Origin of the sequence: Yersinia enterocolitica subsp. enterocolitica (assembly GCF_901472495.1) — a bacterium.
In the GTDB taxonomy this organism is placed as follows: Bacteria; Pseudomonadota; Gammaproteobacteria; order Enterobacterales; family Enterobacteriaceae; genus Yersinia; species Yersinia enterocolitica.
Genome location: NZ_LR590469.1, coordinates 4,263,121 through 4,320,791 on the forward strand (window position 1 = coordinate 4,263,121; position 57,671 = coordinate 4,320,791).

The following is a 57,671-nucleotide window of genomic DNA, read 5'->3' on the forward strand; positions in this document are numbered from 1 at the left end:
CCACTACTGGCGATGGTCTCTGCTATTGGTGTCATGTTGATGGGCCTTATCAGTATTTGGGCTATCTACCGTGACCGCTACTACACCCAGCAGTTGCAGGTCAAAAGTGCCGAGCAAAGTGATTTTATTCTGGAAACTATTCAGGGTTTTTCCACCATTAAATCGGCCGGTTTATCCAGCCAGCGCCAAGGGGTATTTGCTGGACTGGCGCTGTCGTTATTCACGACCTTGCAGAAGAAGAAAATCTACGATCAGGTTAAAAATAGCCTGTATCAGCTGATTGGCAGCTTGGAAATGGTGTTCTTTATGCTGCTGGCTTTGCCGCTGTTGAAGCAGGGGACACTGAGTCTGGGTGAGTTCTTCGCCTATAGCTTTGTGCGCGAGATTTTCACCTCCTATATCACCAAGATTTTCTATGCGATTTTGCAGAAAAACCAGTTGCACGTTATTGATATCCGCGCGCGTGATTTGTTCCCGGCCGGGCAGTCTACACCACCGGAAAAGCGTTCATCCATTCCGACCGCACCACCGACATTTACGCAGAAATTGGTCTATCAGAACATTCGCTTCGCCTACGATGCCAGCCAGCCGGTATTGTGTGGTTTATCGCTGTCCCTGACGCGCGGGCAAAGTGTGGCGATTATCGGCGAGTCCGGTGCCGGGAAAAGTACTTTGCTAAAAGTGATGGCAGGATTGATGCCACCACAGCAAGGGCAGGTATTGGTCGATGGCGAAGCTGTTGATTTCCAACAAGCACATGCTCTGTTTTTTCTGCAAAGTCAGGAAGACATTCTGTTTAATGCATCGGTATTACAAAACATCACTTTGTTTGATGGGCATTTGGATACCGATAAGCACCAACGTATCGAACGCTCATTGCAAGGGCTGCAATTAACGCAAGTCATCGAAAAATTACCCGGTGGCCTCAACGCGCTGGTGCGCGAAAGTCACGCCGCGCTTTCATTGGGGCAACGTCAGCGGTTATTACTGGCTCGCGCTATGTACAGCGATTGTCCGGTATTGGTCCTGGATGAACCCACGGCCAACCTGGACGAAGAAACCGCTCAGCAGGTGATGCAGACTCTGCTTGCTCACTGCCGTGACTATCAGAAAACATTGATAACCGTGACCCACAGCGAAAGTGTGTTACCGCTGTTTGATTGTGTTTTCCGCTTAAACGACGGCCAATTGGTGCGCCATGCTCAATCGGTGTCCTTAAGTCGCCTGACGCCAGTGGCAGTTAACTGATGCGTATCAACCTGAAAAATAAGAAACATCAGCTCATGCTGGGGCTGTTTATTGTTTCGTTACTGATTATCAGTAGCGTCATTGCGTTGTCGATCTCGGATAGTCAGCAGGATGTGCCGCAGTTAACTGAAACCATCGGGCGCGGTGATATCGAACGGAATGTCATGGCAACCGGCAGTTTAAAACCTTCATTGCAGGTCAATGTGGGCGCGCAGGTGAATGGGCAGCTAACCAAACTGTATGTCAAACAGGGCGATCGCGTTACCCGTGGTCAATTGTTGGCTGAAATAGATCCGACTTTGCAGCAAAACGAATTACGTAAATCGGAAGCTGAATTACAGAGCGCGCAGGCGCAGAAGCAGGCCAGTCAGGCTTTGTTACGCCAGTATCTGCTCGAGTTCCGCCGCCAACAGATCTTGGCAAGAGACGGTTCTGGCGTGAAAAGTGCGCTGGAAAAAGCACAAGCGCAATATGACAGCCAGCTAGCGCAATTGCATGTAAATGAAGCGCAAATTGTGCAAAGCCAAATGGCGATGGAAACAGCAAAAGCCAATCTGGGCTTTACCCGCATCATGGCTCCGATTGACGGTGAAGTGCTGGGCATTGTCACTAAAGAGGGGCAAACCATTGTTTCCTCTCAAACCGCACCGACCATTTTGGTGCTGGCGAATGTCGATACCATGACAGTACACACGCGCATTTCAGAAACCGATATTCTCAAAGTCAATGTAGGGCAACCCTTGTGGTTCTATGTGGTCGCTGACCCCGAGCGTCGCTATGACAGCCGGATGGATGCTATTCAGGAAGCGTCGGCTGAAAGTTTGCGCGAAGACAGTTCTGGCTCAGCGAACAGCCAGCAACCTTCTGCGGTTTATTACAACGGCATATTCAACATTGCCAACCAAGAGCGGCTATTACGTACATCAATGACTGCGCAGGTATTCATTATCACGGCGCAGGCAAAAAATGTGTTACGGGTGCCACTGTCTGCGTTGGGTGAGCAACAACCCGATAAGCGCTATCGGGTTCAGATTATCAACGGCAAACAGACGTCAGTGCGCTGGGTCTCTGTTGGCCTGCGTAATGCGCAGTATGCCGAGGTGAAAGCAGGGCTGGCGCAGGGCGACCAAGTGCTGTTGCTGGGAACGCCTGCGGGAGTCAGCAATGAACATTAATGCCATCCATCCCGCTGATGCCAACGATAACCCATTGATTCAACTCAAGGGGATCTATCGCCATTTTACTTCCGGCGCAGCATCCGTAGCGGTGCTTAAGAATATTTCATTGTCGATTCACCGCGGTGAAATGGTGGCAATTATTGGTGCTTCTGGCTCCGGTAAATCAACACTAATGAATATCATCGGCTGTTTGGATAAGCCCACACAGGGCGAGATGTCGATTCATCATATCCCGACACGGCAGGCCAGCAGTGAACAATTGGCGCAATTACGCAGCCAGTACCTCGGTTTTATTTTTCAGCGCTATCACCTGATGCCGTATTTAACTGCGACTGAGAATGTGGTTATCCCTGCGCTTTATACCGCCATGACCGCCACCGAACGCCATGAGCGTGCGGTGTATCTGTTGCGTCGTCTGGGCCTGGGGCAGCATTTACTGCACAAACCGGCACAATTGTCAGGTGGGCAGCAGCAGCGAGTGAGCATTGCCCGAGCCTTGATGAATGGTGCCGGTATTATTTTGGCCGATGAACCTACTGGTGCGCTTGACCGCAGCAGTGGTCAGGAACTGATGGGCATTTTGCATAGTCTGCATCAGTCCGGCCATACCATTATTATCGTGACCCACGACCGCAATATTGCCAATCAGGCGCAGCGCATTATCGAAATTAGCGACGGAGAAATTATTGCCGATCGAACTAATGAGGCAATAGATACCAGCGCGATTCAAGCTGCATTACCTGCTCCGATTGCCACCGGCCGGCCGCACTGGTGGGTGAGTGTTAGAGAAGCGATCAAAATGGCCTGGCGCGCCCTGTTAGGGCATCGAATTCGCGCCTTTTTATCAATGCTTGGCATCATTATCGGCATTTCGTCGGTGGTGTCCTCTATGGCGGTGGGCGAAGGCGCTCGTCAGGAAATTCTCAATGAAATTAGCCAATTGGGAACCAGCAATCTGGACATTCGCCCAGGGCTTGGTTGGGATAAACCGCGCCCGGATTTTGAGCGCGCGCTCTCGCAGGCAGATATTGAGCTACTGAGTCAGCAACCTTATGTCGATAGCCTGTCCCCAGTGGTGAGTAAAATGGTCGCTGCGGTGCGGGGCGACAAACAAGTGATGGTGTCGCTCTCTGGCGTCAGCCACGGGTTCTTTCAGGTGAAAGGGCTAAATTTTTCTGTGGGTGATGGTTTTACCCCGAGCCACGTCACTGCGCGTGAGCCGGTTGTCATCCTGCAACCAGAACTTAGCGATACGCTGTTTGCTGCTGGGCAAAATCCACTAGGCGAGATTGTTCAGCTCGATGGTATTCCCTTGCGCGTGATCGGTGTAGCCAAGCGCGGTGGCTCATCCTTTGGCGGGTTACTGGCCGCGTGGATGCCTTATACCTCACTCACCGAGCGTATTTCAGGTGACATTCCGCTGGAGTCAATAACTGTGCGGGTGCGCGAAGGTTACAACCTGAATAATGTGCAGCGCGATGTTGAAAAACTGCTGGAAAGTGCCCACGGTCAGCGCGATTTTTTCATTCTGAGCAATGACCAGATGAGTAAGGCAATTCAAAAAACCTCTGACTCGATGACACTACTGATCACCTCGATTGCCGCTATTTCGCTGCTGGTGGGCGGGGTTGGCGTGATGAATATCATGTTGGTGTCGGTGACTGAACGCACCCATGAAATCGGTATTCGTCTGTCGGTCGGTGCTCGTCCAAGTGACATCATGACTCAGTTCCTGATTGAAGCTGTGGTGATTTGTACCCTCGGCGGCCTGATTGGGATCGTCGGTTCGGCGCTGGCAGGGGTGGTTTTCTCGTGGGTTACCCAAGAGTTCACTATGATTTTTACCTGGCCACCGTTGGTGTTGGCTTGCAGTTTCTCCGCGCTTATCGGGTTGGGGTTTGGCTTTTTCCCGGCGCGCAATGCCGCTCGTTTGCATCCGACTGAGGCATTGGCACGAGAATGACCAGATTGATGATTAAACTTTCAATATTACTGATAAGCCTGCTGCTTATGGGCTGTGGCTCATTACTGAAAAGTGAATATCAGCGACCGATGTTGTCAGTTCCCGATGAGTGGCGCGTGAAAGATACCGGGGGCGGTTATCTGCATCATAGTGTGCATTGGTGGGTCAATTTTGACGATCCTCAACTGTCGGACAGCATTAGTCGCATGTTGGTCAGTAATAACGATTTGGCCGCCGCAGGTCTTAAGTTGCAACAGGCACGCCTGACGGCAGGGCTGAGCAATACCAACATGACACCGAACGTCACCTTGACCGGCGTGGGCAGTAACACCCGCTCGCTGAATGAAAATACTCAGCCGCGCGAGAGTTACAGCACTTCGCTTGGGCTGAGTTACGAGCTGGACTTGTGGGGCAAACTGGCCCGCGCCCGTGAACAATCTGCGTGGCTGGTGAATGCCACCGAGCAGGAGCGGCAGGAAACGGCGCTGTCACTGATTGGCACCACCGCGGATCTCTATTGGCAGATTGCTAAGTTCAATCAGCAGTTGGGCTACCAACAGGCGGCGTTAGCTATTTCGCAAGATACGCTCAACATTGTGCGTTCACGGCTCGCGGCGGGTGATGCCAGTGAAATTGAGTTATTGCAGGCGCAACAAACCCTGCTGGATAGGCAAAATCAATATCAAAGCCTTGAGCAACAACGGGAAGCTGCGCGTAATGCTATGGCATTACTGTTTAACCGCGCTCCGGATTATCGCCAGGCCGAACGTCAATCATTGGATTTAAAACAACAAGTCGCGATAGCAAACAGTGTGCCACTACAGGTTATTGCTCAGCGGCCAGATGTGCAGGCGGCCGAGTGGCGCTTGCGTGCGGCATTGGCTGGCTCCGATGTAGCGAAACTGAATTTCTACCCGACACTTTCGCTGGGAGCGACATTGGATGCCGGTAGTGCGGTGTTTTCACAATGGTTTAGCAACCCGAGCCGGACACTCAGTGCCAACAGTGCGTTGCCTTTCTTACAGTGGAACACCGTGCAACTCACCATTGACCAGTCAAAGTTGGATGTGAAATTGGCCGCCGTGGATTTTCGCAGCAAGGTTTACAGCGCCCTTAAAGATGTCGATGACGCCATGACGGCACGGCTGAGCTATCAGCAGCAAAAACAGAATCAGTGGCAGAACCTACAACTGAGTCAGCGGCGGTTAACTCTGACTAACAGCCAATACCAGGCAGGTGCCGTTTCATATCAGACCTTACTGGATGCGCAGGATGCCCTGCTGACCAGTGAAACCAGTTTGCTCGAACTTCAATATAACTATCTGAATGCCACCATGAAACTGTGGTTGGCGTTAGGTGGCGGCGTTGATAACAGCAGGGACAGTAAAGGAATTAAATCATGACGAATACAGTTAAACAGCGCCGGGTGGTTGTCACCGGGTACGGCAGTGTGACCCCGATGGGCATGACTGCGCAGCAAAGCTGGGAAGCTATTATGGATTATAAATTAGGTTATCGTTATTACGATAAATCCGCGCAGGGGATCAAGTCGCGCTTTTTTGGTCTGCTGGAGGCCGAACCTAATTTGAAATCAGTCCCTGCCGCAATACGCCGCCGTCTGCCGCGCTATGCCCGACTGGCATTGGCCGCTGCACGAGAGGCCATGACTATGGCATTCGCTGAGAAATCTGTCGCGGATTATTACGATTTGCTCGATTGCGGCACTATCATCGGTAGCGGCTGGGCTGGGCAGGATGAAACCCATGATAACTATGAAGGTTATCTGGAAACCGGGCTGGGTACCCCGTTTGGCTGTTTCTTATCGATGCCGAATGCGGGTACCGCAGCATGTAGCTTGTATTGGGGATTGCGCGGCTATCAGAACTCACCGATTGCCGCCTGCGCCACCGGCACCATAGCCATTGGTGATGCATTTGAAATTATCCGCAGCGGACGAGCCTCCATGATGCTGGCAGGGGCGGGTGAGTCTCTGCGCAGTAACGCGGCAGTATGGAATATCGATATTTTGGGTGCCTTGGCGCGCGAACAGGAAGATGCCAGCAAAGCCAGTTGCCCTTTCAGTTTGGACCGAAACGGCTTTGTGTTATCCGAAGGCGCGGCGGTGCTGTGTCTGGAAGAACGTGAAGGCGCGATTGCCCGTGGCGCTAACATTCTCGGCGAAATTAAAGGCTACGGTAACTATTCTGATGCGTTTGATTTCACTGCCCCGGCAGAAGATAAAGTGGCGCGGGTGAAAACCATTCAGCACGCCTTGCAACAAGCGGGTTTGAGCGCCGATGAAATTGATTATGTCAACCTGCACGGCACCTCGACTCAGCTTAACGATCTGAATGAAACCCAAGCCATTAAGCAAGCCTTTGGTGCAGCGGCGTATAGCACGCCACTGTCGAGTACCAAATCCTATTCTGGGCATTTGATTGCCGCGGCGGGTAGCTTTGAATCCATTATCTGCCTGCAAGCGCTGGAACATCAGATGATGCCCGCGACCTGTAATCTGAAAAATGCTGACCCGCAATGTGACCTTGATTACATCAGTGAAGGGCATCGGCCAAAAACCTTGCGCAATACGCTGAACTTGAGCTTCGGTTTTGGTGGTGCGAATGCCGCATTGGTCATCGGGTTGGATTAAGTATGAACTCGACTTTTAACTACCACTACAGCCTCAACGACGCCGAGCGTTGGGCTGAATTTTCCGGTGATTACAACCCGATCCATTTTGACCTGCAACAGGCGCAGCATTTGGGTCAGGAGCAACTGACTGTTCACGGTATGCGCGCCATGCTGGATATCAAATATCAGCTCAGTACGGCGTTATTATCGCTGTTGCCGGAGGTTGAATTCCTGCGTTTTAACGCCCGCTTACGTCAGCCGGTACAGTGTCATACCTCGTATCAGCTGCAACTCAGCGCAGCGGCAGGGCAGGTGAGCGGTAATCTGGTAGATATTGGCAGCGGTGAAAGTTGTTTTACCGGCAAGCTGCGCAGTGCGCCAGCACTGGTGCAAACGGGCACTGAATGGGTTTCTTTATCTGCGGATGACGTTTTCCAGTTCAGCCAGCAATTCCTGGGTGATGCATCACAATCGGCTGAATGTTGGGGCTTTTTTGATGCCTTATTGTTCAAACTGTTGGTCGCTGCGCCGCAAACACTGGCAACGGCCAAACAAGTGTTACCGGGGATTGAAGCTGAAACTTTGATTGATGTTTTCAAGTCGGTACCGGTTATCCAGACTCACCACGATGTGCATTTCAGTACAGATTTGCTGCGCATCAACCATCCAAATGTATTTGTCCGCAGTGCACTGCACTACGCCATCGAACCGACACTGATTGTCGGTAACCCTACCGATGGCTGGGTATTGCGCGCGGCTATTGCGGCCCGTTCAGACTTAGGGCCATTAATTACCACCGCAGTAACATTGAAAACGTGGCCGTTAGCCGCGCATTAAGAAAGGATAAAACTATGGAAAAGTATCAGCAGGTTTATGACACCGTATGTGAAATGTTATGTGACGCCAAAGATCTGGAAATGTCGGCACTGTCACCTGAGATGCCACTGCACCAATTAAAACTCGACAGTCTGGATTATGTCGAATTGATGGTGCTGGCGAAGCGCGAATTCAGCGCCACACTGAACGCAGAGATGTTTATGGAAAATCCGGACATGACTTTAGGAGAGCTTTGCCAAAAGTTGGCCGAGCAGAAGAAATAATATTATGAACAGGCAATGGGTGTTAATTACCGGTGGCAGCCGTGGCATTGGCCGTGCATTGGTCGAAGAGCTGGCCAAAGAGTGGGATGTTGTTTTTACCTGGCGCAACGGTGAACAGCAGAGCCGCGATGTTATTGCAAGCTGTGAAGGACTGCCCGGTCAAGTGACCTGCTATCGCTGTGATGGCAGCAATGAAGCGGATGTTGATACATTGGCACCGCAATTGCTGGAAAAATACGGCCCACCCGGCGCGGTAATTCATAATGCTGGCATTACTGGCGATAATTTACATATTCAGCAAAATGGTGATAACTGGCGCAGTGTGCTGGATACCAATCTGAATGCGGTTTTCTACTGGAATAAGCATGTCTTGCCGCAAATGATGATGCAGGGCGAGGGGGCAGTCTTGCTGATGTCTTCAGTGAGTGCGATTAAAGGCAATATCGGCCAGAGCGCCTATGGTGCCAGTAAAGCGGCGCTGATTGGTCTGGGGCGTTCGCTGGCGCTTGAGATGGGGCGTTTTAATATTCGCGTTAACTGCCTGTTGCCAGGGGTTATTGACAGCGATATGACCCGCGACATGCCTGCTGATGCCTTAAAAGGATTACGTAAGCAGATACCATTACGCCGTTTAGGGAATGCGCAAGAAGTCGCTCGCGTCAGCGCCTTTATGATAGGCAATGACAGCCGTTATATGACCGGGCAGACTTTGGTGTTAGATGGCGGGCTGACGGCGTGATGCTGTTATAAAAATTGCCAAGGATGGTAATGCCATTAAAGCCATAGGTGATTGCCAGCCCAGATAAACTGGCAATCAACAGTTGCTATTCGGATAATCAGGAAGGTAATCATGCCTTCCCTTTGATAGCCGATGGCATTGGATAATATCCGCTATACCCAACCTTTGGTGCGGAACATTTTCAATACAGTAACAAATGCAATCATCTCTTCTGGTGTTCCTAATGTAAGGCGATTCCAGCCAACGGCAGGAGGGAATTCACGCCCGACAAACACGTGATATTGTTTCATGCGGTTTTGATAAGTTTTTACATCCCCAGTCACATGATGGAATACAAAGTTTGCCTCAGAGGGAAGGTAGGCCAATTTCAGTTGATCAAGAGCCTGAGTCACGATGCGCCGAGCTTGATCGGTCGACTGGCGACTGTATTGTACCAAAGGCTTATCCTGCAACGAGGCTAATGCTGCAACAACTCCTGCGGTATTGGTGTTATTCAGAGAGACAAAGTTTTCCACCATCGAAATCAGTTCTGGATGCGCAATGCCATAACCAATCCTCAGGCCAGCTAAGGCGAATATTTTCGAGAATGTTCGTGTCACTAACACATTTCTGTGACCAGCTTGAACCAGTGAAATAGCGCTACTAAATGCAGGATTGCTAACAAACTCAGCATAGGCTTGATCAAGAATAAACAGTGTCTCTGGCGTGGCATTTTTCACCCATGCAGTAATAAGGTCTGCTGGAGTGATGGTCGCAGTTGGATTATTTGGGTTACACAGATAGACAATTGAACGCCCATTGAAGTCGGCTACTTTATTAATTAAGTCTGGCTGAAGCCGATTGCCTTGAATAGTTGCGCTGAAAAAATAGACAAAATATAAGGAGAGAAAATATCCGCAGATAATTTGTACTGCGGATATTGAGATATGAATTCTCGTTATTTATGTGGGATATATTCCCCAGTCAGGTTTTCGAGATGGGCAATGATATCGTTAATATCTTGTGCTGGCAGGTTAGTAGCCACTTAATACTTCAGCATCATTTCAATCGCTTGATTCAGATTCTCAGCTTGTTCATCGTGGAAATAAGGAGCTGTCAGAGCAATGTTACGCAGTTCCAGTATTTTAAAACGGTTGGCCGCTTTGACATTTATGGTTTTTATCCAGCCAATGCCCTATTCATTGAATGGAGTTGTCTCTGGGCTGTGTTGAGTGACGGTTGAGCTTTATCAGGCGACCAGGACGCGTCGATTACGGCGCGCCCAATTATCACCACTCTTCTGCCATTTTTTTAACCACTAAACAAAGGCATTAATTTTCGGCCATTGTCGGTCATGCAGCAAGGTACATTGCCTAAGATTGTTCAGATTGCCCTTAAGCTGATGTTTTTCTGCATATTCTGGGCTGCATACTGGCACCATTGATTCATCCATCAACTGTTGATAGGACAATTTCTCCGGTGTTTTATCGTCAAAATAGCGGCCTTTATCGCGTCGGTGATTGCATTGGGTACCACTTTCCTGCTTTCTTACATCATATGATCGAAAAGAGACATTCTATGAACCGCACTAAAATTGATAAATTAATTACCGACTATCCATTGGTCAAAAATCTTATCAATCTGGAAGAGGTGACGTGGTTTAATCCGCAGGCGACCACCCTGGAAAAGGGGCTGCCTTATGTCGGGTTATCGCAGCAGGATGTTGCCGATGCTGAGGCCCGGTTGCAACGTTTTGCCCCTTATTTATGTCAGGCATTTCCTGAAACACAAAAAACAAAGGGCATTATCGAGTCGGATATTGTGGCTATCCCTACCATGCAGAATGCCTTGCAACAACGTTATGGGGTGGCGATAACGGGTCGCTTACTATTGAAGAAAGACAGTCACTTGCCTATTTCCGGCTCCATTAAAGCCCGTGGTGGCATTTATGAAGTATTAACCCATGCGGAAAAACTGGCGCTACAGGCCGGTTTATTGCAAGAAACCGATGATTACAGCAAGTTGTTTTCCGATGATTTTCGCCAATTTTTCAGGCAATACCGCATTGCGGTAGGGTCTACCGGCAATCTGGGGATGTCAATTGGCATCATGAGTGCCAAGTTGGGATTCAGTGTCAGTGTGCATATGTCCGCTGATGCCCGTGAATGGAAAAAACGTAAACTACGCGAACATGGCGTCAATGTGGTTGAGTATGCACAGGACTATGGCGTGGCAGTGGCGCAGGGGCGCAAGCAGGCGGAGTCTGATCCAAATTGCTTCTTTATCGATGATGAAAATTCACCCACCTTATTCTTAGGGTATTCGGTGGCGGGCGACCGGTTGAAACAGCAGTTCGCCGAGCAGCAGATAGTGGTAGATGAAAATCATCCGTTATTTGTTTATCTCCCCTGTGGTGTGGGCGGAGGCCCCGGTGGGGTGGCGTTCGGATTGAAACTGGCCTTCGGTGACCATGTGCATTGTATTTTTGCCGAGCCAACTCATTCGCCGTGCATGTTATTGGGTGTTTATACCGGTTTGCATGATGGCATTGCTGTGCAAGACATTGGTATTGATAACATTACTGCCGCAGATGGTTTGGCCGTCGGACGGGCATCCGGCTTTGTTGGTCGGGCTATGGAGCATTTACTGGATGGTTTCTATACCTTAAGTGATGCTGAAATGTATGACCTGCTCGGTTTACTCAATCAGTATGAAGGCATTCGGCTGGAGCCGTCAGCATTAGCAGGTATGCCAGGCCCGGCACGGGTTAGCAGCAGTTTGGATTATTTAGAACAGAATCATTTTAGCGTCGAAAAAATGCGTAATGCGACCCATCTGGTTTGGGCGACAGGTGGCGGTATGGTACCGGTTGAAGAGATGGAGAAGTACCTCGCAACCGCCAAAATTTAATTTTTACCCTGCACAGAAAAGGCGCAAATTTGCACTTTTTCTGTGCGTTTAGCCTGCACTGACTCAATCACTTTCCTACCCTTTCTTTATCCTGCCCATGCTGGTTATTCAGCACTAAATAAAAATAGATCTTTAACTACAGTCAGTTACTGAAAACCCCTTCACTTATTTTCTCCCTTGATGCTTGCTGGCACAGTTCATGCTTATGTCATTACATTCAAGTTACTTGAATACACTTCACACTACTTTAAATGGGGCGGCAATCATGACACGACGTAAACAGGCGATACCTCTGTGCTGGGCAATGCTGTGTGCTGCCAGCGTATTCTCTGGCGCGGTTCACAGCGCAGATTTGCTGGACAAAATTAAAGCCGATAAGACGATAACCATTGCAACTGAAGCGCGTTATGCACCTTTTGAGTCGGTAGAGAATGGCAAGATTGTGGGGTATGACGTTGATTTAATGAATCATATTTTGCAGAAAAGCCTGCCGGGTGTTGAAGTTAAGCAACTTGATTTACCTTTCCAGGGCATCTTGCCCGGCCTTGATGCCAAGAAATTCGATTTTGTCGTCACCGCCGTGACGGTGAACAAACAGCGTATGGATCACTTCGCGTTTACTGTGCCAATTGCCGAATCGACTGTAGCGTTACTCAAGCGTGGCAACGATAGTTCTATCAATTCGTTAGATGACTTGAGTGGCAAGGTGGTCGGCTCTCAAGCTGGTTCGGGGCAGCTCCAGGTGTTGCAAGAGTTTGATAAAAAACTGAAAGCCAGCGGTAAGCCGGGCATCAAAGAAATTAAACAGTATGTCTCTTTCGACGAAGCCTATGCGGATCTGGCGAACCAGCGCCTGGATGGTGTCGCCCAATCACTCGCCAACCTTGGCCCATTGATCAAAACCCGTCCGGGCGTCTTTACCACCCTGAAACCCATGTTAGGGCCAACCACCTATTTTGGCTGGGTTGGGCGTAAAGGAGATGACAGTGCAACCTTGGTGAAGCTGTTCAGCGATGGCATCAGTGAAGCTAACCGCGACGGCACCATGAAAGCATTACAGCAGAAATGGTTCGGCTTCGTGATGGATGTTCCGGCCGACCAAATGCCCGCGCCAAGTTTGTAAGAGGACTGATGATGGGGGAATTTTTCCAATTACTGAGGTCGTGGCTGCCGATGTTGATAGACGGCGCGGTGACCACCGCCTCGCTGTGCATCGTGGCTATTGTTGCCGGTTTCTTTATCGGTGTGGTGATTTACCTGATGGAAAGCGGCCACTCACGATTGGGAAGAGGGTTCGCCCGTATCTATATCAGTTTGTTTCGCGGCACGCCGGTTCTGGCTCAGGTTCTATTGTGTTTTTACCTGCCGGGGGAGTTGGGATTGTCACTTCCCGGTTATCTGGCTGCGGTGTTGGCACTCACACTCAATACCGCAGCCTATCAATCACAAATCTTACGCAGTGGTTTTAATGCTATCCCGCCGGGGCAGTTAGAAGCCGCGGCAATGTGCGGATTAAGCCCGCGCCAGGCCTTGTGGCATATCCAAATTCCACAAGTGTTGCGCCTGACCCTGCCATCACTGATTTCAGAGTTAATTGATGTGATTAAGGCCTCGGCAGTGGTATCGGTCATCGCCATCACCGATTTGATGCGGGTGGGGCAGCAGTTGGCATCGGCGACCTACCGCCCATTAGAGGTGTATATCGCGATTGCGTTGTCTTATCTGGTGCTGACCAGCTTGCTGGCACTGTTAGGCAACTATGTTGAACGGCGCTGGCATAAGGAGAGCCGATGAACGATTTCTTCCTTTATCTGCCGGACTTTGCTCGCGCATTGGGTGTCACGCTGGGTATTAGCATGAGTGCGGCGATCATCGGGGCTTGTGCCGGGTTTATCTTGCAGGCGGTGTGCCGTAATAGCCGCTGGTTGTTCTGGCCCTGGCGCACCTATGTGTGGCTGATTCGCGGTACACCTTATCTGGCACAGCTAGCGGTGTTTTATTTCGGTTTACCCGCTATCGGTGTGACGCTAAGTGCAGTTGAAGCCACGGTGATATCGCTGGCTATTTACAGCTCTGCTTATTTTGGCGAAATCTTCCGCACCGCGTGGAAAAGCATCGGGCACGGGCAGTTGGAAGCGGCGCAAGTACATGATATTTCAGCGTGGAAAAGTTTTTGGCACATCCAGACGCCACAAGCTTTGCGCTTTAGTTTACCGCTGTTGGGTAACCAGTTCATTTTGACCATTAAAGAGAGCGCCGTGGCATCGATTATCACGGTGCCGGAGTTGACCATGACCACTGGGCAGATAGTCGCCAATACCTACACCTATATTGTGCCTTATACCTTGTTGATCCTCAGTTATTGGCTGCTGGCGCAAGGTGTCAGTGTTGGTGTGCGCTTACTCAGCCGTCAGGCCATAGAGGGATAATATGACGAGTCACGAACCCATTATTGAATTACGCCAGCTAGGCAAATCCTTTGCGGCTAATCGGGTGTTGGCAGGAATTAACTTGACGGTCAATGCAGGTGAAATTGTCACCTTAATTGGCCCCTCTGGTTCAGGGAAAACCACCGCGTTACGTTGCATGAATTTCCTCGAAGCCTATGACGAGGGTGAAGTCCTGATCAAGGGGCAATTACTGGGTTATAGCAGTGCCGGGCGTGAAGCAAAACACCGTGATAGTGCGGCGTTAATTGCTGAAGTGCGCCGGCCACTGGCGATGGTATTCCAGCAATTCAATTTGTGGCCGCACATGACGGTGCTGGAAAATGTCTGTGCGCCCTTAATTCTGGGGAAAAAACTGCCACACGATGAAGCGCGCAAAAAAGCGGCCGCGGCATTGGCTCAGGTCGGGATGTCGGATAAGACGCAAGCTCGTCCGTCGCGATTATCCGGCGGGCAGCAGCAGCGGGTAGGCATTGCCAGAGCATTGGCTCTGGAGCCTGAGTTATTGTTACTTGATGAGCCGACCTCCGCCCTTGACCCAGAGCGGGTGGAGGAGGTGCTGGATGTCATTAAGGCACTGGCAAACAACGGCATGACCATGGTGATGGTGACACATGAAATGTCGTTCGCTGCCAAAATTTCGTCCCGCGTGGTGTTTATGGCTGACGGCTCAATTGTTGAAAGTGGTGCGCCCGCGACTTTATTCCGCCAACCGCAGACTGACCGGTTGAAATCATTTCTTGCGCCGTGGTTTAAACGGCCACTGCAACTGGATGAACCGGAGGCCGAACATGCTTAATCGCGCAGGTGTTCAGGTTGCCGGTCATGTTAGCCAACAGCGCTTAATGGATAAATTGGCGCAATTAGCCCGCTTTGGAGCGTTGGAGAACGGCGGTGTTAATCGACAAGCTTTATCCGCTGAAGAATTAGAAGCCAGAGCATGGCTCATTGACTGGGCCTATACATTAGGCTGCGAAGTGATGACTGATGACTGCGCAAATCTGTTTATTCGCCGCGCCGGTCGTGAAGATTTACCGCCGGTAGTGACGGGCAGCCATATTGATACTCAACCCTGCGGCGGCAATCTTGATGGTTGCTATGGCGTCATTGCCGGTATGGAGTGTTTGAGCGCTCTGGCTCAGGCCGGAGTCACTACTTTGCGCCCGATTGAAGTGGCGGTTTGGATGAACGAAGAAGGTAGCCGATTCTCTCCCGGAGCCATGGGGTCGAGTGTCTTTGTGCAACCGCAGCGTTTGGCAAATTATCTGAATAATCAGGATGCACAGGGCGAGACTTTAGTGCAGGCGCTGACACGCTGCCATCAGCGTTTTCTACATTTACCACGTCGTGCCACCTTGCCCTTGGCGGCTTTTGTCGAATTGCATATCGAGCAGGGACCGGTACTGGAACAAGCCAATCAGCCGTTAGCACTGGTGCAAGGTATTCAGGGCGTGCGTTGGTATCAGGTCACCTGTCTGGGGCAATCGGCCCATGCAGGCACCACGCCGATGTCGGATCGCCAGGATGCGATGTCACTGGCCCGCCAGACAGTTCAGCAATTGGAACAACGAGCCACCGCACTGCCAGCAGATGAATTACGTCTGACTTTTGGCCGCTGGGAGATTGAGCCAAATGCCATTAATACCATTGTCGGTCGTGCCACCTTCACCCTCGATTTCCGCCATGCCAGTCCTACGGTATTAGCACAGTTTGATGATTGGATGCAGCAGATAGCTGCGGATAACGTGGTAGTCGAGTGCGTATTCAGTCATGCACCGGTGGTCTTCAATACACAGCTATTGGCACAACAATATGCTTGCACCCAGGCATTAGAGATAGAAACCGCGACGCTGACTTCCGGTGCATTTCACGATGCGATGCATCTGGCCAGTCATTGCCCGACCAGTATGTTTTTCGTTCCCAGCCATAACGGCATCAGTCATAACCCGGCTGAATATACAGACCCTCAGTATCTGTACCTCGGCGCGAAGGCTTTAGCCTGTTGCCTGACAGAACTGGCAAATCAACCCATAGGAGTTACTCATGAGCACCCACACTTATCCTGCTTGCTGTGAAAAAGACAACGGTAGCGCGCTGGGCACTAATGCCACGTTATCCTCGCCCATTTCTGTTGATGGGACGCCGGTGATTGGCGAAGTGTATACCGTTCCTGCCCGCTGTGGCCGGGCGGTGCGCTTAAAAAAAGGGCAGGTTATCCGCATTATCAACACGCCCGGTAGTCAGGTGTGTGACACCTGGTTATTTAATAGCGCCGATCTGAGTGAGTTCTCATCAATGGAACACACTCGTGCATTTATTGATAAAATCATTCCTCAGCCGGGAGATGCACTGGTCACCAATCAGCGCCGCATCATCGGCACATTGCTGACTGATACCTCGCCGGGGGTGCATGACACGCTGATTGCGGCTTGTGACCTTTATCGCTATAGCAACATGGGGATCACTGAATACCACGACAGTTGTGCCGATAATATGCGCTTAGCGTTGAACGCGATCGGGCTACGTGCGCGTGAAGTGCCACAACCCTTGAACCTGTGGATGAATACACCCGTCAATCCGGATTACACCATTTCCTGGTTACCGACGGTGAGCCAAGCGGGTGATTATGTTGAGATTCGTGCCGAGCTGGAATGCATTGTTGTGATGTCTGCTTGCCCGCAAGACATTGTGCCAATCAATGGCTGTAACCCACAGGATGTGCATTTTAGCGTCGCTGAATAAGGGTACATTGCGTTCTGTATTGATAACGTTGCCCGGCAAGGATACGCCGGGTGTTTGAATTTCTTTGAGCAGCAGATATCAACTTATGAAAAAAAACGGCGATAACAGCGGTTTTGTTTTATCTGATTTAGGGATGCGTTTACGTCATGCCCGTGTGGCGCAGGACATCACGTTAAAGCAGCTAGCGCTCAAAGTGGGATGCTCAGAGAGTTTATTGTCGAAACTGGAAAATGAGGTAGCGTCGCCCTCGCTGGCCATGTTGCACCGGCTCGCCAGCGCGTTGGAAACCAATATTTCGGATTTGATGGCCGAAAGTTGGGTGGCAGACTCACCGGTGTTGAAACCGGAGCAGCGCATCCGTAAACGGTTTATGCACCGTAATAAGAAAGGTGGCATTGCGCTGGAAAATCTAACTCATCATCACAAGGGCGGGTTGTTACAGGGAAATATTCATATTATTGAGCCAGGTGTCGCCAGTGACGGGCAGATAGAACACCACGGTGAGGAGATGGGATACGTGCTGGAAGGGGAAATTGCCCTGTATTTAGGTGAAGAGACCTATACCCTCAGCGTGGGTGATTCCTTTTATTTCCCCAGTAATGTACCCCACGGTTATCGCAATATTGGTCAGTCAGCCGCGAAGGTGTTGTGGGTGAATACGCCGGTGACCTTCTAATTCTCCGTCATCTTTCAGGTTGCAGGTGTGTTGGCTGCATTCGAACCCCCGAATCACTTACTTGAGTAAGCTCATCGGGATGCTCTTATTTGCCGCCTGCCTGCACCACGAAAGCTATAGGAGAATGCTATATGGATGTTGTCTTTCACATTGCAGGTGTGTTGGCTGCATTCGAACCCCCGAATCACTTACTTGAGTAAGCTCATCGGGATGCTCTTATTTGCCGCCTGCCTGCACCACGAAAGCTATAGGAGAATGCTGTATGGATGTTGTCTTTCACATTGCAGGTGTGTTGGCTGCATTCTGGTCAATAAAAAGCCGCCATTGGAACTTCTTCCAGTAGCGGCTTGGTTTGTAACACTAATAGTGGCGGTTAGCTTCTATTACCCCGCGCCGCAATAATGGCATCGGCCACATTACGTGGCGCTTCAGCGTAATGTTTGAATTCCATGGTATAAGTCGCGCGGCCCTGTGACATGGAACGCAATACCGTGGAGTAACCAAACATTTCGGATAACGGCACTTCGGCACGGATAATTTTTCCGCCCCCGACCATCTCTTCCATCCCTTGCACCAAGCCACGGCGAGAGGAAAGGTCGCCCATCACATTACCGGCATACTCTTCCGGTGTTTCCACCTCGACACTCATCACTGGCTCCAGAATCACCGGTGAGGCGCGTTTGGCGGCTTCTTTGAAACCAAAGATAGCGGCCATTTTAAATGCCAATTCTGATGAATCGACTTCGTGATAGGAACCGAATGTCAGAGTCACTTTCACATCCACCACCGGATAACCAGCTAGCACCCCGGTATTAGTGGCTTCGAGCACCCCTTTTTCGACCGCGCCGATAAATTCACGCGGCACCACGCCACCTTTAGTCGCATCGACAAAAGCAACACCGCTACCCGGTTCCTGAGGTTCGAGGGTAAAGACCACATGACCATATTGCCCTTTACCACCGGACTGACGGACAAATTTACCGTCGACATCGGTCACGGTCTTGCGCACTGTTTCGCGGTAAGTGACTTGCGGTTTACCAATATTGGCTTCCACACCGAACTCACGTTTCATGCGGTCGACAATGATCTCCAGATGCAACTCCCCCATACCGGAGATAATGGTCTGGCCTGATTCCTCGTCAGTCCGAATGCGGAATGAGGGATCCTCCGATGCCAGCCGTTGCAGTGCGATCCCCATTTTCTCCTGATCTGCTTTAGTTTTCGGTTCAATGGCTTGCGAAATAACCGGCTCAGGGAATTCCATCCGCACCAGGGTTATTACCGCATCCGGGTCACACAGCGTTTCTCCGGTGGTCACATCCTTCAACCCCACACAAGCCGCGATATCACCAGCACGGATTTCATCCACTTCAATCCGATTATTGGCATGCATCTGCACAATACGGCCAATACGCTCTTTCTTACCGCGAATTGGGTTGTAAACACTGTCGCCTTTACTCAGTACGCCGGAATAGACGCGCACGAAAGTCAGCTGACCGACATAGGGGTCAGTCATTAATTTGAACGCCAGCGCCGAGAATTTTTCGTTATCATCGGCTTTACGGCTGACTTCATTTCCATCTTCATCGGTGCCACTGACCGGCGGAATATCCACTGGCGAGGGCATCAATTCAACTACCGCATCTAACATGCGCTGCACTCCTTTGTTCTTAAAGGCGCTGCCGCACAACATGGGCTGGATTTCACCGGCAATGGTCCGAATACGCAGACCTTCGGTGATTTCATCCACCGTCAGGTCGCCGGTTTCCAGATATTCTGTCATCAGCGCTTCAGAGGCTTCAGCCGCCTCGGAAACCATTTTCTCGCGCCACTCATTGGCTGTCGCCAGCAAGTTTTCTGGAATTGGCTCATAGCTAAATGTCATGCCTTGAGACTCTTCATCCCAAATAATGGCGCGCATAAGTCGTAAATCCACCACACCAGTAAAGTGTTCTTCACTGCCGATTGGTATCACAATGGGCACTGGATTAGCTTTCAGACGATCAATCATCATCTGGCGTACGCGGAAAAAATCAGCGCCGGGGCGGTCCATTTTATTAACGAATGCCAGACGTGGAACACGGTATTTATTGGCCTGCCGCCAGACGGTTTCCGATTGTGGCTGCACACCACCGACTGCGTCATACACCATGACCGCACCATCAAGTACCCGCATAGAACGTTCCACCTCAATGGTGAAATCTACGTGCCCAGGGGTGTCGATAATATTGATACGGTGCTCGGGTAAGGTTCTGTCCATACCTTGCCAAAAGCAGGTCACGGCAGCCGATGTAATGGTAATGCCACGTTCCTGCTCCTGCGCCATCCAGTCAGTTGTCGCGCCACCATCATGCACTTCACCCAGCTTATGACTGACGCCGGTGTAGAACAAAATGCGCTCGGTAGTGGTGGTTTTACCAGCGTCGATGTGGGCGGAGATACCGATGTTGCGATAGCGCTCGATAGGAGTTTTACGTGCCATATTAAGTCCTTAAATGGTAATGGCAATTTCGGGGTGGGCGGTTTGATGCCCTACCGGGAAGTTGTGAGTTTAAGTTCAGCATTGCTGCTAATGATCATGTGATCGCCACTAGTATAGTCCCATTGTTCGAATATACACGTACAATTTAATTATTTGTTCTGAAACTATGCAATAATAGCGAGGAGCGATGACTGAGGGTGCTTCCATCATTGCGCTAGAATTATTAGTAGGGTCAAAATGGAGTATAGGCTATATTGCCGCCCGCTAAGGGCCGTTTGATTTGGCCGAACCCGGTAGTTTGGTGGGGGATTTCCCAGCTGACTGTCACTTATTAATAGGAACACTATGATTGCAAATCACCCTGAGCGTGAGCAGATCCGTTTGGAAAATGTGCTGACGGCTTTAGGTAATCCGCTGCGGTTGGCTGTGGTACGCAGACTGGCAGCAGGGGGCGAACATGCATGTGGTACTTTGGTACACGGGCTATCTAAATCGACCTTAACCCATCATTGGCGGGTACTGCGTGAAAGTGGTGTTATCTGGCAACGACCATGCGGGCGTGAAAGTTTGTTATCACTGCGACGTGATGATATTGATGCCCGCTTCCCCGGCTTGTTGGATGTGCTACTAAGTGCAGTCGAGAATGATGCGACCACTGATGAGTCAACGGCAAAACATCTGCCGGGGGAGTGAGTTGAGGGCGGCAATATATTTTCCGCCCTCGCTCAACAGGTTAAATCTCTTGGGCGTGAGCTAAAACAAAATCTTCAGCTGCTTTTGACCACAACCCGTCAGTTTTACGCAAAATAGCCTGTAGCTCTTGTAATAGCGGTGAATCTTGCTGGTGGCTCATCAGTTCACTCAATGATGTCAGCGGCATATTTTTGCCGGTGTAAACCAACTTCTTGCCACCGATAATTTGCGGTAAATTCAATGTGGTTTCTGCCGCGTCATTTAGCCCAAGAATATGAGATACCACTTTGCCTGCATTCACTTTCTTCGCTTCAATTAACTTTACTGCTTCTCTCATGTCGTCGGTATTGCCACCCGAGGTGCCAACATAATGGGTAAAGGAATAATGGATGTCGTAGAAATTAACCGACGCCATAAAATTCTTATCCTGTGGGCCGGCAAAGAAATTAAAGCAGCCATCGGGTGCTAATAGGCTTGAAGCTAATGTGACCAATTCAGCTGAAGGGACGAACACAAAGATATCGTCATAACCTTTACCCTCGGTCAGGGCCATTAAACGTTCAAACTGATCATCAGTTTGTTTAGTATTGAGATAATGCACTCGCGTCTGTGGTTCACTCGGATACAAGCGGGCGGCATAATCCAGCTTTTGCTGGTGGCGGTCTGTAACAACCAATAATTGCGGATTAATTGGCCCGTGCAGTGCGTAATCAATGGCTAATAATCCCATCGGGCCGGTACCGCCAAGAATCAACACATTACCGCCAGGCTTGATTCCCATTTTATGCTGATAAGTACCGGGAACCAGATGATAATTGGCATTAAATGCACCGATAACACAAGAAAGCGGCTCGACCAATGAACCCTCAAAATAACTTTCCCCTTCATATGGTAGTAAGCAATCTTGTTCCATCACTTCATTGGGAATAACCACATGGGTGGCCTCACCTCCAACATAGGGGAAAGAATATCCGGGGCAATCTGGGCGGTCGGGTAATTGCAAATTAGCCTGAATAACATAACGGCTGCCGGGTTTGAATTTATGCTGCCATTTCTTACCGACTTGTAGAATATCACCGCAAAATTCATGACCAATAATAATCGGATTTTCCGCCACATTATCCGGCACTTTTTTATGGTCAGCGCCCAAATTGGCTTCTTTCCATGAAGAGAGGCAAATACTGTCGGTTACCACTGTTGCCAGAATTTCATCGTCGCCGATTTCCGGTAAATCAAAGCTTTCCAGACGTAAGTCATTTTTACCATATAAACGCAGTGCTTTAGTTTTCATGTGGAACCACCTCAATTATTTTTCAAATATAAAACTTCAGGTCGAATAAAAAACTTCAAGTCGAATAAAAAAACTCCCCGGCATTAATTAGGAAAGAATGCCAAGCCATGAGCCTACAATTCCGAGGCCAAACAGGGAGAAGATGAGCCAGATAGGGTTAATTTTGCGTTTGAGCAAACGCATCATTAATAGAGTAAGACCCAGTGCTAATAAACCTGGGCACAGCTGATCGAGAATATTTTGTACGGTCATGGTTACTGTTGTGCCGTCGTGGCCCGGTGTTTTCGATATCACCAGCGGCACATTGATACTGGTCCATTTGGTGACCAATACCCCCATGATAAACAAGCCCAGAATCGAGGCACCCTCGGTCAGTTTTTGCAGCACATTTCCGCCAAGATCTTTGACGATGTTGATACCCTTAGTGAAACCGTATTGCAGGCCGAACCATTTCAGGGCCAGGCGCACGGAGTTGAAGGACAAGAAGAAAAGAATTGGCCCTAGCACATTGCCGTTCAATGCCAGCGAGGCTCCCAGGGCGGCAGTGATGGGGCGCAAAGTGCCCCAAATCAGTGGGTCACCGACCCCGGCCAGCGGCCCCATCAGCCCAACTTTCAAGCTATTGATCGCCCCCTCATCAATGTCAGCGCCATTGGCTCGTGCTTCTTCCATGGCGGCGGTGACGCCGATCACTGGCCCGCAGACCGCCGGAGTGGTGTTGAAGAACACTAAATGGCGTTTCAATGCGGCAATTTGGTCTTCTTTTAGCGGATACAAGCGCTTGATTGCGGGTACCATGTCATAGCAGAAACCCAGGCCATGAATACGTTCATAGTTAAAAGAGGCCTGTTGCAAGTTGCTGCGTAAAAACATTTTAAACAGATCAGACTGGGTTAATCGTTTGTTTAATGTGGTCATGTCGGCGTCTCCTAATCTTCTAATTCATCAAGTTTGGCTTGGCTGGCTTGCGCTACAGGCGCGGCCGGTTTCTGATAAAGCGGGTTTAACTGGATATACAGCAAGGCAATGATCAGACCGATACCGCCGAAGGCGAGTAGGCTGAATCCGAGGTAACCGCCGACAATAAAACCGAGGAAGAAGAAGGGCATAAGGTATTTCACCCCCATCATGTTGAGCACCATGGCGTAACCGACGACGACGATAAACCCGCCAGCAATTTGCAACCCATGAGTCACTACAGTTGGAATTGCATTAAGCATATGGCTAACGGTATCGGCACTCACAAAGATAGAGACGATTAAGACCGGAATGGCGACCCGCATGGCCTGAACCAGCAATGCCGACACATGCATAAAATCAATCATAGCGAAATTGGCTTTTTCAGCAGCCCGATCGGCGGCGTGTTGGAACGCCACGGTGAGGGTACGGGCAAAGACAGTCAGTACCTGACCTGCTGCGGCTACCGGCAGGGCAATAGCGATCCCGGTGGCAATATTCTGATGGCCGACAATGACCAGAATGGTTGAGATAATACTGGCGAGCGCGGAGTCTGGGGATTGCGCAGCACCGACGTTCATCCAACCAAGGGCAATTAACTCCAGTGTCCCGCCGAGGATAACGCCGGTGGTCATATCACCCAGAATCAGTCCGGTAATGGTGCAAGCAATTAATGGCCGGTGAGTTTGGAATTCATCCAACACGCTGCCGATACCGGCAATGCATGAGAAAATAAAAATTAAGATTATTTGTAGTAAACTTATTTCCATGGTGGACCCCTTTGGACAATACACTCCCATGGCTACATAGCCGTGGGTTATAACTAAATAGTTGTATTGACCAGGTTAAGTAATCGGATTTAAATGTTTAATAAAACCTGGGTTATTACTTATATTTCAAGTGAAGTGTTGTTATTTAGACCCCAGCTCGCGTAACTTTTTAATCACATCCACATCAGGGTCGGAAGTGACTACCCGTAAATCTAAATGAACACCGCGTTCTGCTAATGCATAAAAAGCGTTAATGTCATTTTGATCAACTGATACCGCTTTGGTCAATTGTGTTTTCCCATGTTTAAAGGCCATGCCGCCAATATTAATAACATCAATTTTTATGCCCTGATCTATCAATCGTAAAACATCTGTTGGATTAGTAAATAAATAAAACACAGTGTCATTGATATAATTTGGGTTGTGATACACCGCTACCGCCTTTTCAATATTAACGACATTCACTTTTATTCCCGGTGGTGCTGCCTGTTTTAATAATGTTTTCCGAATTTCATCGTTATAAACGTCGTCACTACAAATAATAATACGTCCAGCTTTAGCTTCTTTGGCCCAAACCGTGGTGACCTGACCATGAATCAGCCGGTCGTCAATTCTTGCCAGATTGATTTTCATATAAAGTCGGCCTCTTCTTCTTCGTTATTTTGTTGGTGACGGAATGACTGCACGCACTGTGTGCCAATGTCGAGTAAATAGTCTGTCAGCTCTTCAGCCGCCATCACTTGCTGGTTATCGGCAATTTCTAGTGCTAATGGTAGAGATAATCCACTGATAACCTGAATACGACTATTACTGAATGCCAGGCGCGCGGCGGCGTTATAAGGGCTGCCACCTTGCAAATCGACGGCAATTAGCCAGGAGTCATGTTGATTCTTTGCCATGACATCCTGCATTTTATTTACTAAATTTTCGGCATTTTCACCTCGGTTAAACAGCAGCGGGGTAATATTCTGTGTTTCGCCATATACCATATTGACGGAATTGAGCATTGAAACCGCTAAGTCACCGTGAGCACAAAAAATGACGTTAACCATTATGCCTCCTGTTAGCCTGAATTTGGACAATACTCAGCCACACACGCATATAATGTTGTGGTGAGCTATTTGGGGAAATGCTTCCCCATATTTATAATTTATACTGTGAGTGCCAGGATCTCCTTGGCAGTTTCTTTGGTGGTTACCAAACTATTAATATATTTTCCTTTAATAGCGCCGATGATCCCGCTAATTTTTTCATGGGAGTGCGCAATCCCAATGGAATAACGCGCCTTTTTAATTTTGTCTAATTGAATGGTAATGGTTTTATTCGAAATATAAGTTTCTACCGGATTACCTTGTAAATCATAAAAACGTGAGCAGATATCACCGGCAACTTGTCGGTCATTAAAGTGATCAATTACATCGCTGCCATAAAAGGCACGCCAGGTAGAATTGCCAGAAATATTAGGTGAACCAATACCAAATATAGCGATATCCAGCCGCTGCCAATAATCTGCAATAGCCTGATAATGCTGAGACTGCACTATTCCATCGCGAATAACACTCTCTTCCAGAATCGCCGGAAAATCGATCAGCAATGACTCACCTTTTAATTTCATCGCGGCGCTGTAGACCAGCGTATTCACATGAAAGCGGCTTTCCAATTTACCTGAAGGGCCACCGACCATTGGGATACAAGTTAATTGGCGCGATACTGGCGAGGTATCCATTTGCTCAACCAGTGTGGCAATAGCACTGCCCCAGGAGAAGCCCAGAATATCGCCATTTTCAATAATTCGGTTTAGCAGTGCGCTACACTGTTTTGCCATCAAGATCAGTTGTTGTTCTGGTGATTGGTCTTGCTCGGACGAAACGACAATTGCCTCGCGTAATTTAAAGCGCGATTTCAACTGCTGTTCCAATAACAAATTTTCGTTATAGTTGTAGTTGATTGAAATAGTGACAATGCCTTGTTCGCGCACTCTCTTAAGCATGCGGCTGATGCTGGTGCGATAGATTCCCAGCGCCTGCGCTATCTCAGCTTGCGTGAAATTTTGCTCGTAATACATTTGTGCAATTTTCACCATCAGGCGTAGATCATCGCTCTTTTCCATTTCAGCCTCTTGCACATTTGTGCAAATGTCATTAAGTTATCTATGACCAGATATAATCACTTTCTATTTTTTAAGTCAAAAGCACAAAATAACGCCTCTCTCTGAAATTGCACAATAATTCCCTAATACAATCGATGAAATTAATTTCTGATATCGCACAAGTGTGCAAATATCTTTAATTGTTTGATTTATATTAATTAAATAGAAAAGTGATTTTTGTGTTCGACTACTTTATTCCGGACAAATTTTGGATTCTGATCACATTTTTATTTTGCGTGATGTGGTCGGTTTTGCACATATGTGCAGAGCAGTGTAAAAAAAAGCCCTGATATTAATTATCAGGGCCGGTTTCACTCAGTTTATTTAACCGCAGCGGTTACATTTTGATGCTTGGATCTGTTGGAAGAAATCATTGCCTTTATCATCTACCAGAATAAAGGCTGGGAAATCTTCGACTTCAATTTTCCAGATGGCTTCCATACCCAGCTCAGGGTACTCCACACATTCCAAACTCTTGATACTGTTTTGCGCCAAGACGGCTGCGGGGCCGCCAATGCTGCCCAGATAGAAGCCGCCGTGCTTGTGGCAAGCATCGGTGACTTGCTGGCTGCGGTTGCCTTTTGCCAACATGATCATGCTGCCGCCGTGGGATTGCAGCAGATCAACATAGGAATCCATGCGCCCTGCGGTGGTGGGGCCAAGTGAACCAGAAGCATAACCTTCCGGGGTTTTCGCCGGCCCTGCGTAGTAGATCGGATGATCTTTAATGTATTGCGGTAAACCTTCGCCGTTATCCAGCCGCTCTTTTAATTTGGCATGAGCAATATCACGGCCAACAATAATAGTGCCGGTCAGCGACAGGCGGGTTGATACCGGATACTGTGACAGCTCTTTTAAGATATCGGCCATCGGGCGGTTAAGATCGATTTTAACCACTTTGCCTTCGGTGCTATGGCGCAGGTGCTCAGGGATATATTTTCCTGGGTTTTGCTCCAATTTCTCCAGCCAGATACCTTTGCGGTTAATTTTACCTTTGATATTCCGGTCAGCCGAGCAGGAAACCCCCATGCCAACTGGGCAGGAGGCTCCGTGACGCGGCAAACGCACCACCCGTACATCATGAGCAAAGTATTTACCGCCAAATTGCGCGCCCAGACCTAAATCCTGTGCTGCTTCCAGCAGTTCTTGCTCCAGTTGGATATCACGGAAAGCTTGCCCGTGCTCATTGCCTTCGGTTGGCAGACCATCGTAATACTTGGTGGAGGCCAGCTTAACAGTTTTGAGCGTGCTTTCTGCCGAGGTGCCGCCAATAACAAAGGCGATATGGTACGGCGGGCAGGCAGCTGTCCCCAAGGTACGCATTTTCTCAACCAGATAGTCTTTCAGCTTACCCGGAGAGAGCAGAGCCTTGGTTTCCTGATACAGATAGGTTTTGTTAGCTGAGCCGCCACCTTTGGTGACGAATAAGAATTTATAATCTTCACCCTCAGTGCTGTACAGGTCGATTTGCGCTGGCAGGTTGGTGCCGGTATTCACTTCTTGGTACATATCCAGCGCCGCGTTTTGTGAGTAGCGCAGATTGTCTTCAATGAAAGTGTTATACACACCGCGTGATAGGGCTTCGGCATCATTCCCGCCGGTCCAGACGCGCTGGCCTTTTTTTCCCACGATAATAGCGGTGCCGGTATCCTGACAGGTCGGCAAAATCCCTTTGGCTGAGATTTCAGAATTGCGCAGGAATTGCAGGGCAACATACTTATCATTTTCGCTGGCTTCCGGGTCATCCAAAATGGCAGCAACTTGTTTTTGGTGAGCGGGGCGGAGCAGGAATGAGGCATCGTGGAAAGCATGTTGGGCGAGGAGGGTCAGGGCTTCAGGTTCGACTTTCAGCATGTCGTGACCTTCAAACTGTGCGACCGAAACATGATTATTACTGACAAGGTAATACTCAGTATCGTCTTCCTTTAACGGGAAGGGATCCTGATAGTGGAACGGTTTGTTTGACATATTTTTCTCACATTCAACATCAGTTAGCGAAAGCGTTCGATAACAGAAACAATCGATAGAAGAACCAAGCCGATATTTTTTGTTTCCCCTTCGAACTTGAAGCTGCAGGGGGGTTAGCGGCGCTCCAATCTCTTTGGGGATATGACTTTAACAAGAATTTTACTATAGATTGTCGGTGCGAGGCGATGGCTCCACCCTCTTTATAAAGGGTGGATCTCATTTTCCGCACTTATCGATGGTACAGGCAGGATGATGGTGGGACACTGACCGACCGCCAGTATATAACACTGCAATAACTGGGCTTTTTATCACTAAATTATGCATGCGGGATAAGCTATAACTTATTGGTAATACCCATTGCAGTTGACACCAGCAGTGGTTGAGTTATCTCGCTAGAGAATATATCCATATTAATAAGATGGATTTTGTTATTGATATATTAACTTTGTCTTTCTTTAGTCCAGTCTTCTATTGAGAGGGTTGGAACCATTGAAAACGTTTTATCGTTTTTCACTAAAATGGCACTAAGGCTGATTGCATGAGCAGCAATCAATTGATCCAACGCCCCCATGACATGTCCTTTCTTTTCCATTTTCATCACGGCGAATGTAGACTTTATCGGTATCGGTATCGGTATCGGTATCGGTATCGGTATCGGTATCGAATTCGAACTCGAATTCGACAGGTGATCTAACTGATTGATTTATAGGGTTTTTAAATAACTTCGCGACTCTATCCATTATTTATCCCCTTAGCTTTTGGCCTATGCCTTGGCATTGTCAAATTTTGACTTATGCCAAGGTGTGATTTTTCCACCTCTATTCTTATGCTTCCACTCCCCAATCGACTAATTTGTGACCGGCTTCTACTTTCCTTGCTCTCATGTTGGACAAGCCGTGGGGCGTTTGTATTATTACATTGAATATAAATTTAATGGTGAATATATATTCAATGCGGAGCAAAATAATGAAAAATACCCTACTGAAATCCTGTCTTACCGCAGCATTGATCTCAATGGCGGGGGTTGCTGGTGCTGCCAGTAACGGCCTGATCGCCATTATCACCCCATCCCACGATAACCCGTTTTTCAAGGCGGAAGCCGAAGGTGCCAAAGCTAAAGCGGCGGAGCTGGGATACACCGTATTGGTGGCGTCTCATGATGATGATGTAAACAAACAGAACCAACTATTGGAAACCGCTATCGCCCGTAAAGCCAAAGCGATCATTCTGGATAATGCCGGATCGGATGCCACTATCGGGCCGTTGAAAAAAGCCAAAGCCGCAGGTATTCCCACCTTCCTGATTGACCGCGAAATCAATGAAACCGGCATTGCAGTTTCACAAATCGTGTCCAACAACTATCAGGGGGCACAGCTCGGTGCTGAGAAATTTGTCGTCCTGATGGGGGGCAAAGGCAAGTATGTTGAATTACTGGGCCGTGAATCAGATACCAACGCACACGTGCGTTCACAGGGTTATCACGACGTGATCGACGAACATAGCGACATGAAGATGGTCGCTCAACAGACTGCAAACTGGAGCCAGACTGAAGCCTTCAACCGTATGGAGTCCATTTTGCAGGCTAACCCAGATATTACTGGGGTGATTTCGGGTAACGACACTATGGCGTTAGGCGCTGAAGCCGCATTAAAAGCAGCAGGGCGCAATGATGTGATTGTGGTCGGATTTGACGGTAGCGACTATGTCCGCGACTCCATCATCAATAAAGGCAATATCAAAGCCACCGTACTTCAGCCAGGTTGGGCACAAGCCCAGATGGCGGTGGTTCAAGCTGATAAATATCTGAAAACCGGTGCCACCGGGCAAGAAGAAAAACAGTTGATGGACTGCGTATTGATTGATGAAAACAATGCCAAAAACCTGAATGTCTTTGCGCTGAAAGAGTAACTCCTTAAGCAAGGTTTGCTAACACGCGCATTTAAAAGGCAATGAGGGGCGTACCAGCCCCTCCTGACAGGAGGCAGTATGTGGTTCAGTGTCCTATCGAAAGCCGGCGGCTTGTTGGTTATCAGCACCGTATTAGTGGCTTGTACCGTGGTGGATTTGGATGAAAACGGCAAACCGATTCTACCGGTCGATCCGAATGCGGTGGTCAGCGACTATAACCAATCACCGGACAAAGTCGCCTCCACCATTTGGGTGAGCAAAGTCATGCCATTTGCCAACAGCAACGCTCTCAGTTGGCAGCAAGTGAAACAACAGAATCAACCAGCAACAGGGAAAAATAGCCAAAGTCATTTTGTTCGCTTCAACGGCAAAGTGGTGGAGGTAGAAACAGAAGGGCGGGAAGGGGCAATAAGAGTGGCAGTCGAGGGCGATGAGCAAGTGCTGCAATTGGGGCCTATCGTCAAAGGCAATGCTATTCGTGATGCATCAACCTTTATCCGCTTCGAAGATTTTAAAAATCAGGTGCAATATGCCCAGCTTTCCAAGGCGTTGAGTAAAAGAGCTTTACAGGATGTGGCCAAACCTGATGCCAGTTGGGTCGGCCAGCAAGTTGAAGTATTGGCTGCGGTGACAGTGGCTCCCACCGGCTTGAGTAATGCGGTACCGCTCAGTCTGAGTAAGGAGAGCCACTAATGAACCATCGACCTGACATCGTCATGCGTGCTGAGGACATTTCGATGCGTTTTCCTGGCACATTGGCGTTAGATGCCGTCAGTTACCATGTATATCGCGGCAAGGTGAATGTGATTATTGGTGAGAATGGTGCGGGAAAATCCACTCTGATGAAGATTCTGGCGGGGGTGCAGCAACAAACTTCCGGCCAGATTTACCTCAACGAGCAGCCGGTAACCATTGCCAATACCCGTGAAGCGGCAGCATTGGGTATCGGCATGGTGCATCAAGAACTGAATTTGTCAGAAAATCTTAATGTTGCGGAAAACATCTTTCTGGGACGCGAGATTCAGCAAGGTTTGAAGCCGATCAATCAGGCGGCGCAGGAATTGATCGCTGAACAACTGATGGCACGTCTTGATCAGGCTATTTCACCCAAAGAAATGGTGTCGAACCTGAAAGTCGGTCAGCAGCAACTGATTGAAATTGCTAAGGCTCTGGCTGAGCAGGCAGATATTTTGATTTTGGATGAGCCAACTTCGGCGCTGAGCAAAACTGAAGTCGATATTTTGTTCCGGGTGATTCGTGAACTGACGCGCCAAGGCGTTTCTATCGTCTACATTTCGCATCGGTTGGAAGAGCTGATGGCCATCGGCGACTATATCACTATCCTGCGCGATGGCCGTTTTCAGGCGGAAGCCGCCGTCAAAGATATTGATGTACCGTGGATTGTGCGTGAAATGCTGGGTAGTGATCCGGTTTCCAGCTTCCTTCATCCCGACCGGACTTTCGGTGCACCAATGATGGAAGTCGATAACGTCACTTTAATCAATGAATCCGGTAATACCGTGGTGAATCAAGTCTCGCTGCAAGTGCGTGCTGGTGAAATCGTGGGTATTTATGGATTGATGGGGGCTGGGCGCACCGAACTGTTCGAATGCCTGCTGGGCACGCAACAGAGCTATCTCGGCACTATTCGGCTCAATGGCACCGCCATCAGTGCCAAAACCTCAACCGCAGAGCGCATCCGCCTTGGCATGAGTTTAGTGCCGGAAGATCGCAAAAAAACCGGTATTTTCCCGGTGTCATCGGTGGCTAATAACCTGACCATTTCCAGCTTATGGCGTCGGTTGAAACACCGCTTTGCCATCTGGCAGGAGAGTGAATCACAGGTGGTTGCCTCGGTGATTGGCGACCTGTCTATCAAAGTCTCTTCACCTGAAGTGGAAATTCAGGCGCTCAGTGGCGGCAATCAGCAAAAAGTCGTCATTGGCCGCTCATTACTCACCCGTCCGAACATTTTGCTGCTGGATGAACCGACACGGGGCATTGATGTCGGTGCGAAATCGGATGTGTTTGAAATGATGGTGAAACTCTCTGAGCAGGGGATCGGCATCCTGTTTTCCACCTCAGATCTGAAAGAAATTATGGCGGTATCAGACCGCATTCTGGTGATGTCGAACGGCAAGCTGACCGCGAATGTTTCCCGTCAGTCAGCCAATGAATCGGCATTGGTTACGGCAAGCGCACAAGGGTTTGAATGATGAAAGCAACAACTGGCACTGCGTTGGCGAGTCACCAGCCCGGTGGAGCGTCGTGGTCACGGGAAAATATGCTGCTGCTTCTGCTCAAGATGCGCACCTTTATTGCCCTGTTCCTGATCTTGGGTTTCTTCTCTGTCATGGTTCCGGGGTTTTTGGCAACCGGTAGCCTGATCATTATGGTCAAGCATATCGCGATCAATGCCTTCCTCGCGTTGGGTATTACTTTTGTCATTATCACCGCAGGGATTGACCTTTCTATCGGGGCAACCTTGGGGCTGTGCGGCATGATTGCAGGTTGGATGATCACTCAAGGTATTGTTTTACCGATGTTTGGTATTGCTATCTTCCCGAGCGTCTGGGTGGTAGTTCCGGTGGTATTGGTTATCGGAGCACTGATTGGTGCGGTTAATGGTTGGATCATTACCCGCTATAACGTTGCCCCGTTTATCTGCACCCTCGGCACCATGTATGTGGTGCGCGGTGCGGCGATGCTGATTTCTGGTGGTGAAACCTTCCCCGGCTTACAAGGGAATCCACAACTGGGTAATACCGGCTTTGACCTGTTGGGGTCTGGCACCTTGCTGGGCTTGCCGATTGCCATCTGGATCATGTTTATTCTGGCGCTGGTTATTGCTTATGTTGCCCGCCGACTGCCTTTTGGCCGCCATGTTTATGCCATTGGTGATAACGAACGAGCCGCAGAGCTTTCTGGCGTCAAAGTGCGGCAGGTTAAGGTGTGGGTCTACACCATATCGGGCTTCTGCGCAGCTATTGCCGGGATCATTGTTTCCGCTCAGTTGGTGGCCAGCCACCCAGCCAACGGCAGCGGTTTTGAGATGAATGCCATCGCCGCCGTGGTACTGGGCGGGACTTCTCTGGCCGGAGGCCGGGGCACTATTCTCGGTACGCTGATTGGCGCATTTGTTATCGGTATTCTGGCTGACGGTTTAGTGATGATGGGGGTTAGCGAATTCTGGCAAATGGTAATTAAAGGTATCGTGATTATAGTGGCGGTCATTATCGATCAGATGCAGAACCGGATGCAGCACAAAGCGGCGATTGTCTCGCAAAAGTCCACTGTGATGGCGCAAGTTGGGAAGAGCGAACAGGCATAAAGAATAGGCAAAACAGGTCGTTGTTGCCTATTAGCTACATAAACAGATTAGCTACAGAAATATATTGGCTACATAAATAGATTGGCGACAGAACACGAAGATGTCACGCCGGAGGGCGATTTCCGGACAGGCTTGATGAAAGCTATTTTTTAGCACCATCAAGAATAAATATTCGGTAATGAGTAAAGATTCAGTTATCGATAAAATTTAAGAGAGGTAATGTCATGAATCCGTATTCACTGTCAGTCGATGAGCTGGTGAAAAAGGCTCGGGCCATCCGTCGCCGCATCGTCCTGCTTAATGCGAACAGCCCCGCAGGGGGGCATACCGGTGCTGATCTTTCACAAGTAGAGATTCTGACTGCACTCTATTTCCGTATCCTCAATTGTGCGCCAGACCGACTTACCGATCCTGAGCGCGATATCTATGTTCAGTCTAAGGGGCATGCGGTCGGCGGTTATTACTGCTGTTTGGCCGAGGCGGGTTATTTCCCCGAAGCGTGGTTGGCGACTTATCAGCACGCCAACTCACATCTCCCTGGGCACCCCGTCAAACATAAAACTCCAGGTATTGAATTAAATACCGGTGCTTTGGGGCACGGCTTACCGGTGGCGGTGGGGATTGCACTGGCAGCAAAACGAGCTAACAGCAAACGTCGGGTATTTGTACTGACCGGTGATGGTGAACTGGCCGAAGGCAGTAACTGGGAAGCTGCATTAGTGGCTGCTCACTATCAGTTAGACAACCTGATAATCATTAATGACAAAAACAAACTCCAACTGGCAGGTACTACCAAATCCATTATGAACACCGATCCGCTGGCGGATAAGTGGCAGGCATTTGGCCTACAAGTCACTGAATGCCAGGGCAATGATATGCAATCAGTGGTGAGCGCATTGGAGGGATTACAAACGAACGGTAAACCCAACGTGGTGATTGCCAACACCGAAAAAGGTGCCGGTATCTCCTTTATTCAAGGGCGCGTGGAGTGGCATCACCGGGTGCCGAAAGGTGCTGAAATTGATCTGGCGCTGGAGGAATTGAGCGATGAGTAATGCAGAACATTTGGCCGCAGTGATGGTTGAGCAGTTTATTAAAGCCGTGGATAACGGGGTGGATTTGGTACCTGTGGTCGCTGACTCCACTTCGACGGCGAAAATTGGGCCGTTTATAGCCCGTTTCCCAGACCGAGTCGTTAATGTCGGGATTGCCGAGCAGGCGATGGTGGGCACGGCGGTAGGGTTATCCATGGGGGGAAAAGTGGCAGTAACCTGTAATGCCGCGCCCTTCCTGATTTCGCGCTCCAACGAACAGCTCAAAATCGATGTTTGCTACAACAATAGTAATGTAAAACTGTTTGGTTTGAACTCAGGAGCCAGTTATGGGCCGTTGGCGAGTACTCACCACTGTATTGACGATATCGCCATTCTACGCGGTTTTGGCAATATTGAGATTTATGCCCCTTCCGACCCGCAAGAGTGCCGCCAGATAATTGATTATGCTCTGGCGCATATTGGGCCGGTTTATATCCGCCTCGACGGTAAATCTTTACCGCCACTGCATGATGAACACTACCAGTTTGCTCCCGGCCAGATTGATGTTTTGCAGGAAGGGCAGGATATTACTCTGGTAGCTATGGGTTCTACAGTTCATGAAGCTGTTAGTGCAGCTGCGATACTGGCAGATAACAACGTTTCTGCTGCGGTGGTCAACGTTTCTTCGATTCGCCCATGTGATACTCAAAAGCTGTTAACCATCCTCCAAAACAGCCAACGGGTGATAACCATCGAAGAGCACAATATTAATGGCGGTGTGGGCAGTCTGGTGGCTGAAGTGCTGTCCGAAGCAGGTAGTGGTATTCCATTGGTGAGACTCGGTATTCCTGATGGCGGTTATGCGATTGCGGCCGACCGAGCAGAAATGCGAGCTTATCATGGTTTTGATGCCGCAGGCATTGTGGCTCGTGCTTTGCGGTTTTGCCGGGGAGAGTAATCATGCCGACGCCGATTATTTTGGCCATTGATGAAGGAACCACCAACGCCAAAGCCATTGCGGTGGATGCTGCTGGGCAAATTCTGGCGAAAGCCTCGGTGCCGCTGCTGTTGGAGCATCCAAGGCCCGGCTGGGCGGAGCAAGATCCGCTGGCTATCTGGCAGGCAGTTTCTTTAGCCATAGAAGGCTGTTTGAGCCAGTTAGCAGCGGGGCGGGTTGCCGGTATTGCTATCAGTAATCAACGCGAATCGGTGCTTATCTGGGAGCGAGAGACAGGAATACCACTGACTCGAGTGGTCAGTTGGCAGTGTCGGCGCTCGGAGGCGTTCTGCCAGACGCTGAGTCAGTTACCGGAAGCGGCGATGATAGCCGAACGTACCGGATTGCAGATTGATCCCTTATTCCCAGCAGCTAAAGTTCACGGCATGTTGGCGGAAATTCCGCAGGGTGTCGAGCGCGCGGCCCACGGCGAATTGTGTGTTGGTACTATCGATTGCTGGCTCACCTGGCAGCTCAGTGGCGGCCAAAGTTTCTCGACTGATTTTTCCAATGCTGCCCGAACGCAACTGTTTAATATTCATTCTGGTCAATGGGATCCAGACCTGTTGGCGCTATTCGGCATTCCCAGCCTTTGTCTGCCCGCGGTTTTACCTTCGGCGGCTGTCCACGGGCACACCGGCAATATTGGTATCACTGGCTTGAGTCAGGGGATACCGATTGTGGCGCAAATTGGTGATTCGCATGCTGCGCTCTATGGGCAGGGCGGTGACCGTGCTGGCGAAATCAAAGCCACCTACGGTACCGGTTCATCTTTGATGACCACTCTGAAACAAGCCAGTGTGCAGAGTCACGGCTTAAGCACCACGATTGCCTGGCATGACGGTGAATTACGTTACGCCCTTGAAGGCAATATCACTCATACCGGCTCCGGTGTGGCGTGGGTTTCGCGCATGTTGGGGGTGACTGACTTAGCTCGCCTGACTGAAATGGCGCAAAGCCAGCCAGGTAATCAAGGCGTCTATTTTGTCCCGGCATTATCAGGTTTGGGGGCACCCTATTGGGACAGTCAAACTCGCGGTTTGTTCTGCGGCCTTACTGATGCAACTACCCCCGCAATTCTGGCCCGTGCCGGGTTGGAGTCTGTCGCCTACCAAATAGCAGATGTCTTTTTTGCCATGGAGCGGGCCGGTCATCATCGCCTTGAGCGACTGCGGGTTGATGGTGGCGCAACCAGTAACCGCTGGTTGATGCAATTTCAGGCCGATTTGTTGCAGCGCACCCTGATACGCAACCATACCGCAGAAGTGTCGGCATTGGGGGCGGCATATTTAGGCGGGAAAACCTTGGGTTGGTGGCAGGATAGCCAGCAACTGGCGGCACTCCCCCGTGAAGTGGAATACATCGAACCGCGTGCTCAAAGTGCGGAGATGCAAGATAACTATAGCCTCTGGCAAACGGCCATCGCGCGTGCGCGTTTTCAGCCGAAATAACCCAAACCAGGAGTAAGCATATGTCAGCAATACCTCGTAAGTTAACTTTCGCGGTGATTATCGGCAACCGGGGTTTCTTCCCTGGTTATTTGGTTGCAGATGCACGCCGCGATGCCCAGGCACTGTTTGACCGCTTGGGGATCAACATCATCATGCTGAATGAAGAGCAAACGCCGCTGGGTGGGGTGGAAAACTGGCGCGATGCCAAAGTGTGTGCCGAATTATTCCGTAAACATAGTGAAGAAATTCATGGTGTGGTGGTCATTCTGCCTAACTTTGGCGATGAAAAAAGTGTCTCCGATGCCATTCGTCTCTCTGGCCTTAAAGTGCCGGTACTGGTGCAAGCAGAAGAAGATGCACTGGATAAAATGGGGCTGGCGACACGGCGTGACAGCTTCTGCGGTAAAATCTCGCTCTGCAACAACCTGCGCCAATATGGCATTCCCTTCACATTGACCCAGCAACATGTTTGCAGCTTAAACAGTGACATATTCAGTCGTGACGTAGAGCAGTTTGTACAACTGTGCCGTGTGGTACATGCTATGAAACGCGTCAGAGTTGGGGCTATTGGCGCGCGCCCAACTAACTTTAATACCGTACGTTACAGTGAAAAGTTATTAGAGAATTTGGGAATTACCGTTGAGACCCTTGATCTCTCAGAAGTATTTTTCCGCGTAGCTAACCTCAGTGACAATGATATCCGTGTCGGTGAAAAACTGGCGTTATTGAAAGCCAATGGTGATACCAGTGCTATTCCACAAGAAAAATTGCACAAAATGGCAAAACTGTTTGTGGTTATCAGTGAGTGGATTATTGCCAATGATATTGATACCACCGCCATGCAGTGTTGGACTTCATTACAACAGAATCTGGGAATTAACGTCTGCTCCATTATGAGTGTGATGTCCGGGCAATTAATGCCAAGTGCCTGTGAAGTGGATGTGATGGGCGCATTATCGATGTATGCCCTGGCAAGTTGTTCGTTGGCACCGGCTTCGATTGCTGACTGGAATAATAACTTTGGCGAAGAACGTGATAAATGCGTGCTATTCCATTGCGGCAACTTTGCCAGTGAAAGTTTAGAAAGCTCAACTATGGGCACTGCGGATATTATCGGAACAACAGTGGGTTGTGAGAATACCTGTGGCGCGGTTCATGGCCGCATGAAATCCGGCCCATTGACCTATTTCCGCCTCTCATCAGACGATTTCACCGGGCAGGTGCGAGCCTATGTGGGTGAAGGGCGTTCAGTCAGTGATGAGTTGGATACCGTTGGGTGCCGCGCAGTTGTAGAAGTGCCGCAACTGGAAAGTTTACTCACACATATCTGTAATAATGGTTTCGAGCACCATGTGGCGATGAACCATTCGGCTACAGCTAAAGTGCTGCAAGAAGCATTCAGTAAATATCTGGGTGTTGACTGCTATTGGCATGCAAAATAGCGTGTTGGCGTTAAGTGCTTAAATTATGCCGCACCAGGGACGGCGCGGTTAAATCCAAGGCTTCAGTAAACCTATGGCTTCAAGTAAACCTATGGCTACAGTAATGTCTCGGCGGTAATTCTGTCAGTAATCAATACATCAATATAGTTACCTGTCAGCGCGCCACGAATGGCGGCACTTTTCCCTACCCCTCCGGCCAGTGCGACGACTCGCGGGCAAGCCCGTAATTGTGGCAAAGACATACCAATCACCGGATCTTCTTCGTCACTAAGTACTGCGTTCCCCGCAGCATCAAAATAATGCAGACACAAATCCCCCACGGCACCGCGATCAGCCAGTAATTTAAGCATCTCTTCGTGGTAATAGTTACCGGAGTTTTTCAATAGCTGGGATGGCTCGAGATCGCCAATCCCAACTAACGCCAGATCAACTTCAGCAAATTTATTCACCACATCAGCGACTTCGCCACTTGATATCAGGCGGGTGCGATCTTCAGTCGAGCGCTCGATACTTTGTGCGGGCAGTAAATAAGCTGGGCAATTCAAAATATTAGCCAGAGCCTGGGTTAACAATGTGGCTTGCACATTGCCGTTGGGGCCAACTCCGCCCAATAATTGAATGACGCCGCTGGTTTTGATGTTAAGCGGATGAAGGTTATCAACCATTGCCCGAATTGTGCTGCTCCACGAAGAAATACCCACCATATCGTTTGGGCGAATACTGGTTTGCATATAGTGGGCTGCGGCAGAACCGATAGCTTGTTTTATCTGAGCAGAGCTGGCGTCATCGGCGATATCGACCACGATGGCCTGGTCGATACCATAGTGTTTTTGAATGCGCGATTCGATACCAATAAACATGTTAGGGGGCTGGATGACGCTGATTTTAACCACCCCTTCTTTAACGCAACGGGTAATCGCTCGGGAAACAAATGACTGGGATAAATGCAGGCTGTCGGCAATTTCTGATTGCTTCATACCTTCGGTGTAATACAGCGTGGCTATTTTTACCAATAACCGCTGTTCATCTTGTCTCGACATTGCTCTACCCCGCTAAATACCTCATGCCGGTATTTTTATTCAAAGCCGAATAAATAACAAGCAGTACCCATTTCAACTCTTTTTAATCAATATTTAGCAAAGTACCTATAGAGCAAAGCCATAGGTATTAAAGTTCCTATGCCTGCCACCATTGGGACTATTGCTGCTGAGGCTCATCTTCCGATGAGCTTTCTACCGATTCTTTTTCTGCTTCAGCTTGATCAGGCGGGGGCATGATGTCGTGAATCAATTGTTCATCAAAGCTGGGATTAAGTGCAGGGGAGAGTGGAGAACTGACCAAACTGTCAGGTATAGCCATATGTGGCACCGGAGCATCGTTAACAAATTCGTCTTGATCCTGTTTAACTGTTCTGCTGAATGCTATCAAACTTAAGCCGCAGAGTGAGAAAAACGCATACAGAATATTGCCACCCAGAGGAGCAATCAGCGCGCCCACGGCGAGTGGCCCGATACTGGCACCCACACCGAATGACATCAGTAAACATGCCGCTAAAGAGACTCGCCGTTCCGGCGCAATCAGGTCATTGGCTAGTGCAACGACCAACGGATAAAGCGTGAACTGCAACATGCTAACGATAAAACCTAAACCCAATAAAAAATGGAACGAGATATGCGGCACCAGCGCAAGCGGCAGTGCTGTTAAGGCCAGTAATAATGCATTAATACGCAGCAGGAGTGTGCGGTTATAGCGGTCGGACAGCCAACTGAGTGGAAGCTGGGCGACCAATCCGGCAAAGATAGATAATGCCATGAACAGGCCGGTTTCTTGAGTGGAAAGTGATTGCAAGCTGGCATAAACCGGTGCCAGACCATAAAACGAGCCGACAATCATGCCGATAACTAATGTCGAGGCCAGTATTTTGGGAATGGAGTTGATAAAGAATTTCAGTTCCATAGGAGCCGGTGACATTTGCTGAGCATTACTGCGAGTGGTCAGGGCTACAGGGACCAAACACAGAGCAAAAAACAGAGCAATAATCATGAGAGTGCTTAAACCCAGCTCAGGTTGAAGCATCAACACGACTTGGCCTAATGCCATACCAGCATAAGTTGCCGCCATATAAAAGCCAAACACCGTACCGCGCTGGCTAGACTCTGCTTGATCATTTAGCCAACTTTCTAACACCATAAACTGGCACATCATGCAGAGGCCAATAATCAAGCGTAGAACTACCCACGCAGGGATATATTCAGTAAGGCCATGACTTAACACCGCAGCTGTAATAATGCCGGCACAGGCCACGTAGGCACGGATATGGCCTACTCGAGCTATCAGGAAGTGGCCGACCTTGCCTCCAATCACCAAACCAATATAGTTTGCAGCAATGATTGCCCCGATTAATGCACCGGAAACATGGATAGCAGTTAACCGTAACGAAATATAAGTGGTCAGTAAACCTGATCCTAATAACATCAGCACCGTTGCGCTATAGAGTGGGAAGAAGGCGTTGAGAATTTTTTTCACTGTCACGTCCTAAGTTCATCATGCCGGTAAATTACCGGTACTTCAGATGTCGCCAGTCGCATCTTCTTTATTTTGATACTAACAGCTGAGTCCCTGAGGTAAAGCTTTGTACGGCAATGTGCTTTTTTTTCATGACACCTTGCGAGACGTTTCGCATAACGAACAGCTGTTGTCGTTACGGCCCAAAGAAGTGCTACTATCGGCAGCGGCAGACTTCATTCGAGTAGGGGCAATAATGCGCGAAGAACAATTACGTCAGCTTAGTACTGCAGTCGGTCATAAACTTAAAGATCGTGGTGCCTGGGTTACTTGTGCCGAGTCATGTACAGGTGGTTGGGTAGCTAAAGCCCTGACAGATATTGCGGGCAGCTCGGCCTATTTTGACCGTGGTTTTGTCACATACAGCAATGCGGCAAAACATGATTTACTGGGTGTAAAAGAAAGTACTTTGGCCGGGCATGGCGCTGTGAGTGACGCTGTCGTTCGGGAAATGGCATTGGGTGCATTGCGAGCGGCTAATGCGGACTTTGCGGTATCGATAAGCGGAGTTGCCGGGCCTGATGGCGGCACAACAGAGAAACCGGTGGGTACCGTGTGGTTTGCTTTTGCTACACGCGACGGTGAGGTTAGTGCGACAAAAAAACTTTTTCCCGGCGATCGTGATGAGGTCAGGCTGCAAGCTGCTGTTTTCGCACTACAAACACTTCTAGATGATTTTCTATAAAATTAGTCTTGATACTGTATGATTGTACAGTATAATTAGTGGTAATTTCTTGTACAAACAACATTCAGTGGTGATGACGGGGCAACCCGGCATCCCAGAGAGGGAGTAAAAATGGCTATTGATGAGAATAAACAAAAGGCGTTAGCAGCAGCACTGGGCCAAATTGAAAAACAATTCGGCAAAGGTTCTATCATGCGCCTTGGCGAAGACCGCTCAATGGATGTTGAAACCATCTCTACTGGTTCTCTTTCTCTTGATATCGCATTGGGGGCGGGTGGCCTGCCAATGGGGCGTATTGTTGAGATTTATGGCCCTGAATCGTCCGGTAAGACAACACTGACCTTACAGGTTATTGCTGCCGCACAACGCGAAGGTAAAACCTGCGCCTTTATCGATGCAGAGCATGCTCTTGACCCTATTTACGCTAAAAAACTAGGCGTAGATATTGATAACCTGCTGTGTTCTCAGCCAGATACCGGCGAGCAAGCACTGGAAATCTGTGATGCGCTGACTCGTTCGGGCGCAGTTGATGTCATCATCGTTGACTCCGTCGCTGCATTAACACCAAAAGCTGAAATTGAAGGTGAAATTGGTGACTCTCACATGGGCCTGGCAGCTCGTATGATGAGCCAGGCCATGCGTAAACTGGCGGGTAACCTGAAAAATGCTAATACCCTGTTAATCTTCATCAACCAGATCCGTATGAAAATCGGCGTTATGTTTGGTAACCCTGAAACTACGACGGGTGGTAATGCCCTGAAATTTTATGCATCCGTACGTTTGGATATCCGCCGTATTGGTGCAGTAAAAGAAGGTGATGTGGTTGTTGGTAGCGAGACACGCGTTAAAGTGGTGAAAAACAAAATCGCAGCGCCATTTAAACAAGCCGAATTCCAGATCCTGTATGGTGAAGGTATCAATATTAACGGTGAGCTCGTTGATTTAGGCGTTAAGCATAAACTGATTGAGAAAGCCGGTGCATGGTATAGCTACAACGGTGACAAGATTGGTCAGGGTAAAGCGAATGCCAGTAACTACTTAAAAGAAAACCCAGCAGTTGCCGCTGAGTTGGATAAAAAATTGCGTGAAATGCTTCTTAATGGTGGCAATGGTGAGCAGCCTGTAGCAACAGCCGCATTTGCTGATGAAGCAGATGAAACCAGCGAAGAGTTTTAATTTGTAAGGTCATCGACCGGGTTAGCAAATTAAGCAATTAGCAAACGGCTCACTTAATCAGTGGGCCGTTTTAGTTAATGATGATGTACATAAGTGCTTCAAGTTATACCTACACCCAAAGTAATTGGGTTACAGCAAGGCAGCAAACGAATGAGTCCCGATGAGCTGACATCAGTCAGTGATTCGGTTGACAAATCTGCTGGGAGCCGATTTGAACGCTGCTTGCAGCGGCCTCACAGAGGCGAGGCTCATGGATGGGCCGAGTAACGAGCGCAGCTAACACGGCTATAGCTTCAAGAAAGAAGGGGATTACCCAAAGTAATTGGAGTTGCAGCAAGGCAGCAAACGAATGAGTCCTGATGAGCTGACATCAGTCAGTGATTCGGGTGAAAGAGCGCAGCTAACACGGCTGCAGCTTCAAGTAATAAGGGTAATTATGAATGACCTACTGAGTCGTGCTATGAGACTCCTCTCTCAACGTGACCATAGTGAATCAGAACTGCGCCGCAAGCTTGCATCTCAACCATTCTCGGCAAAAGGCCATTGGGGGAAACAAACAGGCCGTAGTGATAACGAACCCGTTGCAGATATCGATCCGAAAGTTATTGAGCAAGTGATTGCTTATTGTTACCAGCATAATTGGTTGGATGATGCCCGCTTTGCTACCAGCTATATCAATAGCCGTAGTCGTAAAGGATATGGCGCACAGCGTATTCGTTCTGAATTGATGCAAAAGGGTGTCGATAAAGAGCTCATTCAAGCTGCTTTTGAAATCAGTGAAATAAATTGGTGTTTGTTGGCAAAAGAAGTCGCGCAACGCAAATTTAGTGAAATTTTACCGATTGAATGGAAAGAGAAGGTCAAAGTTCAGCGCTATCTCCTGTATCGTGGTTTCTTCCAGGAGGAAATTCAGTCGATTTACAATGATTTTGTTGAATGAATGCACACAGGATTTTACTTCCCCGCGAAGAAAATTTATCTTAGTCCCACTTTTTGTTCGTGAGCTTACCCATTGTGTTGCCTTTTATCGTTACACAATCTGCTCGCGAGCTTATTCTTTTAGCTTGTTTCCGGGACAATTATGAGCAAGAGCACCGCTGAGATTCGTCAAGCGTTTCTCGATTTCTTCCATAGCAAGGGACATCAGGTTGTATCAAGCAGCTCTTTGGTCCCTAATAATGACCCTACGCTGTTGTTTACCAATGCCGGGATGAACCAGTTTAAGGATGTCTTCTTAGGTTTGGATAAACGGGCATACTCCCGTGCGACGACCTCTCAGCGCTGCGTGCGAGCAGGTGGTAAGCATAATGACCTTGAGAACGTAGGCTATACCGCACGCCATCATACTTTCTTCGAAATGTTAGGTAATTTTAGCTTCGGCGATTACTTCAAACATGATGCCATCAGTTTTGCTTGGGAGTTATTAACTGGCGAGCAGTGGTTTAATCTACCGAAAGAAAAACTGTGGGTAACTGTTTACGAAACCGATGACGAGGCTTATGAAATCTGGGCCAATGATATTGGCATCCCTCGTGAGCGTATTATTCGCATTGGTGATAACAAAGGCAGTGCCTTTGCATCAGATAACTTCTGGCAAATGGGTGATACAGGCCCTTGTGGCCCATGTACAGAGATTTTCTTTGACCACGGCGACCATATTTGGGGCGGCCCTCCAGGCTCGGCAGAAGAGGACGGCGATCGTTATATTGAGATCTGGAATATCGTCTTCATGCAGTTCAACCGCCAGTCTGATGGCACGATGCTGCCATTGCCTAAGCCATCGGTTGATACCGGCATGGGGCTTGAGCGTATTGCTGCGGTTTTACAACATGTTAACTCGAACTATGAGATTGACCTGTTCCGCGATTTGATTAAAGCGGTAGCGGAAGTTACCGGTGCGACTGATCTTTCTAGCAAGTCGCTACGAGTTATTGCTGACCATATTCGCTCTTGTGCTTTCCTTATCTCTGATGGTGTTATTCCGTCGAATGAAAACCGTGGTTATGTTCTGCGTCGTATCATTCGTCGTGCTATCCGTCATGGCAACATGCTGGGCGCGAAAGAGACTTTCTTCTACAAATTGGTCGCTCCACTGATTGCTGTTATGGGGCCAGCTGCCGATGAGTTGAAACAACAACAGGCAATGGTTGAGCAGGTTCTGAAAACTGAAGAAGAACAGTTTGCGCGTACATTAGAGCGCGGCTTAGCTCTGTTGGATGAAGAGCTCAGTAAATTGACCGGTGATACCCTCGATGGTGAGACAGCTTTCCGCTTGTACGACACCTACGGCTTCCCGGTTGATTTAACCGCAGATGTCTGCCGTGAACGTAATCTGAAAGTGGATGAGGCCGGTTTCGAGCAAGCAATGGAAGCTCAACGCCGTCGTGCGCGGGAATCCAGCGGCTTTGGTGCCGATTATAACAACTTAATCCGTGTTGATAGTGCAAGCCAGTTCTCTGGCTATGACCATGTTCATCAGCAGGCCACAGTGACTGCATTGTTCCGCAATGGCGAAGCTGTTGATGAAATTCATGAAGGTGAGGAAGCGGTTGTTGTCCTCAATCAAACGCCATTCTACGGTGAGTCTGGCGGCCAGGTTGGCGATACAGGCGAGCTGAAAAATGCGACTGCAACCTTTGCAGTGGCTGACACTCAGAAATATGGTCAGGCTATTGGTCATTTAGGGCAATTAACCCATGGAACATTGCGGGTTAATCACAGTATTGATGCTCAGGTTGATGTCGCACGACGTAACCGTATTCGCTTGAATCATTCCGCAACTCATTTATTACATGCAGCACTACGTAAGACACTGGGCGACCATGTTGCTCAGAAAGGCTCATTAGTGAATGATAAATACCTGCGTTTCGATTTCTCTCATTTTGAAGCAATGAAACCGGAACAGATTCGTCTGGTAGAAGATATGGTTAACGAGCAAATTCGCCGTAATATGCCAGTCCAAACTGAAGTGATGGAATTGGATGCGGCGAAAGAAAAAGGTGCTATGGCCCTGTTCGGCGAGAAATATGACGACCAGGTACGAGTCTTGACCATGGGTGATTTCTCAACCGAGCTATGTGGTGGTATTCATGCCAGCCGCACTGGTGATATTGGTCTGTTCCGTATTTTATCTGAATCAGGTACCGCAGCTGGGATTCGACGTATTGAAGCGGTAACTGGCGAGGGCGCTATTGCGCTATTGCATCGGCAGAGTGACCTGCTACAGGATGTTGCTCACTTGGTGAAAGGTGATACCAATAATCTGGCTGATAAAGTCCGTGCGGTGCTGGATCGCAGTAAAATGCTGGAGCGTGAACTTCAGCAGTTGAAAGATCAGCAAGCGGCTCAGGAAAGTGCCTCATTATCCTCCAATGCGAAATTGGTCAATGGTGTGAAACTTTTAGTTAGCCAGTTGGATAATGTTGAGCCAAAAATGTTACGTACCATGGTTGATGATCTTAAAAATCAACTGGGCTCCGCTATTATTGTGCTGGCGACGACCGCAGATGATAAGGTCAGTCTAATTGTTGGCGTAACTAAAGACCTGACAAGTAAAGTCAAAGCGGGTGAATTAATCGCTGATATTGCTCAACAGGTCGGTGGTAAAGGCGGTGGACGCCCGGATATGGCTCAGGCAGGCGGTACTAATGTGCAGGCATTGCCATCGGCACTAGCTAGTGTTGAAGCGTGGGTGGCATCCCGTTTATAAGTCAGTAATGACCCCTTAAATCAATGCGCCATATCTCTATGTTGGGTATGGCGTTTTTCAGTTTTCCTGTCATAGTTCGAAAACAAAGTTAAACGCAAAGTTATTTGCTTCAGCTAAACTTGTATTAGTTAGAGACTTGACCAAGCTACTTACATTTAATGTGAATGTGATAGCTTACGTTTTCACGGTGTATGATGGATAATGGCGGGGAAACTGAGAGACCCGACTCTTTTAATTTTTCAAGGAGCAAAGAATGCTTATTCTGACTCGTCGAGTTGGTGAAACACTCATGATTGGCGATGAGGTTACGGTTACTGTATTAGGAGTTAAAGGCAACCAGGTTCGAATTGGTGTAAATGCTCCGAAAGAGGTTTCTGTTCACCGTGAAGAAATCTACCAGCGCATCCAAGCAGAAAAGTCTCAACCGACGACTTACTGATTTTGAAGAAGCGTCTCGTGTTACACGAGGCGCTACTGCTGCTTATCCCTTCGTATTTCACTATTCATTTCCTTTTTGTTTTCTTATTCTGGTAATAATTTTCTGTTCGCGGCCAATTTAACGGGGTGGGTAGGATAATTTCATTTTTCTCTCAATTTGATTACACCGCAATAAACAGTATCTTGCCTGTTGATAAAACACTCTTTTTGACGCCAAACTGGTCATGTTGCGTGTGAATTGTGCAAATGAACGCTAGTTGGGAAAAATTGTTTGACTTATAAGTGCGGGAAAGTAATATGTGCGCCACGCAGTGCCGATGAGCTTCTTCAAAAGCAAGTTAGGCACAATTCGAAAGAAGCGTATGGTGAGGTGGCCGAGAGGCTGAAGGCGCTCCCCTGCTAAGGGAGTATACGGTCAAAAGCTGTATCGAGGGTTCGAATCCCTCCCTCACCGCCATTTACTATGCACCCATAGCTCAGCTGGATAGAGTACTCGGCTACGAACCGAGCGGTCGGAAGTTCGAATCTTCCTGGGTGCACCATATTTTGCAGTATGGTGAAATAGTCAAATGAACATCAGGTAGTGTCAAAGAATTAATTGCACCCATAGCTCAGCTGGATAGAGTACTCGGCTACGAACCGAGCGGTCGGAAGTTCGAATCTTCCTGGGTGCACCATCTTTCTAGGTCATCAATCTTGTTGTTAAGTTTCACTCGCTGAAACTCCCCCGTAAAATTAGAAATATAAAACTGCACCCATAGCTCAGCTGGATAGAGTACTCGGCTACGAACCGAGCGGTCGGAAGTTCGAATCTTCCTGGGTGCACCATCTTAAGAAACCTCGCTACGGCGGGGTTTTCTGTTTTTAGATTCTACAAATACGCAGAACCGAGCGGTCGGAAGTTCGAGCCGAGCGTAGCGAGACAACGTTGCTTTAGCAACGGCCCGCAGGGCGAGGCGTTAGCCGAGTCATCTTCCTGGGTGCACCATCTTAAGAAACCTCGCTACGGCGGGGTTTTCTGCTTTTAAGCCTCGCTCTACTCAGCGATTAGCATGTTTTAACCCTCTCATCTTAGTACACCTATCAATGCATTGATTTTTACGATGCATAACAGCGCTATTTCCTATTGTGAATGATATTTTATTTAATTAATTCAATTGATTATACAGTGAGCGACAATTTAGTTAGTTTGCGATAAAGTAGCTTTTCATTTCTCCTTGGTCGTGGAGCCACGATGTACGAGCGCTATGAAGGCCTGATTTTTGATATGGATGGCACCATCCTGGATACTGAGCCCACGCATCGGCAGGCATGGCGACAGGTTCTGACACCTTATGGCATGGCATTTGATGAGCAGGCATTAGTGGCTTTGAATGGGGCTCCAACGTGGAAAATTGCCCGCGTAATCATTGAAAATAATCAATCGGACTTAGATCCCCATGTATTGGCCGCTGAGAAAACAACACTGTTTAAATCACTGCTACTGGACAATGTGAAGCCTCTGCCGCTCATAGACGTGGTTAAAGCCTATTATGGGCGTAAACCTATGGCTGTCGGCACTGGAAGCGAACACGCCATGGCAGAGCTGCTTTTACGCCATTTAGGCTTACGTGACTATTTTGATGTTATTGTCGGTGCCGACGATGTCACCCAACATAAGCCAGAGCCAGAAACATTCTTGCGCTGCGCACAGCTATTAGGTGTGCCACCAGAGAAGTGTGTGGTTTTTGAAGATGCTGATTTTGGTATTGAGGCGGCAAAAAGGGCGAATATGGCAATAGTTGATGTGCGTCTACTGTGAGTAGTACGCTAGCTGTTGCTTCATTATTTGGGAGTAGCTTTCTCAGCGCGACACTCTTACCCGGAAATTCTGAAATTCTATTAGTCACCCTCTTAACGGCAAGTAGTGCGCCGGCCATGATGCTGGTGCTGTCTGCCACTGTCGGAAATACCCTTGGGGGGCTAACGAACGTTGTTATAGGCCGTTTATTACCGGAACTAAAACCACAACGTGGGATGAGTACAGCTCTTGGCTGGCTTCAACGTTTTGGCCCAGCAGCTCTGTTACTAAGCTGGCTACCGGTAGTGGGCGATTTGATGTGTGTGTTGGCAGGCTGGTTGCGTATGCCTTGGAGTCTTGTGGCTTTTTTTCTGTGTCTGGGGAAAGCATTGCGTTATATCGTATTAACGGTAATTACGTTACAAGGAATTGCCTGGTGGCAGTAAAGAATGTGACAAACTTACGTAGTCACATCTATGCAGTTTCAGTATGCTGACGAGTTATGGTTTTCAAGAGCGGGAGGTCGATTTGATCCCGGATGTATCACACGCGCTAACTTGGTTGGAAGCGCACCCTAAAGCCCTGAAAGGTATCCGCCGCGGTATCGAGCGGGAAACATTGAGAGTAACTGCCGATGGTCAATTAGCCTCGACAGGCCACCCAGAGTCATTGGGTGCAGCGCTGACACATCAATGGATTACCACCGACTTTGCTGAGGCATTGCTGGAATTTATTACTCCAGTAGATGGCGATATTGACCATTTGCTGACTTTTTTGCGTGATATTCACCGCTATACCGCACGCAAACTCGGTGATGAGCGTATGTGGCCACTTAGCATGCCTTGCTTTATTGGTGCAGAGCAGGATATTGAGCTCGCTAAATATGGCTCTTCTAACATTGGTCGTTTCAAGACTCTTTATCGTGAGGGTTTAAAAAACCGTTACGGTGCCTTGATGCAAACTATTTCCGGCGTGCACTATAACTTCTCTTTGCCGCTGGAATTTTGGCAAGCGTGGGCGGGTGTTACCGATGAAAAAAGCGGCAAGGAAGAGATTTCAGCGGGATATTTCCGCTTGATACGTAACTATTATCGCTTTGGCTGGGTCATTCCTTATCTGTTTGGTGCGTCACCGGCCATTTGTGCATCATTCCTGCAAGGGCGTGAAACGGCATTACCGTTCGAGCGCAATGATAAAGGGATGTGTTACCTGCCGTATGCCACCTCATTACGCCTGAGTGATTTGGGTTATACCAATAAATCACAAAGCAATTTAGGGATTACGTTTAATGACCTGCATACCTATGTTGCTGGGCTGAAGCGCGCAATTCAAACGCCATCAGAAGAATATGCGGCATTGGGACTAAAAGACGGTGATCGTCATCTGCAACTGAACACCAATGTGTTACAGATTGAAAATGAACTCTATGCTCCGATTCGACCTAAGCGGGTTACCCGTGCTGGCGAATCGCCATCTGATGCATTATTGCGCGGCGGTATTGAATATATTGAAGTCCGTTCCTTGGATATTAATCCATTCTCACCTATTGGTGTGGATGCGGTACAAGCGCGCTTCCTTGATCTGTTCTTGATTTGGTGTGTACTGGCAGATGCGCCTGAAATGAGCAGCGATGAACTGCTGTGCACCCGTAAAAACTGGAATCGGGTTATTTTGGAAGGGCGTAAACCGGGGCAGACTATCGGGATGGGATGTAATGACACCCGTGAGCCGCTGGAAAAGGTGGGTAAAGACCTGTTTACTGACCTGCGCCGGGTTGCAGAAGTCTTGGATGGTAAAGATAGCACCGAATACCAACAGGTTTGTGATGAACTTGTCGCATCCTTTGATGATCCGAGCCTGACGTTCTCTGCACGTATTTTGCAAGCGATGAAAGAAGGAGGTATTGGTGGTGTTGGCCTTGAGTTAGCGGAGCGCTACAGGGAAATGCTGCAAAATGAACCGTTGGAATTGCTAACTGAAGAGCAATTATCCGAAGAGGGTGCAGCTTCTTGGGTGCGTCAACGTGAGCTGGAACTCAAAGATAAGCTAAGCTTTGAAGAGTATTTGGCACTACACGGCGGCCAATAAAAAGAAAAGGCCACATTGCTGTGGCCAAATTAACATCTCTGATAACAGGGATGATGATAACAAATGCGCGTCTTTCACATATTAAGACGTGCGGGATACCAAAAAGTTTCATGAGTTGCGAAAAAAAGATCGAATAAAAATTATTTTTTTATGAGGAGGTAACTAAATGCCATTATTGGATAGCTTTACCGTAGACCATACCATTATGAAAGCTCCGGCTGTACGCGTTGCTAAGACGATGAAAACCCCTCATGGCGACGAGATAACGGTATTCGATTTACGTTTCTGTGTGCCAAATAAAGAAGTGATGCCAGAACGAGGGATTCATACACTTGAGCACTTGTTTGCTGGTTTTATGCGTAACCACCTCAATGGTAATGGCGTGGAGATTATCGATATATCCCCAATGGGATGCCGTACCGGTTTCTATATGAGCCTGATTGGTACGCCAGATGAGCAACGCGTTGCTGATGCCTGGAAAGCGGCAATGGCTGATGTATTGAAAGTGACCGACCAGCGAAAAATTCCTGAATTGAACGAATATCAGTGTGGTACTTATCATATGCATTCGCTGGAAGAGGCGCAGGAGATTGCCAAAGGGATTATCGACCGCGGCGTGCGTATCAATCACAACGAAGAACTGGCATTGCCGAAAGAAAAACTGACTGAATTACATATCTAGTTTTCAGTTGTCGATTTTTATGCTCGGTAGATAAATGCAAAAAAGACGCTGAAAAGGCGTCTTTTTTATTCCCTTGATATCACTGATTAGCTCGCCTGGTTATCAGGTAGGATAGGGGTAACCCGCACCCGCTTAATCATGTTTTCCTGTACGTCCAGCACATCAATCAGATAATTTCCAACACGAACCTGCGCATTTACCTGAGGGATCTCTTCGAGTTCTTCCAATAACATGCCATTGATCGTGCGTGCTTCGATAGGGAGTGACCAGTTGAATGCTTTGTTCAGTTCGCGCACATTGGCGCTGCCATCGATGAGTACAGAGCCATCGCTCTGCGGATTGACCTCTTCTGCCAGGCTAGGAGACATTGATGTTGTGAAATCGCCGACTATCTCTTCCAAAATATCTTCAACGGTCACTAACCCCTGAATATCACCATACTCGTCGACAATCATGCCGACTTTTTCTTTATTGCGCTGAAATTTCACCAGTTGCACATTTAATGGTGTGCCTTCGGGGATAAAATAGATCTCATCGGCAGCGCGTAACAAATTTTCTTTATTGAATTCTTTTTTCTCTGTCATGAGCCGGTAGGCTTCTCGCACGCGCAGCATGCCGATAGCATCGTCTAATGATTGACGATATAAAACGATACGGCCATGTGGGGAGTGGGTGAGTTGTCGCATAATTGATTTCCAATCATCATTGATATCAATGCCGACCACCTCATTACGCGGCACCATAATATCGCTGACGGTGACCTTTTCCAGATCCAGCACGGATATCAACATATCTTGATTACGACGAGAAATTTGTGAGTGTGATTCATTCACAATACTGCGCAATTCATCTTTACTCACTGCATCACTACTGTGAACGTTTCCGCGGATACCACACAAGCGCATCAGCCCACGTGTGATGGTATTGAGTAGCCATACCAGTGGCAGCATGATTTTTTGTAACGGGGCCAGCAAAACACTGCTGGGGAACGCCACGCGTTCAGGATAAAGGGCGGCGATGGTTTTCGGCATCACTTCAGCAAAAATCAGCACCACAAAAGTTAATACGCCAGTAGCTATGGCGACCCCGGCATTGCCATAGAGTCGGATACCAACAATGGTTGCCAGTGCTGAGGCCAGAATATTGACCAAATTATTGCCAATTAATACCAAACTTATCAGGCGGTCAGGGCGACGTAAGAGTTTCTCAACGCGACGTGCGGCGCGGTTACCTTGCTTGGATAAGTGGCGTAGACGGTAGCGATTGAGTGTCATCATGCCGGTTTCTGAAGCTGAAAAATAAGCCGAAACCACGACCATAATGACCAGAATGATGATCAGCGTGCTAGTTGAGACATGATCCAACACAGTGTTCCTTAATAACAATGAAAGCCCTGTGGATTCAACAAGGCTATGTGTGGATGATTGTAATAATGGCTAAGAGATCATGATCTCCTGTAGCAGGCGGCTGCCAAAATAGGCCAGAGTGAGTAAAAATGCGCCTGCAAAACTGAACCAAATCACTCTGCGCCCGCGCCAGCCTTCATGGTAATGCCCCCACAATAAAACGATGTAGACAAACCAGGCCATGATTGATAACACCGCTTTATGGACGTTTTCTTTACTGAATATATCATCCATATAAAGCAGGCCAGTACACAGTGTTAGGGTCAGTAAAACCACCCCGATTTGGGTGATGTGAAACATTTTACGTTCAATGCTCATCAAGGGCGGCATATCAGCATTAAAGGTGACTTTCTTATTTTTTAACTGATAATCGAGCCAAGCCAGTTGAAGGGCGTATAGTGCTGCGATGATAAGAGTGGCGTAGGCAAAGAGTGCTAGCCCGATATGAACGAAAATGGCCGGGCTGGCTTCCAGATGGGTAATGAACTCACCAGGGAGCAGACTGGCCAGTGCCAGATTGATCATGGCGAAACTGTAGACGATCGGCAGCAAAAACCATCCACGGCCTTGTGAGGCGACGATAGTCATGATGGTGCAAATCATCAGCCCGACAATGGAGCCGATATTCAATAAAGTGAGGTTTTGTCCACCGCCGACATCAAAAATCTGATGCTTCAGAGCAATAGCATGGCACACTAGCGCCACGACGGCAGAAACCAGCGCTAACCGCCGGTAAGCACTATTTTTCTGCACCAGGCTTGGGACAATCAAGCCCAGGCTGAGCGAATATGCGATCAAAGCCAAAATGGAGAACACGGGCATAGCGTTATATGGGCATCGGCTAAGTGAATTAGGTAGCCAGTATAGCGTCGAGCGCGTCCCTCTCCAACCGTTCTCCGACGTGAGGGCAGAGATCGTTTAAGCTTCGTGTTATAATCCCCCCATTGTGTCGCCAGAGCGGCCTGTTTCCACGTTGAGTATGAGACAATGTTTGAGAACTTAACTGATCGATTGTCGCGCACATTGCGCAATATCAGCGGCCGTGGCCGGCTGACAGAAGAAAATATTAAAGAAACGCTACGTGAAGTACGCATGGCGTTACTGGAAGCTGACGTAGCTCTGCCGGTTGTTCGTGATTTTATTAACCGGGTAAAAGAGCGCGCTGTCGGGCATGAGGTAAATAAGAGCCTCACGCCAGGACAGGAATTCGTCAAAATCGTTAAGAATGAACTTATTGCCGCGATGGGCGAGGTCAATAACGAACTGAATCTGGCAGCGCAACCGCCAGCAGTGGTGTTAATGGCTGGCTTGCAAGGTGCAGGTAAAACCACCAGTGTGGCTAAACTGGGTAAGTTCCTTAAAGAAAAACAGAAGAAAAAAGTGCTGGTTGTTTCCGCTGACGTTTATCGCCCTGCGGCGATCAAACAGTTGGAAACCCTGGCTCAGGGTGTTGGCATTGATTTCTTCCCGTCTGATGTACAGGAAAAACCGATTGATATCGTCAATCGTGCTCTACAGCAGGCGAAGCTTAAATTTTATGATGTTCTGATTGTCGATACCGCCGGTCGCTTGCACGTCGATGAAGCGATGATGGACGAAATCAAACAAGTTCATGCTGCGATTAACCCGGTTGAAACTTTGTTTGTCGTGGATGCCATGACCGGTCAGGATGCGGCCAATACAGCGAAAGCATTTAACGAAGCGCTGCCGCTCACTGGTGTCGTGCTGACCAAAGTTGATGGTGATGCCCGTGGCGGTGCTGCGTTATCGATCCGTCATATCACCGGTAAGCCGATTAAATTCCTCGGTGTCGGTGAAAAGTCAGATGCGCTTGAACCCTTCCATCCAGATCGCGTGGCTTCACGTATTCTGGGGATGGGCGATGTCCTGTCGCTGATTGAAGATATCGAAAGCAAAGTTGACCGCGCGCAAGCGGAAAAACTGGCAACTAAGCTGAAAAAAGGCGATGGCTTCGATCTCAATGACTTTCTGGATCAACTGAAGCAAATGCGCAATATGGGCGGTATGGCCAGCATGTTGAGTAAAATGCCGGGTGCGGGCCAGTTGCCAGATAACGTGAAATCGCAGATGGATGACAAGGTGACCGTGCGGATGGAGGCAATCATCAACTCGATGACGCTGAAAGAACGCGCCAAGCCAGAAATCATCAAAGGTTCACGTAAGCGCCGTATTGCCACTGGTTCTGGTGTGCAAGTGCAGGATGTTAACCGCTTACTCAAGCAGTTCGACGAAATGCAGCGCATGATGAAGAAAATGAAAAATGGCGGTCTGGCCAAAATGATGCGTGGCATGAAAGGTATGATGCCACCAGGTTTCCCGGGCCGCTAAATGTCACACCCAAAGTGATTGGAGTTGCAGGTAGGCGGCCAGTAAACGAATCTCGATGAGCTTACTCAAGTAAGTGATTCGGGTGAGCGCGCGCAGCTAACAACCCTGCGGCTTCAAGTCCGAAAGGTATATTTCGCGCTGTGATGTTAACCGGCGTGATGTGAGTAAAGATTTCCCGCTGAAAACAGCGGTAAACGAAGAAAATTGTGCTCATTACAAAACTAGCGCATAGGAATCTACGCTTTAGATTGCTTTTTGCGCCAAAATGAGTAAAATTTTCGGGCTTTTTATATTGCAACTGGACCCCGTTCCCCGATGGGGTCCAGTTGTTTTATTAACTAAAGAGGATGTTATGGTAACAATTCGTTTGGCTCGTGGCGGCGCTAAAAAGCGTCCGTTCTATCAAGTAGTAGTGACCGACAGCCGTAATGCTCGTGACGGCCGTTTCATCGAACGTGTAGGCTTCTTTAACCCGATCGCATCTGGTCAGGCTGAAGCTCTGCGTTTGGACCTGGATCGTATCAACCATTGGGTTGAGCTGGGTGCAACTGTTTCTGATCGCGTATCTGCGCTGATCAAAGAAGCTAAGAAAGCAGCTTAATCTGTCGCGGTGGTGGTTATTATGAGCAAGCAACTCAATCCAGTGGTTCCCGAACAGCCGATTGTACTCGGTAAAATGGGTTCAACTTACGGCATTCGCGGTTGGCTCAGAGTATTTTCATCCACCGAGAACGCCGAAAGCATTTTTGATTACCAGCCGTGGTTTATCCAGCAGGGTGGTAAGTGGCAGCATGTCGAGTTGGAAGACTGGAAGCGCCACAGTCAGGATCTGATCATTAAAGTTAAAGGTGTTGATGATCGGGATGCTGCGAATCTACTGACCAATTGCGAAATTGTCGTCGATTCCAAACAACTGCCTGAACTGGAAGAGGATGATTACTACTGGAAAGACCTTATGGGCTGTCAGGTAGTAACAACCGCGGGTTACGAACTAGGTAAAATCATCGATATGATGGAAACCGGTTCTAACGATGTGATGGTAGTGAAGGCAAACCTGAAAGATGCATTCGGTATGAAGGAGCGGTTGGTCCCGTTTCTTCATGGGCAGGTTATCAAGAATGTCGATCTCACTGCTCAACGTGTTGAAGTAGATTGGGATCCTGGTTTTTGACCTCCGAATTAAACGGCAAAGATGAGTGGAACAAAACAATGTGGATTGGTGTTATTAGCCTGTTTCCCGAGATGTTCCACGCAATAACCGATTACGGGGTGACTGGCCGGGCAGTAAAAAATGGCCTGCTGAGCGTGCAGTGTTGGAGTCCTCGTGACTTTACCTACGACCGGCATCGTACCGTGGATGACCGCCCATATGGTGGTGGCCCGGGAATGTTGATGATGGTGCAACCGCTAAGGGAAGCCATTCATGCAGCAAAAGCAGCGGCAGGCGAGGGAGCAAAGGTGATTTATCTGTCACCTCAAGGGCGCAAACTGGACCAACAAGGTGTTTGCGAACTGGCGACTAATCAGAAGATGATTCTGGTGTGTGGTCGGTACGAAGGAGTTGATGAGCGCGTAATCAAAACCGAAATTGATGAAGAATGGTCAATTGGAGATTACGTTCTCAGCGGTGGCGAGCTACCAGCAATGACTCTGATAGATTCAGTATCCCGCTTTATCCCGGGAGTGCTGGGTCATCAGGCCTCTGCGGAGGAAGATTCCTTTGTTGATGGATTGCTGGATTGCCCACACTACACTCGTCCTGAGGTGTTAGAAGGGATGGAAGTACCGCCAGTCTTGCTGTCGGGTAACCATGCCGAGATTCGTCGCTGGCGCTTAAAGCAGTCGCTGGGCCGTACCTGGCTTAGAAGACCTGAACTTCTAGAAAGCCTAGCTCTGACTGACGAGCAAATGGTGTTGCTGGCTGAGTTCCAACGGGAACACAAGCCCTGAAGCAACAGAACTATGAAAGGAGTGTTGTGCCGCGTGCCAACTTCCTGATATATCAGTTTACCTAGGGTAAGAGACTTATTATGAGCAATATTATCAAGCAAATCGAACAAGAGCAGATGAAGCAAGACGTACCTGCATTCCGTCCGGGTGATTCCGTGGAAGTTAAGGTATGGGTTGTTGAAGGTTCTAAAAAGCGTCTGCAGGCATTCGAGGGCGTGGTTATCGCTATTCGTAACCGCGGTCTGCATTCTGCGTTCACCGTTCGTAAAATTTCCAACGGCGAAGGTGTTGAGCGTGTATTCCAAACTCACTCCCCAGTAATCGACAGCATTACTGTGAAACGTCGTGGTGCCGTTCGTCAAGCGAAACTGTACTATCTGCGTGAGCGTACTGGTAAGTCTGCTCGTATCAAAGAGCGTCTTAACCGCACTAATACTAACTAAGATACAGCTCAGGCTTCATCCAAAAGTTAATAGTTATGAAGGGGTTAGCCATGTGCTAACCCCTTTTTTATTCCTATACTCGTCATATTTCAAATTGCATATGCGTTAGCTGCCTTGGTGCAACTCGAATTATTTAGGGTATAGAAGATAAATAGAAGGGATATCAGAGGGAATTAGCGTGGCATCACACCACGCTATAGATAATGATTAGAGGCCGTAAACCAGAGTTACCGATGTTGTGGTATCCGTATTTTTTGGTGCGCTGGCAGGTGGCTTAGTGTTGTAGGTCACGACATAGGCTAAGCGCAAGGCGA

General features: G+C 48.7%; 52 protein-coding genes, 4 tRNA genes, 1 other RNA gene and 4 pseudogenes (2 of these 61 only partly in view). 44 read left to right on the forward strand and 17 right to left on the reverse strand.

Annotation, left to right across the window (positions count from 1 at the left end; genetic code table 11):
- The 8 genes in view from FGL26_RS20035 to FGL26_RS20070 are tightly spaced (at most 14 nt apart) and all read left to right on the forward strand, a layout consistent with a single transcriptional unit that may run on beyond the window.
- Positions 1 to 1,248: the 3' portion of a peptidase domain-containing ABC transporter gene (locus tag FGL26_RS20035; RefSeq protein WP_005167335.1), read on the forward strand. It extends 903 nt beyond the left edge of the window; the window shows 1,248 of its 2,151 coding nt (coding positions 904-2,151); the start codon falls outside the window, past its left edge; its stop codon occupies positions 1,246 to 1,248.
- Positions 1,248 to 2,423, forward strand: a complete 1,176-nt coding sequence (locus FGL26_RS20040) for an efflux RND transporter periplasmic adaptor subunit (RefSeq protein ID WP_005167338.1) — start codon at positions 1,248 to 1,250, stop codon at positions 2,421 to 2,423. Before FGL26_RS20035 ends, FGL26_RS20040 begins: the two co-directional genes overlap by 1 nt.
- Positions 2,413 to 4,389 (forward strand): ABC transporter permease, encoded by a 1,977-nt coding sequence (locus FGL26_RS20045; RefSeq protein ID WP_005167340.1) that lies wholly within the window; start codon positions 2,413 to 2,415, stop codon positions 4,387 to 4,389. The genes FGL26_RS20040 and FGL26_RS20045 overlap by 11 nt, the downstream gene beginning before the upstream one ends.
- A complete protein-coding gene (locus tag FGL26_RS20050; protein ID WP_138060269.1) occupies positions 4,386 to 5,792 on the forward strand; it encodes an efflux transporter outer membrane subunit in 1,407 nt (468 codons plus the stop codon). Before FGL26_RS20045 ends, FGL26_RS20050 begins: the two co-directional genes overlap by 4 nt.
- Entirely contained in the window at positions 5,789 to 7,039 is a 1,251-nt protein-coding gene (locus FGL26_RS20055) for a beta-ketoacyl-[acyl-carrier-protein] synthase family protein (protein ID WP_005167343.1), read from the forward strand. The genes FGL26_RS20050 and FGL26_RS20055 overlap by 4 nt, the downstream gene beginning before the upstream one ends.
- A 2-nt stretch (positions 7,040 to 7,041) precedes the next feature.
- Complete coding sequence (locus FGL26_RS20060; RefSeq protein ID WP_005167346.1) at positions 7,042 to 7,857, forward strand: hotdog family protein; 816 nt, start codon at positions 7,042 to 7,044, stop codon at positions 7,855 to 7,857.
- A gap of 14 nt (positions 7,858 to 7,871) precedes the next feature.
- Positions 7,872 to 8,120 carry an acyl carrier protein gene (locus FGL26_RS20065; protein ID WP_005163225.1) on the forward strand — a complete coding sequence of 83 codons (249 nt, stop codon included), beginning with the start codon at positions 7,872 to 7,874 and terminating at the stop codon, positions 8,118 to 8,120.
- Positions 8,121 to 8,124: 4 nt separating this feature from the next.
- Entirely contained in the window at positions 8,125 to 8,859 is a 735-nt protein-coding gene (locus tag FGL26_RS20070; RefSeq protein ID WP_005167348.1) for an SDR family NAD(P)-dependent oxidoreductase, read from the forward strand.
- A gap of 152 nt (positions 8,860 to 9,011) precedes the next feature.
- On the opposite strand, the pseudogene FGL26_RS20075 reads toward FGL26_RS20070, so the two are convergent.
- The 3 pseudogenes from FGL26_RS20075 to FGL26_RS20080 all read right to left on the reverse strand — a co-directional run.
- Positions 9,012 to 9,689: pseudogene (locus FGL26_RS20075) on the reverse strand (pyridoxal phosphate-dependent aminotransferase); the annotation flags it as partial.
- A 107-nt stretch (positions 9,690 to 9,796) separates the two neighbouring features.
- A pseudogene (locus FGL26_RS21565) lies at positions 9,797 to 9,994 on the reverse strand (cytochrome-c peroxidase); the annotation flags it as partial.
- A 189-nt stretch (positions 9,995 to 10,183) separates the two neighbouring features.
- Positions 10,184 to 10,348: pseudogene (locus FGL26_RS20080) on the reverse strand (DNA-binding transcriptional regulator DsdC); the annotation flags it as partial.
- A gap of 68 nt (positions 10,349 to 10,416) precedes the next feature.
- Between FGL26_RS20080 and dsdA the strand changes: the two are divergent.
- The 8 genes from dsdA (at position 10,417) to FGL26_RS20120 (ending at position 17,613) form a co-directional block, all read left to right on the forward strand.
- Complete coding sequence (gene dsdA / locus FGL26_RS20085; RefSeq protein WP_005167354.1) at positions 10,417 to 11,748, forward strand: D-serine ammonia-lyase; 1,332 nt, start codon at positions 10,417 to 10,419, stop codon at positions 11,746 to 11,748.
- 265 nt (positions 11,749 to 12,013) lie between these two features.
- A complete protein-coding gene (locus FGL26_RS20090) occupies positions 12,014 to 12,871 on the forward strand; it encodes a transporter substrate-binding domain-containing protein (protein WP_005167356.1) in 858 nt (285 codons plus the stop codon).
- An 8-nt stretch (positions 12,872 to 12,879) separates the two neighbouring features.
- Positions 12,880 to 13,542: an amino acid ABC transporter permease gene (locus FGL26_RS20095; RefSeq protein ID WP_032902501.1), complete on the forward strand. Its 663-nt coding sequence runs from the start codon at positions 12,880 to 12,882 to the stop codon at positions 13,540 to 13,542.
- Entirely contained in the window at positions 13,539 to 14,177 is a 639-nt protein-coding gene (locus tag FGL26_RS20100; RefSeq protein WP_005167359.1) for an amino acid ABC transporter permease, read from the forward strand. Before FGL26_RS20095 ends, FGL26_RS20100 begins: the two co-directional genes overlap by 4 nt.
- 1 nt (position 14,178) lies before the next feature.
- Positions 14,179 to 14,994, forward strand: coding sequence for an amino acid ABC transporter ATP-binding protein (locus FGL26_RS20105; protein WP_005167361.1), 816 nt, complete (start codon positions 14,179 to 14,181; stop codon positions 14,992 to 14,994).
- Positions 14,987 to 16,270 (forward strand): M20 family metallo-hydrolase, encoded by a 1,284-nt coding sequence (locus FGL26_RS20110; protein WP_032912591.1) that lies wholly within the window; start codon positions 14,987 to 14,989, stop codon positions 16,268 to 16,270. Before FGL26_RS20105 ends, FGL26_RS20110 begins: the two co-directional genes overlap by 8 nt.
- Positions 16,239 to 16,937: a DUF1989 domain-containing protein gene (locus FGL26_RS20115; RefSeq protein WP_005167365.1), complete on the forward strand. Its 699-nt coding sequence runs from the start codon at positions 16,239 to 16,241 to the stop codon at positions 16,935 to 16,937. Before FGL26_RS20110 ends, FGL26_RS20115 begins: the two co-directional genes overlap by 32 nt.
- A gap of 85 nt (positions 16,938 to 17,022) precedes the next feature.
- Positions 17,023 to 17,613 carry a cupin domain-containing protein gene (locus FGL26_RS20120; protein WP_005167367.1) on the forward strand — a complete coding sequence of 197 codons (591 nt, stop codon included), beginning with the start codon at positions 17,023 to 17,025 and terminating at the stop codon, positions 17,611 to 17,613.
- A gap of 373 nt (positions 17,614 to 17,986) precedes the next feature.
- Here the strand turns inward: FGL26_RS20120 and fusA are convergent, their stop codons facing one another.
- The gene (gene fusA, locus FGL26_RS20125; RefSeq protein ID WP_005167370.1) at positions 17,987 to 20,095 is read right to left on the reverse strand and encodes an elongation factor G; all 2,109 of its coding nucleotides are present in this window, start codon (positions 20,093 to 20,095) and stop codon (positions 17,987 to 17,989) included.
- A gap of 345 nt (positions 20,096 to 20,440) precedes the next feature.
- On the opposite strand from fusA, the gene FGL26_RS20130 reads away from it, so the two are divergent.
- A complete protein-coding gene (locus FGL26_RS20130; protein ID WP_005167372.1) occupies positions 20,441 to 20,788 on the forward strand; it encodes an ArsR/SmtB family transcription factor in 348 nt (115 codons plus the stop codon).
- 40 nt (positions 20,789 to 20,828) lie between these two features.
- Here the strand turns inward: FGL26_RS20130 and FGL26_RS20135 are convergent, their stop codons facing one another.
- The 8 genes and pseudogenes from FGL26_RS20135 to FGL26_RS20170 form a co-directional block, all read right to left on the reverse strand.
- Complete coding sequence (locus FGL26_RS20135; RefSeq protein ID WP_005167373.1) at positions 20,829 to 22,079, reverse strand: zinc-binding dehydrogenase; 1,251 nt, start codon at positions 22,077 to 22,079, stop codon at positions 20,829 to 20,831.
- An 87-nt stretch (positions 22,080 to 22,166) separates the two neighbouring features.
- Positions 22,167 to 22,997 carry a PTS system mannose/fructose/sorbose family transporter subunit IID gene (locus FGL26_RS20140; RefSeq protein WP_005167375.1) on the reverse strand — a complete coding sequence of 277 codons (831 nt, stop codon included), beginning with the start codon at positions 22,995 to 22,997 and terminating at the stop codon, positions 22,167 to 22,169.
- Between the two features lie 11 nt (positions 22,998 to 23,008).
- Positions 23,009 to 23,806: a PTS mannose/fructose/sorbose transporter subunit IIC gene (locus FGL26_RS20145; protein ID WP_005167377.1), complete on the reverse strand. Its 798-nt coding sequence runs from the start codon at positions 23,804 to 23,806 to the stop codon at positions 23,009 to 23,011.
- Between the two features lie 141 nt (positions 23,807 to 23,947).
- The gene (locus tag FGL26_RS20150) at positions 23,948 to 24,439 is read right to left on the reverse strand and encodes a mannose/fructose/sorbose PTS transporter subunit IIB (protein WP_005167379.1); all 492 of its coding nucleotides are present in this window, start codon (positions 24,437 to 24,439) and stop codon (positions 23,948 to 23,950) included.
- Entirely contained in the window at positions 24,436 to 24,858 is a 423-nt protein-coding gene (locus FGL26_RS20155; protein ID WP_005167381.1) for a PTS sugar transporter subunit IIA, read from the reverse strand. Before FGL26_RS20155 ends, FGL26_RS20150 begins: the two co-directional genes overlap by 4 nt.
- Positions 24,859 to 24,956: 98 nt before the next feature.
- The gene (locus tag FGL26_RS20160; protein WP_005167383.1) at positions 24,957 to 25,916 is read right to left on the reverse strand and encodes a sugar-binding transcriptional regulator; all 960 of its coding nucleotides are present in this window, start codon (positions 25,914 to 25,916) and stop codon (positions 24,957 to 24,959) included.
- Between the two features lie 363 nt (positions 25,917 to 26,279).
- Positions 26,280 to 27,923 carry a class I fumarate hydratase FumA gene (fumA, locus tag FGL26_RS20165; protein ID WP_005167385.1) on the reverse strand — a complete coding sequence of 548 codons (1,644 nt, stop codon included), beginning with the start codon at positions 27,921 to 27,923 and terminating at the stop codon, positions 26,280 to 26,282.
- A 439-nt stretch (positions 27,924 to 28,362) separates the two neighbouring features.
- Positions 28,363 to 28,515: pseudogene (locus FGL26_RS20170) on the reverse strand (VapC toxin family PIN domain ribonuclease); the annotation flags it as partial.
- 374 nt (positions 28,516 to 28,889) lie between these two features.
- Between FGL26_RS20170 and FGL26_RS20175 the strand changes: the two are divergent.
- The 8 genes from FGL26_RS20175 (at position 28,890) to FGL26_RS20210 (ending at position 38,086) form a co-directional block, all read left to right on the forward strand.
- Complete coding sequence (locus tag FGL26_RS20175; protein ID WP_005167397.1) at positions 28,890 to 29,831, forward strand: D-ribose ABC transporter substrate-binding protein; 942 nt, start codon at positions 28,890 to 28,892, stop codon at positions 29,829 to 29,831.
- Positions 29,832 to 29,909: 78 nt separating this feature from the next.
- A complete protein-coding gene (locus FGL26_RS20180; protein ID WP_005167399.1) occupies positions 29,910 to 30,524 on the forward strand; it encodes a DUF2291 family protein in 615 nt (204 codons plus the stop codon).
- Positions 30,524 to 32,047, forward strand: coding sequence for a sugar ABC transporter ATP-binding protein (locus tag FGL26_RS20185; protein ID WP_005167401.1), 1,524 nt, complete (start codon positions 30,524 to 30,526; stop codon positions 32,045 to 32,047). The genes FGL26_RS20180 and FGL26_RS20185 overlap by 1 nt, the downstream gene beginning before the upstream one ends.
- Positions 32,047 to 33,162, forward strand: a complete 1,116-nt coding sequence (locus FGL26_RS20190) for an ABC transporter permease (RefSeq protein WP_005167403.1) — start codon at positions 32,047 to 32,049, stop codon at positions 33,160 to 33,162. Before FGL26_RS20185 ends, FGL26_RS20190 begins: the two co-directional genes overlap by 1 nt.
- 224 nt (positions 33,163 to 33,386) lie before the next feature.
- The gene (locus FGL26_RS20195; protein WP_005167405.1) at positions 33,387 to 34,217 is read left to right on the forward strand and encodes a transketolase; all 831 of its coding nucleotides are present in this window, start codon (positions 33,387 to 33,389) and stop codon (positions 34,215 to 34,217) included.
- Entirely contained in the window at positions 34,210 to 35,154 is a 945-nt protein-coding gene (locus tag FGL26_RS20200; RefSeq protein WP_005167408.1) for a transketolase family protein, read from the forward strand. Before FGL26_RS20195 ends, FGL26_RS20200 begins: the two co-directional genes overlap by 8 nt.
- A 2-nt stretch (positions 35,155 to 35,156) precedes the next feature.
- Positions 35,157 to 36,644, forward strand: coding sequence for an FGGY family carbohydrate kinase (locus tag FGL26_RS20205; RefSeq protein WP_005167411.1), 1,488 nt, complete (start codon positions 35,157 to 35,159; stop codon positions 36,642 to 36,644).
- Between the two features lie 20 nt (positions 36,645 to 36,664).
- Positions 36,665 to 38,086 (forward strand): L-fucose/L-arabinose isomerase family protein, encoded by a 1,422-nt coding sequence (locus tag FGL26_RS20210; protein ID WP_005167413.1) that lies wholly within the window; start codon positions 36,665 to 36,667, stop codon positions 38,084 to 38,086.
- Between the two features lie 95 nt (positions 38,087 to 38,181).
- Here the strand turns inward: FGL26_RS20210 and FGL26_RS20215 are convergent, their stop codons facing one another.
- Positions 38,182 to 39,126, reverse strand: a complete 945-nt coding sequence (locus tag FGL26_RS20215) for a sugar-binding transcriptional regulator (protein ID WP_005167415.1) — start codon at positions 39,124 to 39,126, stop codon at positions 38,182 to 38,184.
- A gap of 157 nt (positions 39,127 to 39,283) precedes the next feature.
- Positions 39,284 to 40,612, reverse strand: a complete 1,329-nt coding sequence (locus FGL26_RS20220) for an MFS transporter (protein ID WP_005167417.1) — start codon at positions 40,610 to 40,612, stop codon at positions 39,284 to 39,286.
- A 235-nt stretch (positions 40,613 to 40,847) separates the two neighbouring features.
- Between FGL26_RS20220 and pncC the strand changes: the two genes are divergently transcribed.
- The 14 genes from pncC to luxS all read left to right on the forward strand — a co-directional run bounded on the left by pncC (position 40,848) and on the right by luxS (position 51,209).
- Positions 40,848 to 41,336 (forward strand): nicotinamide-nucleotide amidase, encoded by a 489-nt coding sequence (gene pncC, locus FGL26_RS20225; protein WP_005167419.1) that lies wholly within the window; start codon positions 40,848 to 40,850, stop codon positions 41,334 to 41,336.
- Positions 41,337 to 41,447: 111 nt separating this feature from the next.
- Positions 41,448 to 42,512, forward strand: coding sequence for a recombinase RecA (gene recA / locus FGL26_RS20230; protein ID WP_005166464.1), 1,065 nt, complete (start codon positions 41,448 to 41,450; stop codon positions 42,510 to 42,512).
- 436 nt (positions 42,513 to 42,948) lie between these two features.
- Positions 42,949 to 43,452, forward strand: a complete 504-nt coding sequence (recX, locus tag FGL26_RS20235) for a recombination regulator RecX (protein WP_005167422.1) — start codon at positions 42,949 to 42,951, stop codon at positions 43,450 to 43,452.
- Positions 43,453 to 43,593: 141 nt separating this feature from the next.
- Positions 43,594 to 46,221, forward strand: a complete 2,628-nt coding sequence (alaS, locus tag FGL26_RS20240) for an alanine--tRNA ligase (RefSeq protein WP_005167424.1) — start codon at positions 43,594 to 43,596, stop codon at positions 46,219 to 46,221.
- 253 nt (positions 46,222 to 46,474) lie between these two features.
- Complete coding sequence (gene csrA, locus FGL26_RS20245) at positions 46,475 to 46,660, forward strand: carbon storage regulator CsrA (RefSeq protein ID WP_002209449.1); 186 nt, start codon at positions 46,475 to 46,477, stop codon at positions 46,658 to 46,660.
- A 363-nt stretch (positions 46,661 to 47,023) separates the two neighbouring features.
- Positions 47,024 to 47,116, forward strand: a tRNA-Ser gene (locus FGL26_RS20250).
- A gap of 8 nt (positions 47,117 to 47,124) precedes the next feature.
- Positions 47,125 to 47,201 (forward strand) — tRNA-Arg (locus FGL26_RS20255).
- A 58-nt stretch (positions 47,202 to 47,259) separates the two neighbouring features.
- A tRNA-Arg gene (locus FGL26_RS20260) sits at positions 47,260 to 47,336 on the forward strand.
- Positions 47,337 to 47,410: 74 nt separating this feature from the next.
- A tRNA-Arg gene (locus FGL26_RS20265) sits at positions 47,411 to 47,487 on the forward strand.
- A 40-nt stretch (positions 47,488 to 47,527) separates the two neighbouring features.
- A non-coding RNA gene (locus FGL26_RS20270) (RtT sRNA) lies at positions 47,528 to 47,647 on the forward strand.
- A 246-nt stretch (positions 47,648 to 47,893) separates the two neighbouring features.
- Positions 47,894 to 48,460 carry a fructose-1-phosphate/6-phosphogluconate phosphatase gene (gene yqaB / locus FGL26_RS20275; protein WP_005167426.1) on the forward strand — a complete coding sequence of 189 codons (567 nt, stop codon included), beginning with the start codon at positions 47,894 to 47,896 and terminating at the stop codon, positions 48,458 to 48,460.
- Positions 48,457 to 48,885 (forward strand): YqaA family protein, encoded by a 429-nt coding sequence (locus tag FGL26_RS20280; protein WP_011815644.1) that lies wholly within the window; start codon positions 48,457 to 48,459, stop codon positions 48,883 to 48,885. Before yqaB ends, FGL26_RS20280 begins: the two co-directional genes overlap by 4 nt.
- A gap of 43 nt (positions 48,886 to 48,928) precedes the next feature.
- Positions 48,929 to 50,527, forward strand: coding sequence for a glutamate--cysteine ligase (gene gshA, locus FGL26_RS20285; RefSeq protein WP_013649243.1), 1,599 nt, complete (start codon positions 48,929 to 48,931; stop codon positions 50,525 to 50,527).
- Positions 50,528 to 50,693: 166 nt separating this feature from the next.
- Positions 50,694 to 51,209 (forward strand): S-ribosylhomocysteine lyase, encoded by a 516-nt coding sequence (luxS, locus tag FGL26_RS20290; protein ID WP_004877244.1) that lies wholly within the window; start codon positions 50,694 to 50,696, stop codon positions 51,207 to 51,209.
- An 86-nt stretch (positions 51,210 to 51,295) separates the two neighbouring features.
- On the opposite strand, the gene FGL26_RS20295 is transcribed toward luxS, so the two are convergent.
- On the reverse strand, positions 51,296 to 52,573 hold the full coding sequence (locus FGL26_RS20295; protein WP_005167430.1) for an HlyC/CorC family transporter: 1,278 nt from the start codon (positions 52,571 to 52,573) through the stop codon (positions 51,296 to 51,298).
- 72 nt (positions 52,574 to 52,645) lie between these two features.
- On the reverse strand, positions 52,646 to 53,437 hold the full coding sequence (locus FGL26_RS20300; protein WP_005167431.1) for a cytochrome C assembly family protein: 792 nt from the start codon (positions 53,435 to 53,437) through the stop codon (positions 52,646 to 52,648).
- Positions 53,438 to 53,602: 165 nt separating this feature from the next.
- Between FGL26_RS20300 and ffh the strand changes: the two genes are divergently transcribed.
- The 5 genes from ffh to rplS all read left to right on the forward strand — a co-directional run bounded on the left by ffh (position 53,603) and on the right by rplS (position 57,357).
- Complete coding sequence (gene ffh, locus FGL26_RS20305; RefSeq protein ID WP_005167432.1) at positions 53,603 to 54,964, forward strand: signal recognition particle protein; 1,362 nt, start codon at positions 53,603 to 53,605, stop codon at positions 54,962 to 54,964.
- Between the two features lie 352 nt (positions 54,965 to 55,316).
- Positions 55,317 to 55,565 (forward strand): 30S ribosomal protein S16, encoded by a 249-nt coding sequence (gene rpsP, locus FGL26_RS20315; protein ID WP_005166006.1) that lies wholly within the window; start codon positions 55,317 to 55,319, stop codon positions 55,563 to 55,565.
- A 21-nt stretch (positions 55,566 to 55,586) separates the two neighbouring features.
- Positions 55,587 to 56,135, forward strand: coding sequence for a ribosome maturation factor RimM (rimM, locus tag FGL26_RS20320; RefSeq protein ID WP_005166009.1), 549 nt, complete (start codon positions 55,587 to 55,589; stop codon positions 56,133 to 56,135).
- 38 nt (positions 56,136 to 56,173) lie between these two features.
- The gene (gene trmD, locus FGL26_RS20325) at positions 56,174 to 56,914 is read left to right on the forward strand and encodes a tRNA (guanosine(37)-N1)-methyltransferase TrmD (RefSeq protein ID WP_005167433.1); all 741 of its coding nucleotides are present in this window, start codon (positions 56,174 to 56,176) and stop codon (positions 56,912 to 56,914) included.
- 80 nt (positions 56,915 to 56,994) lie between these two features.
- Entirely contained in the window at positions 56,995 to 57,357 is a 363-nt protein-coding gene (gene rplS / locus FGL26_RS20330) for a 50S ribosomal protein L19 (protein WP_005167434.1), read from the forward strand.
- A 207-nt stretch (positions 57,358 to 57,564) separates the two neighbouring features.
- On the opposite strand, the gene FGL26_RS20335 is transcribed toward rplS, so the two are convergent.
- Positions 57,565 to 57,671 carry the 3' end of a DUF481 domain-containing protein gene (locus FGL26_RS20335; protein ID WP_005167436.1) on the reverse strand. The gene runs 661 nt beyond the window's last position, so the window shows 107 of its 768 coding nt (coding positions 662-768); its start codon lies beyond the right edge, outside the window; the stop codon is at positions 57,565 to 57,567.

What these genes read in the sequence shown, in the direction of transcription:
- FGL26_RS20040 (WP_005167338.1), top strand. Translation starts at nt 1,248, where the DNA reads ATGCGTATCAACCTGAAAAATAAGAAACATCAGCTCATGCTGGGGCTG.
- FGL26_RS20045 (WP_005167340.1), top strand. Translation starts at nt 2,413, where the DNA reads ATGAACATTAATGCCATCCATCCCGCTGATGCCAACGATAACCCATTG.
- FGL26_RS20050 (WP_138060269.1), top strand. Translation starts at nt 4,386, where the DNA reads ATGACCAGATTGATGATTAAACTTTCAATATTACTGATAAGCCTGCTG.
- FGL26_RS20055 (WP_005167343.1), top strand. Translation starts at nt 5,789, where the DNA reads ATGACGAATACAGTTAAACAGCGCCGGGTGGTTGTCACCGGGTACGGC.
- FGL26_RS20060 (WP_005167346.1), top strand. Translation starts at nt 7,042, where the DNA reads ATGAACTCGACTTTTAACTACCACTACAGCCTCAACGACGCCGAGCGT.
- FGL26_RS20065 (WP_005163225.1), top strand. Translation starts at nt 7,872, where the DNA reads ATGGAAAAGTATCAGCAGGTTTATGACACCGTATGTGAAATGTTATGT.
- FGL26_RS20070 (WP_005167348.1), top strand. Translation starts at nt 8,125, where the DNA reads ATGAACAGGCAATGGGTGTTAATTACCGGTGGCAGCCGTGGCATTGGC.
- dsdA (WP_005167354.1), top strand. Translation starts at nt 10,417, where the DNA reads ATGAACCGCACTAAAATTGATAAATTAATTACCGACTATCCATTGGTC.
- FGL26_RS20090 (WP_005167356.1), top strand. Translation starts at nt 12,014, where the DNA reads ATGACACGACGTAAACAGGCGATACCTCTGTGCTGGGCAATGCTGTGT.
- FGL26_RS20095 (WP_032902501.1), top strand. Translation starts at nt 12,880, where the DNA reads ATGATGGGGGAATTTTTCCAATTACTGAGGTCGTGGCTGCCGATGTTG.
- FGL26_RS20100 (WP_005167359.1), top strand. Translation starts at nt 13,539, where the DNA reads ATGAACGATTTCTTCCTTTATCTGCCGGACTTTGCTCGCGCATTGGGT.
- FGL26_RS20105 (WP_005167361.1), top strand. Translation starts at nt 14,179, where the DNA reads ATGACGAGTCACGAACCCATTATTGAATTACGCCAGCTAGGCAAATCC.
- FGL26_RS20110 (WP_032912591.1), top strand. Translation starts at nt 14,987, where the DNA reads ATGCTTAATCGCGCAGGTGTTCAGGTTGCCGGTCATGTTAGCCAACAG.
- FGL26_RS20115 (WP_005167365.1), top strand. Translation starts at nt 16,239, where the DNA reads ATGAGCACCCACACTTATCCTGCTTGCTGTGAAAAAGACAACGGTAGC.
- FGL26_RS20120 (WP_005167367.1), top strand. Translation starts at nt 17,023, where the DNA reads ATGAAAAAAAACGGCGATAACAGCGGTTTTGTTTTATCTGATTTAGGG.
- fusA (WP_005167370.1), bottom strand. Translation starts at nt 20,095, where the DNA reads ATGGCACGTAAAACTCCTATCGAGCGCTATCGCAACATCGGTATCTCC.
- FGL26_RS20130 (WP_005167372.1), top strand. Translation starts at nt 20,441, where the DNA reads ATGATTGCAAATCACCCTGAGCGTGAGCAGATCCGTTTGGAAAATGTG.
- FGL26_RS20135 (WP_005167373.1), bottom strand. Translation starts at nt 22,079, where the DNA reads ATGAAAACTAAAGCACTGCGTTTATATGGTAAAAATGACTTACGTCTG.
- FGL26_RS20140 (WP_005167375.1), bottom strand. Translation starts at nt 22,997, where the DNA reads ATGACCACATTAAACAAACGATTAACCCAGTCTGATCTGTTTAAAATG.
- FGL26_RS20145 (WP_005167377.1), bottom strand. Translation starts at nt 23,806, where the DNA reads ATGGAAATAAGTTTACTACAAATAATCTTAATTTTTATTTTCTCATGC.
- FGL26_RS20150 (WP_005167379.1), bottom strand. Translation starts at nt 24,439, where the DNA reads ATGAAAATCAATCTGGCAAGAATTGACGACCGGCTGATTCATGGTCAG.
- FGL26_RS20155 (WP_005167381.1), bottom strand. Translation starts at nt 24,858, where the DNA reads ATGGTTAACGTCATTTTTTGTGCTCACGGTGACTTAGCGGTTTCAATG.
- FGL26_RS20160 (WP_005167383.1), bottom strand. Translation starts at nt 25,916, where the DNA reads ATGGAAAAGAGCGATGATCTACGCCTGATGGTGAAAATTGCACAAATG.
- fumA (WP_005167385.1), bottom strand. Translation starts at nt 27,923, where the DNA reads ATGTCAAACAAACCGTTCCACTATCAGGATCCCTTCCCGTTAAAGGAA.
- FGL26_RS20175 (WP_005167397.1), top strand. Translation starts at nt 28,890, where the DNA reads ATGAAAAATACCCTACTGAAATCCTGTCTTACCGCAGCATTGATCTCA.
- FGL26_RS20180 (WP_005167399.1), top strand. Translation starts at nt 29,910, where the DNA reads ATGTGGTTCAGTGTCCTATCGAAAGCCGGCGGCTTGTTGGTTATCAGC.
- FGL26_RS20185 (WP_005167401.1), top strand. Translation starts at nt 30,524, where the DNA reads ATGAACCATCGACCTGACATCGTCATGCGTGCTGAGGACATTTCGATG.
- FGL26_RS20190 (WP_005167403.1), top strand. Translation starts at nt 32,047, where the DNA reads ATGAAAGCAACAACTGGCACTGCGTTGGCGAGTCACCAGCCCGGTGGA.
- FGL26_RS20195 (WP_005167405.1), top strand. Translation starts at nt 33,387, where the DNA reads ATGAATCCGTATTCACTGTCAGTCGATGAGCTGGTGAAAAAGGCTCGG.
- FGL26_RS20200 (WP_005167408.1), top strand. Translation starts at nt 34,210, where the DNA reads ATGAGTAATGCAGAACATTTGGCCGCAGTGATGGTTGAGCAGTTTATT.
- FGL26_RS20205 (WP_005167411.1), top strand. Translation starts at nt 35,157, where the DNA reads ATGCCGACGCCGATTATTTTGGCCATTGATGAAGGAACCACCAACGCC.
- FGL26_RS20210 (WP_005167413.1), top strand. Translation starts at nt 36,665, where the DNA reads ATGTCAGCAATACCTCGTAAGTTAACTTTCGCGGTGATTATCGGCAAC.
- FGL26_RS20215 (WP_005167415.1), bottom strand. Translation starts at nt 39,126, where the DNA reads ATGTCGAGACAAGATGAACAGCGGTTATTGGTAAAAATAGCCACGCTG.
- pncC (WP_005167419.1), top strand. Translation starts at nt 40,848, where the DNA reads ATGCGCGAAGAACAATTACGTCAGCTTAGTACTGCAGTCGGTCATAAA.
- recA (WP_005166464.1), top strand. Translation starts at nt 41,448, where the DNA reads ATGGCTATTGATGAGAATAAACAAAAGGCGTTAGCAGCAGCACTGGGC.
- recX (WP_005167422.1), top strand. Translation starts at nt 42,949, where the DNA reads ATGAATGACCTACTGAGTCGTGCTATGAGACTCCTCTCTCAACGTGAC.
- alaS (WP_005167424.1), top strand. Translation starts at nt 43,594, where the DNA reads ATGAGCAAGAGCACCGCTGAGATTCGTCAAGCGTTTCTCGATTTCTTC.
- csrA (WP_002209449.1), top strand. Translation starts at nt 46,475, where the DNA reads ATGCTTATTCTGACTCGTCGAGTTGGTGAAACACTCATGATTGGCGAT.
- yqaB (WP_005167426.1), top strand. Translation starts at nt 47,894, where the DNA reads ATGTACGAGCGCTATGAAGGCCTGATTTTTGATATGGATGGCACCATC.
- gshA (WP_013649243.1), top strand. Translation starts at nt 48,929, where the DNA reads ATGCTGACGAGTTATGGTTTTCAAGAGCGGGAGGTCGATTTGATCCCG.
- luxS (WP_004877244.1), top strand. Translation starts at nt 50,694, where the DNA reads ATGCCATTATTGGATAGCTTTACCGTAGACCATACCATTATGAAAGCT.
- FGL26_RS20300 (WP_005167431.1), bottom strand. Translation starts at nt 53,437, where the DNA reads ATGCCCGTGTTCTCCATTTTGGCTTTGATCGCATATTCGCTCAGCCTG.
- ffh (WP_005167432.1), top strand. Translation starts at nt 53,603, where the DNA reads ATGTTTGAGAACTTAACTGATCGATTGTCGCGCACATTGCGCAATATC.
- rpsP (WP_005166006.1), top strand. Translation starts at nt 55,317, where the DNA reads ATGGTAACAATTCGTTTGGCTCGTGGCGGCGCTAAAAAGCGTCCGTTC.
- rimM (WP_005166009.1), top strand. Translation starts at nt 55,587, where the DNA reads ATGAGCAAGCAACTCAATCCAGTGGTTCCCGAACAGCCGATTGTACTC.
- trmD (WP_005167433.1), top strand. Translation starts at nt 56,174, where the DNA reads ATGTGGATTGGTGTTATTAGCCTGTTTCCCGAGATGTTCCACGCAATA.
- rplS (WP_005167434.1), top strand. Translation starts at nt 56,995, where the DNA reads ATGAGCAATATTATCAAGCAAATCGAACAAGAGCAGATGAAGCAAGAC.